Source organism: Haloferax gibbonsii ATCC 33959 (genome assembly GCF_000336775.1).
GTDB lineage: Archaea > Halobacteriota > Halobacteria > Halobacteriales > Haloferacaceae > Haloferax > Haloferax gibbonsii.
This window is the reverse complement of record NZ_AOLJ01000011.1, coordinates 607914-662395: the sequence shown is the minus strand read 5'-3', so window position 1 is coordinate 662395 and position 54482 is coordinate 607914. Positions and strand designations below refer to the sequence as shown.

Here is a 54482-nt window from a genome sequence, read left to right as displayed (position 1 = left end):
GCCGGTGACGGAACGCTCGACGCGTGGACGGCCGTCGGCGACGACCGCGCGGAGGGTCTCGTCGTCCTCGCCGCCGACGAGGCCGACGCGCGGACGCGGGTCAGAGACCTCCTTGACGAGGCGGCCGGCGACGCCGACGACGTGACGTTCTCGGTCGAGCGCGTCTGAGGCGAGACGAGTCGCGCGGAGATTCGAACTCGGGTGAGACGCCGTAGTCTCCCTGTCTGTGACAGTCGACTGACGCGAGAGCGCCGCTGTCGAACGATTTTTCTCCCGACTCCGTGACCGAGCGTGCGTGCTGTTGGTCGTGACTTACTCGCAGGCGGCGCGGACGACGCTTCGGAACATCTGTCGGACCCACGACGAGGTCGTGGTCCGTCGACTGGGTCGCGCCGCGCTCTTCGACGAGACGGAGTTGGCCGCCTTCCTCGCGCTTCGGCTTCGGGAGAAACACGACGAGGCCGTGCAGATCGAGCGAACCGAACCGTTCAACGAGTTCGCGGCGGTCCCGGACGCGGTCCGCGAGGCCGCGGCCGCCTACGAGGACCGCGAGTCCCCGGCGACGCCGTACAGCAAGTTCGCCTCGGGCACCGACCACCCGTCGGCCGCGGAGATGCAGCGCCGCGAGCTATGAGGCTTCGACTCCTCGACGGGACCGTCCGCGAAGGACCGGCTATCGACCTCGCCGACGGACCGTTCGACGTCGGTGCCGACGAGGTCGTCGCTGCCATACGGGTGGACGATGGGGGCGACGGGGACGACGGGAATGACGGGGACGACGGGACCGGCGCGCTCCGAATCGACTGTCCGCCGCCGGGTTCCGGGTACGACCGCCTCGGTCGGATTCCCGTCTCGAAGCAGACACCGTCCCGCGGCTGGCTCCTCGCGGCGGTCGGTCGGTCCCGCGGGCTTCGCTCTCCCGTCGCCGACGACCTCGACCGACTCGAAGCGAAACTCGCCGAGCGCCGCGACGACGGGGTGGATGTGGAGGCGGACGAGCGCGAACCCGTCGACACGTCCGCGGCCGCGCTCCGCGAGGCCCGCCGCCGCGTCGCCGCCGCCGGCGAGGACGAGTCCCGACTCAGAGAGCGCGTCGCAACCCTTCGCGGTCGGGTGAACGCTCACCGAGACGCCGGCGACGACGAGGCGACCGAGACGGCGCAATCGGAACTCGTGGCGGTCGCGACCGAACTCTCCGAGGTCGAAACCGAACGCGTCGCGGCCGAACAGCGGCTTTCGGCGCTCGAACGGGCGGCCCGAACCGAGCGAGACAGCCGCGAGGCGCGACTCAAACTCGAAGACGCGGTCGAGAACCGCCGTCGAGAGGCGCGGGCGTACTTCGCGGCCGAACTCGGCGATGCGTTCGAGGCGGCGCTCCGGAGCCTCGCGGCGGCCCCATCGCTGATGGCGACTGCGGAGTCGCCCGCGTCGGTGGCCGACTTCGAATCGGACCCCGTCGCACGCGCGCTCGCCGCCGCCCGCCTCGCCGACCTGTCCGCCCCGGTCGTCATCTCGGGCGGCCGGGTTTCGGACGCCGACGCCGCGGCGAACTGGCTCGACGCGCCGGTCGTCAGATGCCGGCCGAACGACGGGTGAGCGAGCCACACCGGGCGTTGATTTATATACGAAGCGGCGGCCAGCCCCGCCATGCACTCCGATATCGACGTGACCGTGGACGACGGCGTCGCCCTCGTCTCGGTCCGAGTCCACAACGACGCGCCGGTCGACCGGCGCGTCAGGCTTCGCAACCGACTCGACGGGTCGGTGCTCCCGCCGCGTCGCGCCGGCGTTCCCGAAGCCGGTTGGGACGACGAGGGGTTCGAAGGCGTCGTCCCCGCGGGCTCGACGGTCGCGCTCGGCTACGCCGTCTCCCCGTCGTCGACGGCCACCCGCGACACCGCGACCGCCGACCTCGACGCCCGCCCCGAACACGCGGTCGGCATCGACGTGCTCGGTCGCGCCGACGAGGCGGAGCGAGCCAGCGATTCGACGCCCGACGATGCGGTTCGAACGCTCGGTTCGGCGCGGCCGCCGGCCGATGCAGTCCCCGTCTCTTCTGACCTGCCGCCGACGACGCGGGAGTCGGAGACGCCCGAACCGACGCCCAGCACGACGAGCGACGCGTCAGATGGCGAGCGCCGCGAGCCGCTTCCGAGCCCCGAACCACAGACCCGCTCCGAACGTCCCAAACCGTCCGAACAGCCCACGGACGCGGACGTGTCGGCGGCGGTCGGGACTTCCGAGGAACGCGGCCGCGGGACTGACCAGTCGCTCGGGTCGGAGCCGCCGGAGCCGCCGGAGTCGCTGGAGCCGCCGGAGTCGCTGGAGTCGCTCGCGGCGTTCGAGCGTCGCATCGACCTCGCCGAGCGACTGGACGGCGCGTCGGTCGCCGACGCCGCGGCGACGCTCTCGGAGGCCGATGTCTGCATCGACGCGCTCGACTCGCTCGACGCGGACCGGGAGCGTCTTCGCCGACTCGCGGCGCGCGCGACGGCGCTCGCGGACCGCGCCGCCGACGCCGACCCCGACGTGGACGCGCTTCGGAGGCTCGCGTGATTCTCGCGGTCGTCTCCGGGAAGGGCGGCGTCGGGAAGTCGACGCTGTCGTTCGAACTCGCGGCGGAACTGGGCGCGGTCGTCGTCGACGCCGACCTCGGGATGGCGAACCTCCCGTACGCGCCCGGCCCAGACCTCCACGACGTGCTCGCGGGGCGCGCGGACCCGCTCGAAGCCGTCCGCTCGGGCGGCCCGGTCTCGATTCTGCCGTGCGGTCGGACGCTCGCCGGCGCGCGGGCGGCCGACGTGCGTCTCCTCGCCGACGCGCTTCACGCGGTCGAAGCGGCCTACGGCGACGTGGTCGTGGACTGCCCCGCGGGGATGCGCGCCGACGCCGGCGTTCCGCTCACCGTCGCCGACGCCTGCCTCGTGGTCGCGTCCCCGAAGGGGTACGCGCTGGCCGACGCGGTGCGGACCCGCGAACTCGCGCGCGAACTCGACTGCGGGCTCGCCGCCGTCGCGGTCAACCGCGTCGTCGACGAGGTGCCGCTCGACGCCTTCGCCGACGTGCTCGGCGCGCCGGCGACGGCGGTCCCCGCGGACTCTCGACTGGCCGAGGCGGTCGAGCGGTTCGAGCCGGTCGTCGCGTCGTCGCCGAAGAGCCTTCCCAGTAGTCGCGTTCGAGAACTCGCGGACGCGGTTCGCGTAAGCGGTCGGTAGAAACGTCGTCTCGTCTTCGGTCCGTTCGTGCGGACGCAGTTCGATTCTCGCGTCTTCCTCGCCGTCGTCTCAGTTAGCGAGTCCCGTCGCCTGTCGGCGTCGGCTCACTCGCGGAGCGCCACGTACGTCTTGCGGAGCGTCACGGGCGTCACGTCGGCCACGTCGGCGGCCTCGGCCTGCGTGCAGTCCTCGCCGCGGTCGCGAGCCGCGGTGTAGAGACACGCCGCGGCGACGCCGCAGGGGTTCTTGCCGCCAACGACGCCCTCCTCGCGGGCTTCGGCGACGTACTCGCGCGCCCGGCGCTCGGTGTCGCTGTCGAGGTCGAGCTTGGTCGCGAACCGCGGCAGGTACTCGGTCGGGTCGGCGGGCGCGACGGGGAGACCGAGGTCGCGGTTGAGCGCGCCGTAGGCCGCTTGGTGTTCCGCCTCGGTGGCCTTCGACACGTCGCAGACTTCCTCGACGCTCCGGGAGACGCCGGCGACGCGGCAGGCGGCGTAGACGCAGGCCGCGGCGAACCCTTCGAGCGAGCGCCCGCGCAGGAGGTCCTCGTTCTGGGCGGACTCGAACAGCGAACACGCCTGGTCGCGGATGTGGTTCGGCAGCGACAGCGCGCTCGTCACGCGGCGAATCTCGGTGAAGGCGTACACCTGATTGCGCTCGCGCTTGGTCGAGATGCGAGCGCGGTTGTGCTGGCGGCGCATGCGGGCGAACTGCCGACGCTTGCGGCCCTTGATACGCGTCGAGCGGCCGATTTCGGTCGACAGCCCGCGGTCGTGGCGCGAGCGGGTGAGCGGCGCGCCGGTGCGGGCGGGATTGCGGTCGTCGTCGGCGAACGAGCGCCACTCGGGCCCGTGGTCGATGCGGTACTCCGAGACGACGAGGCCGCAGTCGGTACAGACCGTCTCGCCGGCTTCGAAACCGAGGTGTCCGTCGCATTCGGGGCAACCCTGGGGGGAACGTGCTTCGCTCATCACAATTGAAAATCGGTCTCGAACGGGTATTTAAACACGGGTTGAAACGGGGGTAGAACCCCGATTACTGCCGCTAGAGCCTACCGGTAACCGGTGGGTTTCAGACTCAATTTTGATACTGATTAGGAACGCTTTTACTTGATAGGTGCGGACCACCGAGCGATGGGACTGTCGGATATCGCCGCCGCGTTAGAGACGACGACGACTGAACAGCGCTCGCGCTGCGTTCCGACTGTCGACGACACCGGTGTTTCCCTCCGCGAGCGCTTCGAGGCGCACGCAGACGCGCTCCCCTGTGCGCCTGCGGCCGCGGAGCGGGTTGTCGAAGCACACGGGTCGGGCACGTCAGTCGGCGAGAGCGCGAGCGACGCAGGCGTCGCTCCGGTCACGGCGGCGAAAGTCTTGCACCGTTGCGGCGAAGCGGGCGTGACTCCCCTCGCACCCGAGGCGCGACGCATCGTCCGCGATTGGATCGACGGACGAATCTCGCGCGCCGACGCGCTCGCGCTCACCGGCGCCGAGCCGTCGGAGTTCGCACTCGCGACGTACGTCGAGACGCACGACCCCATCGACCCCCTCGTCGAAGCCGTCGAGGGCGCGCTGACCGACCGCACCGACGCGGCCGTCGCGAAGCGCGACTCGCTGGCCGAGACCATGAGCTCGGTCACCGACATGCAGTTCTGACGCGGGACACGCCTCCCCACCTCCCGTTTTCACGCTCGCGAGCGGCGGCGCTCACCAGCCGTCCGTCTGCTCTCTCGAAACTCGCTCGGCGCGTCGCGCGATTCAGCGACGGACGTACTCGCCGACCGAGGTGAGCACGCCGCCGGCGGCCGTCACCGAATCGAGTTCCACGTCGAGGAGGACCTCCGCGACCGCGGCGACGCCCGCCGCGAGGTCGGCGTCGTCGCGGCACGCCGGCGCGTCGGCGATGTCGTTCGCCTCGGTCTCGGGAACAATCACGTCCGCGTCGCCGAGCGCGCCGAGCGTGGAGACGACCGCGTCGATATCAGCGCCGATGTCGGCGGCCCGGGCGCTGAGACGACCGACGGCGTCGGCACCGCGGTCCGTGGCGGGCGCGACGAGCGCGACGCTGTCGCAGGCCGCGGCGGCGGCGACAGTCTGATTCGACGCGAGGAGCGGCGCGTCGACGAGCACGTGGTCGAAGCTGTCTGCGGCTTCGGCGATGCGACCCTCGAACGCCCGTGCGGCATCGGGGGTCATCGCCCGCGCGAGTCGCTCGAACGGGGCCGCGGCGGGGCAGACGGCGACGCGTCCCTCGGCGTCGGTCTCGAAGTCTACCAGCCCCGACTCCAGCGGCACGTCCGCCGCGTCGGTGACGAGCGACGTCGCGTCGGGGTCGAGCGCTCCCGAGACGTAGTCCGAGAGCCCCTGCGTGGCGAACGCCGCGTCGAGGACCGCCACGTCGCGACCGTCGGTCGCGAGCGCCGCGGCGAGTTCGAGCGTCAGTCGGGTCGTCCCCGCGCCGCCGGCAACGCCGACGAGCGCGGTGGTTCTGGGGGGAATCGGCATACCGCGACTGGTCGGGTTCTCGAATTAATAGCTTCGGTCGGCCGGTATTGGTGTCGCCGGACGACACTATTCAGCTCGCAGAGGTGATTTCGACGGCCGGCGGTGGGGCTAGACCGACCACTCGTCGTCGGCCGCTTCGGGGTCTGAACCCGGCGTCTCGTCCGTGCAGGCCCGGTAGAAACAGACCTTGTAAGTTCGCCCGACGAGCGTGGTGACCGTCGAGCCGACGGCCACGACGGCGATATCGACCGCCGGCATCGGCGCTTGGAACGCCGTCACCGCGCCGGTGACGGTGGTCGCCCCGTCGAGGGTGACGAGCCAGAGGACCGGCAGGTCGACGACCGAGGTCACGGCGGTCGCGACGACCGCGTAGCCGACGACGTGCCGGAGGTTGCCGAAGACGAAGTCGACGCTGCGGCTGAGCGACCCGCCCGCGGTCTTCCCGTCGAGGACGACGGCGGTGTCGAAGAAGGTGAAGACGTAGACGATGGCCATCAGGGCGACGCCGGCCACGCCGAGCGCCCCGAGTTCGACGAGCGTGAGGCTCGCGGAGCCGTTCAGCACCGCGTTGAATCGGTCGAACCCGATGTAGCCGAGGACGCTGCCGCCGACGACCATTGCGACGACGACCACGACGAGGCCGGCGAGGAGCGTCGCGCCGAACAGGCTGACGTAGTAGCGCTGTGCCGCGGTAGTCGCGCGCAGGTCGGTGTCGGAACCGGGTCGCGCGCCGTCGGCGACAGTGTAGAACGCGCCGATGAGCGCCGGCACAGCGAGGAGTTGGAGGAGCGAGCCAACGGCACCGGTCGGACCGGAGGCGCTGTTCAACGCGCCGATGAGCCCGAACGCGAGGGCGAACGCGACGAGCACCGGCGTCTCGGTGACGATTCGGAGGGCCGTTCGAAACGATTGGACGACTGTCACGACAGCCGGTACTCGCGGCGGCCGTATGTGTTTTTACATCGACACGATTTGCTGGTGAGCGCGGCGCCGGCAGGAGAGGTCGGCTCCGTCAGCCCGAGATGGCCGCCTCGATGTCGGCGAGTTCCTCGTCGGAGAGGTCGGGTCGCTCGCCCGCGACGGCGTGGATGGGGCTGCCGCCGTCGCCCTCGAACCGCGGGACGATGTGGACGTGGACGTGGTCGACTTCCTGGCCGGCGGCGGGGCCGTTGTTGATGCCGACGTTCGTCGCGTCGGCGTCGACCGCCGCCTCGACGCGCGGGACGAGGTCGTTCACGGCGGCGAAGAGGTCGGCGGCCGCGTCGGCCGGCACCTCGTCGAGGCGGGCGTGATGCTCCTTCGGGACGACGAGCGTGTGGCCGGGCGCGAGCGGGTTGGCGTCGAGGAACGCCAGCGAGTGTTCCGTCTCGTGGACGATTCGGCCGGGGATGTCGCCGTCGACGATGGCGCAGAAGATGCAGTCGGACATACGTGGCACGTCGATTGGCGGGAAAAAGAAAGTTCGCACCGGTTCGGCGTCCGGGTCGCGTCAGTTCCGCTCGGTGGACCGTTCGCGGTCGGCGGCGTCGTATCCGCGGCCGACTCCGGCGTTCCCGCTGTCGGCGGCCGCGCCGACATCGTCACCTCTGTCACCTCCGTCACCGCCGAACCGCGCCCGAATCCGCGCCAGTCGCTTCTTGACGCCGGCGACGAACGGGTCCATCGCTTTCACGAACGGGTGGAGAACGACGTCGATAATCAGGTCCGCGATGAGGTCGCCGAGCATCGGTGTGACCGAATAATGTCAACCCTCAGCCATGAATATGCGGGGTATCGAGCGGCACGGTCGGTGCAGTCGGCGGTCGTCGCGGTCCGCGTCGGCGACGTGGTGGCCTCAGGGGAGACGCGATTCCAAGTCGGCCAGGTACTCGTCTAACTCGTAGCCGAGTCGGGAGAGCCACACGTCGCGGTACGAGGGGTGCAAAAGCGGGAGTACGGTGTAGCCGAACCGCTCGCTCTCGACGGGTTCGAGGACAGTATCGAGAAAGCCGTCCAGCGAGGTGTCGTCGAGCGCGAGGACGGTTTCGGTCGCGTGGCGGCCGGTCGGAACCACCACGTCGGGGTCGACGACTTCGAGCTCGGAAACGAGGTGGTCGCGGCAGTGTTCCTTTTCGGCGGCCGTGGGCGCGCGGTTCGACCCCTCGCCGTCCGAGGGGAAGCACTTGACCGCGTTCGTGTAGAAGACGCCCGACTCGTAGCCGACGGCGGCCATCGTCTCGCGGATGCGGCGGCCCGAGTGCCGGGCCGTGTAGGACATCCCGGTCCAGTTGCCGCCCCGCCAGCGGTCGGCGTCGGGGTTGCCCGCACCCGGCGCTTCGCCGACGACCATCACGGTCGCGTCGTCGGGGCCGACGCCCCACGAGATGCGGTTGCGGCACTCGACGAGCGCCGGACAGCGGTCGCAGTCGGGTTCGAGGACGAGCGTCTCGTCGTCGTCGGGGAACCGCGGGTCGGCGTCGGCCATCTACTCCGTCAGGGGGAGCACGATGCCGAAGATAATCGGCGAGAACAGGACCAGCGCGATGCCGAGCCACTCGGCGTCGAAAAACAGCGTGCGCTCCCAGCCCGGAAGTGCGCCGCCGTTCATCGCGAGCGCGACTTTCGCGCCGACAGCGCCGAACAGGAACAGCGCGAGCCCCAGTCCGAGGCCGGTCTTGGTCATCCGCGGGTAGTCGATGTCTCCGTAGCGTCCCATGTTACTCCGAGATACGGGGACTGGGAAAACCGTTTCGAGAGACTGTGTGGTATGTTACCGTTCGAGCTCGTCGGCGAGAACGGGGGCCACGGACACCTCGCTCACGTCGCGCTCGATGGTGTCGGTGCCGACGACGCGCTCGATACCGGCGCGCGCGAGTTTCGTGCGGGCGTTGCGGGCGAGAAGCGGGTGGACGGTCGCACAGAAGACGCGCTTCGCGCCGCCGTCTGCGAGGACGGCGACGGCCTCGCTCATGGTCGACCCGGTGGCGATGATGTCGTCGGTGATGACCACGTCGCGGCCCTCGAAGTCGGCGTCGCTCGGCGTGATTTCGACGTCGGTCCCGGAGTGGCGCACCTTCTCGAAGTAGTCGGTCTCGCCCTCACCGTAGGCGTCGCGGACGGTCTCGGCGATGCCGATGGCCCCCGAGTCGGGCGACAGAAACAGCGGGTCGTCGAGCGCGGGGAGCGGTTCGGCGAGTCGCCCGGCGGCGTCGACGATGTCGACGGGCACGTCGAAGAACTCCGAGACGGCGTCCTCGTGGGGGTTGACGAGCACGACGCGGTCGGTCGTCGTGCTGACGGCGCGGGCGACCGCGCGGGCCGAAATCGGGTGGCCGGCCTCGAACGCCTTGTCCTGTCGGGCGTAGCCCATGTACGGGATGACCGTCGTGACCTCGGACGCGCCGGCCTCGCGGACCGCGTCCTGCAGTTGGAGGAGTTCGACGTAGGCGTCGTTGCTGGCGGTGCTGGCGACGATGGTGGCGGCGTCGGCGTCGAAGCCGGGAACGGCGGCCAGCGTCTCGCCGTCGGGGAAGCGGTCGTACTCGACGGCCGCGAGCGACTCGCCGAGTTCGGCGGCGAGCGCGGCCGCGAGTGCCTGGGAGGATGCGCCGGGTACGAGCATACCCGTTCGTCTCTCGTGGGGGGTAAAACCGCTTTTCGTTGCGTACAGCCGCGTCGCGTGTCAGCGAACCGCGACGCCGACGGTGTCCAATCCGAGCACCTGCGTCCGCCAGTCGCCCCCGGTCAGCCGAACGCAGAAGCTCCCCGCGTCGGTGACGGCGTAGGCGGCGCGGGCGTCGTGGGCGAGCGCGACGACCGTCTCGTCCAGCGGAATCGGGGCGGCGTTCCACGCGTCCGACTCGTCGTCGCGCGCGACGACGCCGTCCGGTCCGACCGCGTGGGCGCGGCCGTCCGGCATCGACGCGACCGCCGAAAACGCCCCGTCGAGCGCGTCCATCCAGCCGTTGCCGAGCGCGTACAGCCCCGAGTCGGTCGCGGCGAGCGGGGTTCCCGAATCGCCGCCGAGACGGCCCGCGGGGTCGGACACGTCGTTTACGTCGTCGAGGCCGACGTGCGAGAGACCGTCGTCGCCGATGCGGTAGACGCCGTCTTCGGCCGCGACGAGGCTCCCGTCGAGGGCGCGGACCGAATCGACCTCGCCGAGGTCGGTCCACCCGGACTCGTCGAGGCGGGCGACGCGCCCCGAGTCGGCGGCGGCGACGACGCGATTCCGGTGGAAGCCGACGGCCCTCGCGGGCCCGAAGTCGAGTTCGTGGTAGTCGTCGCCCTGGACGAGCAGTACGTCCTCGTCGGTGGCGACGGCGACTTCCCCGGGCGACCCGGCGGCGTCCCGCGCGGCGCACCGGCGGTCGACGCGGAAGCCGCCGACGAGGTCGTCGGACACGTCGACGGTCACGACCCCGACGCCCGCGGCGACGTACACCGTCTGCTTGCCGGACTTGTCCGCGTACACCCGCTTTTCGTCGATAGAGAGGTCGAAATCAGCCATCCGTTGGCCCGAGGTTCGCGGCGGGGTTCGGAAAGGATTGTGGTCGTTCCCGCGGCGCGGCGACGGACCGAACGGGCGCGGGGCCGAGACGTGTGATTACAGAAATTCCCGCACGTCGGAGTACCACATGTCGTGGTGGTCGAGTTCGCCGAGCGCCTCGGCCACGTCGACCGCGAGGACGTGCCAACAGCGCTCGCCCTCGTCGGGGTCGAGGTTGTACTGCGAGTCCTTGCAGGTACAGCCGCGGTCTTCGACCACGTACTCGTCGTCGTAGCCGACGACCACGTCGAAGTCGCGGTAGCGCTTCACCCGTCGCTCGGAGACGGCCTCGATGGCCGTGACGCCCCGGTCGCCGTGGGCGTCGACGATGGCCTGCACGATCTGCGGCGAGAGCCGCCCGGCCGCTTCGAGGGCCGCTCGCCAGTCGTCGGCCGAATCCACGCCCTCGATTTCGTCGGTGGCGGTGAAAACGCATTCGATGCCGCGGGGGAGGACGCCCGCCGCAACCGCGTCGCACAATCGCATCGCAACCGGTTTCCGCCCGCGCGGGCGACTGCGGGTATGCACGTGAGCGAGGGAGGCGTCGAAATCGAGGTTCCCGACGCCCGCGACGGGGCGTCAGCGGGGACCGGCGACGATGTCTTCTACAACCCCACACAGGAGTTGAACCGGGACATCACCGCGGCCGTCCTCCGGGCCTTCCGCGAGCGCGAACCCCGCGCCGAGAGCTACCTCGACGCGATGGCCGCCTCGGGAATCCGGGGCGTCCGCGCCGCCGCCGAGGGCTACGACGTGACCTGCGCCGACCTCGACACCGACGCCGTCGAACTCGCCCAGTCGAACCTCGACCGCGCCGGCAACGGCGGCGAGGCGGTCCACCGCAACGCCAACGCCCTCATGTACGACTCCGTCTTCGACGTGGTCGACCTCGACCCCTTCGGCACGCCGATGCCCTTCGCCGACCCCGCCTTCGCCAACACCCGCGACCTCGTCTGCGTCACCGCCACGGACACCGCCCCGCTGTGCGGCGCACACCAGAAAAGCGGCATCCGGAAGTACGGCTGTCTCCCGCAGAACACCGACTACCACCCCGAGATGGGCCTTCGGACGCTCCTCGGCGCGATGGTCCGCACCGCCGCCCGCTACGACAAGGCCGCCGTCCCGATTCTCTCGCACGCGACGCGCCACTACGCGCGGGCGTACCTCGAACTCGACGAGCGGGCGACGAAGGCCGACGAACTCCTCGAATCGACCGGCTTCGTCTACCACTGCGAGGACTGCCTCCACCGCGAGGCCGAGCACTCGCTCATCGCCCACCCGCCCGAAGCGTGCGGCAACTGCGGTTCCACCCGCATTCTCGAAGCCGGCCCCATCTGGCTCGGCCCCGTCTCCGAACCGGCGTTCGCCGAGGCCGTCCGCGACGAGGTGACGGAGGACTTCGGCACCGCGAAACGCGCCCGCAAACTCCTCGACACGCTCGCGGTCGAACTCGACACGCCGACCCACTTCGACCAGCACCGCCTCTGTAAGCTCTGGGGGCGCTCGGCCTCGAAGATGGAGACGTTCCTCGAAACGCTCCGGGACGCCGGCTACGACGCCACTCCCGCGCACTACCACGGCACCGCGTTCAAGACCGACGCGACGGTCGCGGAGATACGCGAGGCGACCGCCGCGCTCGACCCCGAAGCCTGACTCCGCGGCCCGAGCGGCCGTGCCCGTAACCGGCTCACGCCGCCGCGTCGGCGGGTAGCTTCTTTGTCTCCCGTGTCGTTTTGGTGATACGTGAGCGCCAAGATTCGAACCGTCGTTCCCGTCGCGCGGACCGTCGTCGACACGATTCGGGAGAAGGAAATCTCGTTTCTCGCGGCCAGCATCTCGTACTACGCGCTCGTCTCGCTGATTCCGCTTCTCGTGCTCGGCGTCGTCGTCGCCACCGCGGTCGGCGGCGCGGAGTTGAAGGCGCAGCTCCAGACGCTCGTCGAACAGTACCTCGTCCCGACCGGACAGGACCTCGTCGAGGAGGCCCTCACGGACCGGACCGGACAGGGCAGCGTCGGAGCGGTGAGCCTCGCGTTGACGGTCTGGGGCGCGCTGAAGCTCTTTCGCGGCCTCGACATCGCCTTCTCGCGCATCTACGGTTCCGAGGCCGGCGGCCTCCTCGACCAGCTTCGAGACGGCACCATCGCTCTCGCCAGCATCGGCGTCGGCACCATCGGCGTCGCGGTGGTGACTGCGCTCCTCGGTCTCCTCGACGTGCCGTTCCTCCAACTGCTCTCGCCGCTCCTGTTGCTGCTCACGCTCTGTGCGGCGTTCTTCCCGCTGTACTACGTCTTCCCCGACGCCGACCTCTCGCCGCGGCAGGTCGTCCCCGGAACCGTCTTCGCGGCCGTCGGCTGGACCGTCCTCGGAATCGGATTCGGGGTGTACGCGTCGGTGGCCGGCGCGTCGGTCGCGGGCGCGCTCGGGACGCTCCTGCTGCTCGTGACGTGGTTCTACTTCTCGGGGCTCATCCTGCTTTCGGGCGCGGTCATCAACGCGGTCCTCGCGGGGGTCGGCGGCGACGCCCTGCCCGCGGAACCGCGTGACCCGCCGGGGGGACCGCCCGGTGTGGACCGGCAGGTACAACATACGGGAGGCCGACATGACGCTCGTACGGATATGAGCGACGACCGAGGTGACACCGATGGGCCGCGGACGGCGGACGCCGGCGACGCGGAGACCGGCGCGTCCGTCTCCCCGCGCGGCGCTCCCGACATCGAGGAGCTGGAATCGCAGGTCGAGGAACTCCGCGCCGACCTCGACGCGTTCGAGGACGACGTGACGGACCGGACGGTCGAAAAGCCCAAGCTCGAAGCCGAGTTGAAGCGCTACGTCCGCCGTCGGATGCGCCGCGGCAAGGCTCGCGGTTGGGGGCCCTATCTCGTGCTCGGCTACGGCGTCGTCCTCACGCTCGGCGCGTTCTACTACCTCCAGTCGGACCTCATCGCGGTCGTCGCCATGCTCATCATCTTCCTGTCGACGCTCGGGCTCTACGTCCTGTTCGTCATGTTCGGCATCGGCCTGAACGCGCTCGGCCTCCCCGGCCGCGCCGTCGACGCGGTCCGCGAACGCCGCGGCTGAGATGTCCCGGTTCGCACTCCCGCTTCAGACCCGCGGGTTGGGTGAGTTAGCCCTCGCCGACGCGCCGGACGCGCTCGTCTTCCTGTTCGGTCTCGTCACCCAGCTCGGCGACCAGTGGTTCTTCTTCGTCGCGTTCACGTCGCTGTACTGGCTCTGTCGCCCCCGAATCACGGCCCGCCCCCGGCGGACCGCGGCCGCCTTCGTCGGCCTCGCGCTCGGGTCGCTGGCGCTCGTCACCGCGCTGAAAGTCGGTTTCGCCCTGCCGCGACCGCCGACCGCGACCGTCGCCGACGCCCCCGCGTGGCCGTCGCCGCTCTCGGACCTGTTCGTGTCGTTTACCACCGACGACGGCTTCGGCTTCCCGAGCGGCCACGCCCTCGGGACGACCGTCGTCTACGGGGCCGCGGTCTCGCTTCTCGACGTGTGGGACCGCCGCCGCCGACTCGTCGCCGCGGCGGCCGTCGTCGGCACCGTCTCGCTCTCGCGGATTTTCCTCGGCGTCCACTACGGCGTCGACATCGTCGTCGGCGTCCTCCTCGGCCTGGTCTTTCTGAAGGCGGTCTTTTCGGTCGCCGCCGCGGACGACCCCGACGCGGCCGGCCACCTCGACCCGGCGCGGCTGTTCGCCATCGCGGCCGGCCTGAGTGTCCTCGCGCTCGCGGTGGTGTTCACCACGGGCGTCCCCGGACACACGGAAAACGCCGCGGCGGCCCTCGGCGGGTCGCTCGGCGGCCTCGTCGGCTGGACGCGACTCGCCGACCACGAGTCGCTGCCGACGCTGTCGCCGCCGGTGGCGCTCGTCGCGTTCCTCGGCGCGGGCGGCCTCTGGGTCGGCGTCGACGTGGTCGACGCCCCGGTCCCGGTGACGGTGACGGTGCTCGCCACCGGGGCGGTGGTCGCGTTCATCCTCGTCGCGCCGAAGTTACAGGGCCGAATCGGACTCGGCGACGGGGCGACCCAGCGCGCCGACTGACTCGGGCGACGCCGACGCCTGACGCGAGGCTGGCGCTTCTCTTTTCGGACTGCACCACTGCACCGGTTCCGCGACCGCTCAAACCCAGCGAGCTTCGCGAGTCGGTCGCGGCTCGGCTACCGCGGCGACGACGGCTCGCGCTCGGTCTCCGCGCGGCGCTCTGGCCGTCGCTCTCCGGCGAGCGGTCGCGAAAGAAAAATCGGTGTTAGGCGTGCGCGACGGTTAGAACGTCTCGAGGTACCGGTCGAGTTCCCACTGGGAGACGTCGACGAGGTAGTCCTTGAACTCGGAGCGCTTGGCTTCGACGAACTTCTCGTAGACGTGGTCGCCCAGGGCGTCCTGGATGACTTCGTCCTCTTCGAGGGCGTCGACGGCGCCGCCGAGGTCCTTCGGGAGCGTCTCGATACCGTACTCTTCGCGCTTCTCCTCGTCGAACTCGTAGATGTTCTCGCGGACCGGGTCGGGGCAGTCGAGGTCCTTCTCGACGCCGTCGAGACCGGCGTGGATGAGCGCGGCGAACGCGAGGTACGGGTTACAGGACGGGTCGGGGAAGCGGGCCTCGATGCGCGAGGCGGCCGGCGTGCGGGCGGCCGGCTTGCGGATGAGCGCCGAGCGGTTACGGTCGGACCACGCGATGTAGACCGGCGCTTCGTAGCCGGGGACGAGGCGCTTGTAGGAGTTGACCGTCGGGTCGGCGACAGCCGTGATGGCGGGCGCGTGGTCGAGGATGCCCGCGACGAAGCTCTTGGCCGTGTCGCTCAGGTCGAACTCGTCGTCGCCGTCGTGGAACGCGTTCTCGCCGTCCTGGAACAGCGAGATGTGGGTGTGCATGCCGGAGCCGTTGATGCGCGGGATGGGCTTGGGCATGAACGTCGCGTGGAGGTCGTGTTCGGACGCGATGGCGCGAACGACGGACCGGAACGTGGCGACGTTGTCGGCCGTCGAGAGGGCGTCGTCGTACGTGAAGTTAATCTCGTGCTGGCCCTCGGCGACCTCGTGGTGCGAGGCTTCGATGTCGAAGCCCATGCTCTCGAGGCCGTAGATGATGTCGCGGCGCACGTCGGACGCGAGGTCCTTCGGCGCGAGGTCGAAGTAGCCGCCGGCGTCGTTCGTGACGGTCGTCGCGCGGCCGTTCTCGTCTTCTTCGAACAGGAAGAACTCCGGTTCGGGTGCGACGTTCACGTCATAGCCGAGCTCCTCGGCGCGGGCGATGGCGCGCTTGAGGACGCCACGCGGGTCGCCGCTGAAGGGCTCGCCGGTGGACGTGTTGAACACGTCGCAGATGAGGCGACCTGCGGCGCTGTTTTCCTTCTTCCGCCACGGGAGGACGGCGAACGTCGACGGGTCGGGCTCGAGGCGCATGTCGGACTCCTGGATGCGCACGAAGCCGTCGATGGAGGAACCGTCGAAGTAGATGCCCTCAGTGAACGCCTTTTCGGCCTGCGAGGCCGGGATGGAGACGTTTTTGACCGTTCCGAGAATGTCGGTGAACTGGAGTCGGAGGAAGTCGACATTCTTCTCTTCGATCTCGTCGATGACTGCCTGTGCCTCGTCGCTCAGGCCGCCGTCGGTGAGTGCGTTGTCTTCCGTCATTTTCCTGAACACGCGATTCGAACACCCGCACTATAAAGACCTTTCCGCTTAATGCAATTCCCCGCACCTCGCCACAGAATTGGATATTCGTAAAATTCTAATGCCCCGGGACGGTGTGTAGATGTAATGACGTACGAAAACCTCGACGCGAAGCTCATCAACGCACTCCTCGGCGACGGCCGAGCGAGCCTGCGAAGCCTCGCCGAAGAACTCGACGTGTCGGTCACGACCGTCTCGAATCACCTGCGAGATCTCGAAGACGAAGGCGTCATCGAGGGGTACACGCCCCGCGTCAACTACGACGCGCTCGGCTACGACGTAACCGCCGTCATTCAGCTCAAAGTCGAGGGCTCCGCGCTCCCCGACATCACCGAGCGCCTCCGCGCCGAGAAACAGATGATTTCGGTGTACGAGGTCACCGGCGACTACGACATCATCGCCATCGGCAAGTTCCGCGACACCGACGGCATGAACACGCAGATCAAGAAACTGCTCACCGACGCGGACATCCGCGAGTCCAACACCTCGGTCGTGCTCAACTCGGTCACCGAAAACGAGCAGTTCGAACTCGACCTCGACCAGTAACGCCGTCAGACGATTCGCGTTTTCACGTCTCGCATCTCCGACTTACAGTAGGGACACCGATACCTCGTGTCGAAGCCGTCGGGCGTCGTCTTCGTCGTGGTCTCTATCTCGTGGACCGCCACGTCTCGTCCACACTCCCGGCACTGAACCGCTGGCATCGGTTCGTGTTCGTCGACTATTCGAAATAAACCTACTGGGGTCTGTGTATTGTTGTCACACGTCTGTCTATAGACCGAAGGGCACCGCTTCGACTGGAGACTCCGCTGACTCCGGCCGAGACAGACCGGACCCGTCCCCGCGTCTCGGTGCTGATTTCGGCGACTGTTCGAAGGCTACTGTTTCGACTGGAAAACCCGACGACGACGAGCGATTTTCCGGTCGATAAACCGGAGACGAAATGTTGCGAGTTGTCCGCGAGCAGGAAGGCGCGCGGCCGCCCCGGTCAGAACTCGTCTTCGAAGACGAACGTGCCGTTCCGCTGGACGACCTCGCCGTCGACCTCGATGACCGACTCCTCGGACATGTCGACGATCATGTCGACGTGCTCGGCGCTCTCGTTGAGTTCGTTGTCCGCGCCGACCGTCTCGGGGTACGCCGAGCCGACGGCCATGTGGACGGTGTCGCCCATCTTCTCGTCGAACAGCATGTTGTAGGTGAACTGGTCGATGCTGCGGTTCATGCCGATGCCGAGTTCGCCGAGGTAGCGCGCGCCCTCGTCGGTGTCGAACACGCCGTCTAAGACCTCCTCGTTCCCCTCGGCGGAGTAGTCGACGACCTCGCCGTCCTCGAAGCGGACGCGGACGCCGGAGACCTCGCGGCCCTGTCGGTACAGCGGCAGGTCGAAGTAGACCTCACCGTTCACGGAGTCCTTCACGGGCGCGGTGAACACCTCGCCGCCGGGGAGGTTGTGTTCGGCCGTGTCGTTGATGGCCGTGTTGCCGGCGATGCTCATCGTCACGTCGGTCTCGTCGCCCGACTTGATGCGGACCTCGTCGCCGTCGTTGAGGATGTCGACCAACTGCTGTTGGAGTTCGCCCTGCGCGTCCCAGTCGAGGGTGACGGCGTCGTAGACGAAGTTCTCGTAGGCCTCTGTGCTCATGCCCGCGAGCTGGGCGCTCCCCTTCGCGGGGTACTGAGTGAGACACCAGCGCTTCGAGAGCATCTCGCCCTGCACGGGCTTGTACGCCCGCTTGTACGCGGCGTTCGTCTCCGGCGGCACGTCGCTCTGCTCGGTGGCGTTCGTCTCGCCGCGGACGCGGATGATGACGTCCGTCTCCTCGTAGAGCGCCAGCACGTGCTCGGGCGTCTCGTAGTCGTCGTCGCCGGCGCGGAGGAACGCGCGGGTAAAGCGGGGGTTCGCGTCCATCGCGACGACGTTCGCGCCGCGGTCGCCGAGCAGTTCGTGGACGGCCGTGACGAGGTCCTCGGCCACCGAGGGCGCGGAGACGACGACGTTGTCGCCGGCCTCGACGCTCGTGGAGTGGTCGACGATGGTCTGTGCGTGCTCGCGGATGCGCGGGTCCATACCGCGTCGTGTGTGTCCCCGGGGCAAACACCTTTCGAAGCGCAAATATTGCGACCGCGGACGGGGAACGCCACGCGGACCACCGTTTATTTCTCCGTCGGCGCGGTCTCTCCGCGCATGATAGACCTCCGAAGCGACACCGTCACGCTCCCGTCCGACGAGATGCGCGACGCCGCCCGCGACGCCGACGTCGGCGACGACGTGTACGGCGACGACCCGACCGTGAACGAACTCGAAGCGCGCGCCGCCGAGTTGGTCGGCAAGGAGGCCGCGCTGTTCGTGCCCTCGGGGACGATGGGCAACCAAATCGCCGCCCGCGTCCACGCCGACCCCGGTCAGGAGGCGCTCGTGGACGCGAAGGCGCACGTCTACAAGTGGGAGGTTGGCGGCTTCGCCCAACTGTCGGGGCTGCAGGTCCGCGCCTACGACGCCGGCGAGCGCGCCGCGCCGACCCCCGAGCAGGTCCGCGAGCACGCCCGCGAGGAGTCGCTGCACGTCGCCGGCACGGGCGTTCTGTGCCTCGAAAACACCCACAACGCCCGCGGCGGCGTCGCGGTTCCGAAAGCCGACGTCGACGCCGCGGCCGAGGCGGCACACGACCTCGGAATCCCCGTTCACCTCGACGGTGCCCGCGTGTTCAACGCCTGCGTCGCCCTCGACGAGGACCCGACGGCGATGGTCGAGCGCCTGGACACGGTGATGTTCTGTCTCTCGAAGGGGCTCGGCGCGCCCGTCGGCTCGGTGCTCGCCGGTCCGGAGTCGTTCATCGAAGAGGCCCTCCGCGTCAGAAAGCAGTTCGGCGGCGGCATGCGACAGGCCGGGCTCATCGCCGCGCCGGGACTCGTCGCGCTCGACAATATCGACCGCCTCGCCGACGACCACGAGAACGCCCGCGTCCTCGCCGAGGGTCTCGACGCCGTCGCCGGGCTGTCGGTGCCGACGCCCGATACGAACATCGTCGTCGTCGACTCCGAAGACGCGGGGCTGACGGCCGAGGAGTTCGTCGAACTGTGCGAGGGCGTGGATGTCCTCGGCGGGACGTTCGGCGAGTATCACACCCGCTTTACGACGAACCTGAACGTCTCGCGGGAGGACGCGGAGACGGCGGTCGAACTCGTCGCCGACGCGGTCGAGTCGCGGGAGGTCGCCGAGAGCTAGTCCGGGCTACAACTCGGGTTCGATGTAGACGAAGTGGACCCGTTCGTCGGCCGCCTTGAGTTCGGCCTCGATTTCGCTGATGTGGTCGTCTATCTCCTCGGTGTCGAGTTCGGGGTCGAAGCTCACGTCGAGGGCGACGAGGAGTTTCTCGGGGCCGACGTAGCTCGCGCGGAAGCGGTCGATGTGGACGACCCGCGGGTCGTTTTTGACGATGTTGCGAAGGGTCTGTTCTTCGTCCATGGGGACGCTCTCGCCGATGAGGAGGCGCTTGTTCTCCCACGCGAGCGCGATTGCGAAGCCCATGAGCAGTATCCCGATGAGGAGCGCCGCACCGGCGTCGAACAGCTCGTTACCCGTGAGTTCGGTGAGGCCGATGCCGACGAGCGCGAGCATCGCGCCGACGAGGGCGACGGTGTCCTCCGTGAACGCCGTGAGCGTCGTCACGTCGCTCGTCTCCCGGAACGCCTCCACGAGACCGCTCCACTGGTACTCCTCCATCTGCCGGCGGAGTTCGGCGTTCGCCTTCAGGAACGCGTAGCTCTCGAAGGCGATTGCGCCGAGGAGGATGGCGACGTTGACCAACACGGGCTCGATTTCGAAACCGGCTAGGACGAGCGCCTCTCCGCCCCCGCCGTGGCCGGGGTGCATCAGGGCATCGTAGCCGTGCTTGGCCGACTCCCAACCGGCGATACCGAACAGCATCACGGAGACGAGAAACGAGTAGAAGAACTGCGATTTCCCGTGGCCGAAGGGGTGTGACTGGGTCTCGCCGCGTTTGCTGTCGCGGATGCCGATGAGGAGGAACACCTGATTGCCGGTGTCGGAGATGGAGTGATACGTTTCGGAGAGCATGGAGGGACTCCCGGTCGCGAGATAGCCGAGGAACTTGAGAATCGCAATCGCCCCGTTCGCGAAGAGCGCGGCGACGACGACGGACGTACTGCCTGCCATATCGTGGGCCACTCCCCGCGCTCGGATAGACCTACCGACGAGGAACCGGGACACCGCTCGCCGACCGCGGCGGCTCCGACCGGACCGACGCCGCAGCCGGTAGGTTTCAATCCCTCCGGCGCTTACCCCGGCGCATGCTCGTTGTCGTCTCCGACACCCACAGCACGGACGGCCATCGACTGACGAACCGAACCCTCGACGCGGTCCGCGAGGCAGACCTCGTCGTCCACGCGGGCGACTTCATGCGCGAGTCCGTCCTCGACGCGTTCATCGACGAGGCCGACACCTTCCTCGCGGTCTACGGCAACAACGACGGCCCCGAGATTCGCGACCGGATTCCGGTCGCGCGAAACGTCACCTACGGCGGCGTCGAGTTCGCGGTGACGCACACCCGACGCGGCGGGAACACCGCGCTTTCGATGTTCGGCCGCGAGCGCGGGGCCGACGTGGTCATCTTCGGCCACAGCCACCGGCCGGGCTTCGACGGCACCGGGCCGATTCCGCTCCTCAACCCGGGGAGTCACGCGCAACCGCGGGGCAACCGCAAGGCGCACGCGGAACTGGAGGAACTGCCGGACGGCGGGCTCCGCGGGCGACTCGTCACCGTCGACGGCGACACCTTCGAGACGTTCCGTATCGTCCCTGACGAGTAATGCAGTGGGGTCCGGCGGAGGGCCGGAAGAATCAGCGGGAACAGGCCGGGAAGCCTGTTGGGGACAGTCCGAGGCCACGCGAGACGACGGGGTGAGGGGCAGGGGCACGGATGGCAGTCCCGTCGCCGTTGGGGGGCCACGCGCGACCTCGTACTCACTCCTACGGGTGACGGTATCAAATACGCACCGTAAGCTCAAACAACCGTTTTAGTCACGCAGCACGCCCACCGCGACCCACGCGAGAAGCACGGTCAGCCCCCCGAGGAAGAACAGCGTCCCCGGCGAGAGCGACCCGATAGTCTCGGCGAGTCCGCCCGACCCGCTCGTGAGTTGCACCGCGGTCTCCGTGGCCGTCTGTGCGGCCGTCGTGTCCGGAACCACCGTCGGCGTCGGCGTCGCGGTCGCGGTCTCAGCGGCGGTCTGCGTGGCTTCCGTCACCGTCCGCGTCGTCTCGGCTGCGGTCCGGGTCGCCTCCGCGGTCTGCGTCGTCGAATCCGCCGTCGTGGTCGCCTCGGCGATGCTGAACCCGCCGCCGCCGTCAGTCGTCGTCGCGGTCTCTGTCGTCGTCTGCGTCGTCGAGTCCGCCGCGGTCGTCGCGTCGGCCGACTCGGACTGATAGGTCGCGTTGAGGTCGCCGCCCGACCCGCCGCTTTGGCCGGCTTCGGAACCGCCAGCGTCGCTCGAACCGCCAGCGCCGTCCGCACCGCCGGCCGAGGTACCGAAGCCGAACGGGAGCACCGATTCGGTTCGAGCGAGCCGATTTACCACGGCCGCGCCGATGCCGAGGACGCCGACGCCGCCGATGAGGCGCGTGAGCGCGCCTTTCAGCCCCTTCGTCTCGTCCTCGCGCCCGGCGACGACGACGAGCGCCCGGTCCGCGGGGGTGTACACGTTCATCTCGCGTCCCTTCTCGGAGTACCTCGTGTCCGCGACCTCGATGAGCCCCGCTTCCGAGAGGTTCCCGAGGTGGTACTGGACGTTCTGGAGGGACGTGTCGACCTCGGTGGCGAGGTCGGAGGGCGTCGCCGGCGACTCGTGGAGCGACGCGAGGACCGACCGGGCGGTCGACGAGGAGATGGCTCCGAGGAGGTCGTCCGCCTCGTCGCTGTCGAGGCCGATAACCTTGGGGTCTCGGTCGTCCCGGTTGTCGTCCGGGTCGCCCGGGCTGGAGGGGATGAGGTCGGCCATCAAATCGGCGTTACTCGCGTTTTCCCATGAGTGTTCGTATTCTTTCACGACCCGTCGCCGAAATTGCTATACCTCGTGCCCGCCGAACCCATCCACATGACCGACCCTTTGGTCGTAGACGGCCTCGTCGACTTTCTCGCGGGGAATCCCGTGTTCGTCGGGCTGCTCGTCGCGTTGTTGCTCTTCGTCTTCTTCGGGTATCTCCTCGTCCGTCGGACGCTCCTCGGCCTGAGCGAGGGGTACGACGAGGCGCGCCGCCGCTGATGGACGGGACAACAGCCGACGCCGACGACCGCCGAGGTGTCGCCCCGTGGTAGCCGCCGCGACGCTCGCCACGTTCGTCGTCGCCGCCCTTGCCAGCCTGTTCATGGCGTGGGCCATCGGCGCGGGGTCGTCGGGTTCGACGCCCTTTGCGCCCGCGGTCGGAGCCAACGCCATCTCGGTGATGCGCGCGGGCTTCATCGTCGGCCTGCTCGGGTTCGCCGGGGCGTTCCTCCAGGGCGCGAACGTCACCAACGCCGTCGGCACCGAACTCATCGGCGGCGTCACGCTGACCGCGGGGGCCGCGGTCGTCGCGCTCATCACCGCGGCGGTGCTCGTCGCGCTCGGCGTCTTCGCCGGCTACCCAATCGCCACCGCTTTCACCGTCACCGGCGCGGTCGTCGGCGTCGGCCTCGCCATGGGCGGCGACCCCGCGTGGGCGAAGTACCAGCAAATCGTCTCGCTGTGGGTGCTCACCCCCTTCGTCGGCGGCGGGGCGTCGTACGCGACCGCCCGGCTCCTCCGCGCCGACGGCGTCTCCGAGCAGTGGACCGTCCCCGCGCTCGCCGGAATCGTCGGCCTGCTCGTCGCCAACATGGAGTTCGCGGGGCTGGGCGGCGCGGCGGGCTCGGCCTCGGTCGCCCGGGCCGCTGCAGTCGAGGCGACCGGCCTCGTCGGCCTCGGCGAGACGGTCTGGTTCGTCGCCGCCTCCCTCTTCGTCGCGCTCGTCGCGGCCGCGGTCGTCGGTCGCTGGGTGACGACCGACAAGACCCGCGGTCAGCGGCGATTCCTGCTCGTCCTCGGCGGCCTCGTCGCCTTCTCGGCGGGCGGCAGTCAGGTCGGTCTCGCTATCGGGCCGCTCGTTCCCCTGCTGGACGTGGTCGCGGTCCCGCTCCCGGCGCTCCTCGTCGGCGGCGGAGTGGGCCTCCTCGCCGGGTCGTGGACCGGCGCGCCGCGCATGATTAAGGCGCTCGCGCAGGACTACTCCTCGCTCGGGCCGCGGCGCTCCATCGCGGCGATGATTCCCTCGTTCGCCATCGCCCAGACCGCCGTCGCCCTCGGCGTTCCCGTGTCGTTCAACGAGATCATCGTCAGCGCCATCATTGGCTCCGGCTACGCCGCCGGCGGGTCGGGCGTCTCCCGGCGGAAGATGCTGTACACGGTGCTCGCGTGGGTCGGCTCGCTCGCGCTCGCGTTCGGGCTGGGCTACGGCGTCTTTACGCTCGTGTCGAGCGTACTCGGTCTGTGAACGTTCGTGGACTCCGCGTCGCGCTCGCCACCCTCGTTTCTGCCCTCTGGGCCGTCTTCGGCGTCTACCACGTCGCGATGGCGGTCGTGACCGGCATCTCGCTTCGCGGGTTCGCCTTCGGAGCCGTCGGACTCGGCGCGTTCGCGCTGGCGATTCGCTTCCGCGGGCGAGCGCGACGCCTCGGCGACGGCACCGCCGACGCGACCGGATTGGCGTTCCTCGCGCTGGCGTCGCTGGCGCTCGTGGTTCTCTCGTTTACGCTCCTCGGGTGAGTCACGGCGGACGACGGTTCGAAAACGAGTTCAGTCGGAGCGGGGACGAATCGGGTTCAGATGTCGAGACGAACGGGTTCTGTCGGGTCGGACCGGTCAGGTGTCGGGCTCGACTTCCGCTTCCTCGTCGCCGCCGTTCTCGTCGTCGCCGTTGCCGTCGGCGGCTTCGATGCCTGAGTTGGTCCGGATGCGCGCTTTCATGATGCGCGTGTTGTCGACCTGCTCGATGCGGATGACGATGTCGTTGTAGCTGATTTCCTCGCCTTCCTCGACGAGACGACCGGCGCGGTTGAAGATGAAGCCGGCGAGCGTCTCGAACTCCTCGCCCTCGGGGAGTTCGATGTCGAGCATCTCGTTGACCTCGTCGATGTTGACCTCGCCGCGGACGAGGTAGGTGTTCTCGTCGACCGCCTCGAAGGGCTCTTCCTCGTCGCCTTCGAGGATGTCGCCGACGATTTCCTCGACCATGTCTTCGAGGGTGATGAGCCCCTCCGTGGTCCCGAACTCGTCGATGACGACGACCATCTGCATCCGGGTGTCCTGCATCTCGGCCATGAGTTCGTCGACGTTCTTCGACTCGGGGACGTGGAGCGTCGGCGAGACGATGTCGGCGATGCCGACGCCGCGTTCGCCGTAGTACTTCTCGCGGACGAGGTTCCGGATGTTGACGATGCCGATGATGTTGTCGAGGTTACCGTCGTACACGGGGACTCGCTCGTGGTCGGCCTGCACGCACGTCTCGATGGCCTCGTCGATGGTCGCGTCCTTGGGGACGGCGGTCATGTCGAGGCGCGGGGTCATGACCTCCTTCGCGATAGTCGAATTGAACCGGAAGATGCGGTCGAGCATCTCGCGTTCTTCCTCCTCGATGACGCCCTCGCGCTCGCCCGTCTCGATGAGGTTCTGAATCTCGTCGCGGGTGACGTAGGTCGTCTCGATGGCGGTCTGACCGCCGGTGACCTTGTTGATGACGCGGGTCAGGTAGTCGAAGAAGACGACGAGCGGGAGCAACAGCAGCTCGGCGTATTTCAGGGGCCGCGCGATGCGGAGGGACCACGACTCGGTGTTTTCGACCGCGTAGGACTTCGGCGCGCTCTCGCCGAACAGCAGGACGATCGCCGTAATCCCGAACGTCGCGATTGCGACCGCCTCTCCCTGTTGGAAGCCGACGAAGACGAGCAGCCCGGTCGATATCGAGGACATCGCGATGTTCGCGATGTTGTTTCCGACCAGAATGGTCACGAGAAGCCGGTGCGGGTCTTCCTTGAGCGCTTTCACCCGCTCTGCGCCCGGCACACCGTCTTCGACCATCGAGTCGACGCGGTGTTTTGCGAGCGAGAACATCGCGATCTCGGACGAGGAGAAGAACGCCGAGAGGCCGATCAGGACGATGATTCCGATCACACCGAGGACCGTTATCGTCGTGTCGTCCAGCGGAATGTTCGAGACCTGTGCGGCCGCGAGTGTCGTGGCTGGTGGTAACTGTAGCGGCGGCAAACCCATGTAACTACACTGTCTTGCGCGGGACCGGAATTAAGAGTTGCCCTCGAACCCCTCTCGGTCGGCGTCTCGTCCGCCCTCGCTGGTCCGGTCGGCGAACCGACGCCGAACCGATATTGCGGCGCGGATGCCCGCGAGCGAAGGGCTTAGGCGACGCTCTTCCCAACAGCCGCCCATGGCAGACGAGCAACCGGCGATTACGCTGTACCGACTGCAGGCGTGCCCGTACTGCGAGCGGGTCGTCCGCACGCTCGACGACCAGGGCCTCGCCTACCAGTCGCGGTTCGTCGAGCCGATGCACTCCGACCGGAACGTCGTCAAGCGCGTCTCGGGCAAGCGCTCGGTTCCGGCCATCGTGGACGACAACACCGGCGTCACGATGTCCGAGTCGGCGAACATCGTCGAGTACCTCGAAAACACCTACGGGGAGGGAGCCTGATGGTCGACTTCGACGTCGTCGACCTCCCCGACCACGACGCGCCGGCGACGGGCGACACCGCTCCGGACTTCACCCGTCCGCTCGTCAACGACGAGTTCTGGGCGGACGCGTCCCTCTCGGACCTCACCGACGACGGCCCCGTCCTCCTCGTGTTCCACACGATGGCGGGCGCGTTCCCGGCGACGTACGTCTGGAACGAACTCCGCGACCGCGGCGTCCCGGCGGACGTGCAGGCGGTCGGCGTCTCAATCTCGTCGCCCTACGAGCACAAGGCGTTCCTCGAAGAACGCGACGTGGACGCCCGACTGTTCTCTGACCCCGCGGCCGACGTCGCGGCCGACTACGACCTCGAACACGACCTCGACGGGATGGCCGGCGTCACCGAACACCGCCCCGCCGTGTTCCTCCTCGACGAGGAGCGGACGGTCCAGTACCGCTGGGTCGCCGACGAGTGGCCGGACTTCCCGGACTACGAGGAACTCGCTGACGCGCTCGCCGGCCTGTAAGTCGCCCCCGCCGCTCGGAGCGACGCACGCGGGCCGAGCCCTCGGCTCCGTCCGTGCCGACCCGCGTCTCCGCCCCGCACGGAATCGCCGTTTCGTCACGCTTTTTCGCCCGTTGCGCGTCCGTTCGTCCATGAGCGACGACGACGTACAGCGTGCCGCCGACGCCATCCGCCGCGGCGAGGCGGTCGTCTATCCGACCGAGACAGTCTACGGCATGGGCGCGGACGCGACGAACGCCGACGCGGTCGAACGCGTCTTCGACATCAAGGGCCGCGACCGAGACAAACCGCTTTCCGCCGGCTTCCCCGACGTGGACGCCGCGCTGGAGCACGTCGTCGCCGACGAGCGCGAGGAGGCGTTCATGCGCCGGTTCCTCCCCGGGCCGGTGACGGTCGTCGTGGAGCGACGCGACAGTCTGCCGGACGCGCTCGTCGCCGGGAAAGAGCGCGTCGGCGTCCGCGTTCCCGACCACGAACTCGCCTTGGACCTCTTCCGCGCGGCCGGGACGCCCGTCACGGCGACCAGCGCCAACCGCTCCGGAACCGGGAGCATCACGCACCCCTCGCAGCTCTCCGACGAGATTCGGGAGGCGGTCGCCGTCGTCCTCGACGGCGGGACGACGCCCGGCACCGAGAGCACCGTCGTCGACCCCGGCCGCGGCGTCGTCCACCGCCGCGGCGCGATGGCCGACGACATCGAGGCGTGGCTCGACGAGCACGACAGCGACGCGTAGCGGGCGGCGTCGGTCGCCGTCCCGCCGCCGGCGACGTGGCCCCCCCTCACCGACCGAGCAGCGACGCCAACGACCACGTTTTCACGCCGCACCGCTCCCGGTAGGCGCACGACTCGCACTTCGCGGAGTCCCGCAACCGCGACGGGACGAAGTCGAGGTCGCGGGCGACGCGGAGCGCCCGGCGGTAGGCCGCCTTGTTCCCCGTGGTGAGTCTGACCGTTCGCACGACGCCGACCGCCGGATACTCGACCAGCGCCCGCGGTATCGACGCCTCGCGCTCCCACGCGAGCGCCTTCGCCAGCGCGACGGCCCGGACGCGCTGGGGTTCCCAGACGCCGCGCTCGGGCGGTTCGCCCGGCGAGACGAGCGATGGAACCGTCGGTTGGTCGTGGTCGCCGTCGCCGGGCGACCGAACGAGTTTGTGCGCGACGCCGCGGCAGTCCTTCCCCGCGAGGAGCGCGTCGCGGGCGACGGGGTCGGTGAGCGCGCCCCAGTCGTCGCGCTCGCGGAGTCGAGCGAGGTTCTCGCGGTACGCCGCCGGCGACACCGAAATCGGGCGCGCCGCGAGTTCGTCGTCGGGAGCGTCGAGCAGGTCGGGGTACGCGAAGGCGAGCGCGCGAACTTCGCGGACCGCGGGCGGCGGCGCTCGGTCGTCGTCGCGGCGGGCGTAGTAGAGCTGTCGCGGACAGTACGCGGCGCGGGCGAGGTCGGACGCGGCGACGAGGGAGGACACGGGTCGGGCTGGCTCCGTTATCAGATAAGAAGGTTCGCGCGAGCGCGTCGCAGCGGCGGCGGGGTCGAACACCCGCACGCGTCGTCCGGCTCGCCGCCGTGCGTGAATTAATACGGCCGCGCCCCTTGGCATACTGACATGGCATCGACCGCCGCCGGCTCGTGGCTCCGGATGACGCGTCCCGAACTCGCCGTGTTCGTCTCCGGGGTCACGAGCATGGGCTTGGAGATTCTCGCCGGTCGGATGGTCGCCCCCGAGTTCGGCAGCAGCATCTACACGTGGGGGAGCATCATCGGCGTCTTCCTCGCGGCGCTGAGTCTCGGCTATCACCGCGGCGGGCAGCGGGCCGCGGAGGCCTCGAACGGCGCGCTCGTCCGCGTCTTCATCGGTACCGCGGCCTACATCGCGGGCGTCATCCTCCTCGGCGACCTGTTCATCCAGTCGACGACGAGCCTCCCCCTCCCGAGCCGATTCGCGTCGCTCCCGGCGATTACGCTCCTGTTCGGGCCGCCGACCTACTTCCTCGGCTTCATCAGCCCTTACGCGGCCGAACTCTCGGGGCGGTCCGACGTGGGCGCGGCGTCGGGCCACGTCTACGCCGTCGGCACCGTCGGCAGCATCATCGGCGCGTTCGCCACCACGTACTTCCTCATCCCCTCTCTGAGCGTCACCAACATCGGGCTCGTTTTCGGACTCGTCTCGGTCGTGACGGCGCTCGCGCTCGCCCGGCCAAACATCGGCCGCGACGAGGCGGTCTGGAGCGTCGGTATCGCCGCCGTCCTCGTCCTCGCGTCGCTGACCGGCGGCATCGGCCTCGACTCCCGCGGCACGACCGTCTACCACACCCAGACCGCCTATCAGGAGCTCCGCGTCGCTGATTCGGGCGGGACGCGGACGCTCTACCTCGACGGCCAGCCCCACAGCGCGATGGACCTCGACGACCCGACGCGGCACGTCTTCGACTACACCTCGTACTTCCACGTCCCCTTCCTCCTCTCGGACGACATCGACCGCGTGTTGTTCGTCGGCGGCGGCGGGTTCACCGGCCCGCGCGTGTTCTTGGAGCAGTACCCGAACGTGACGGTCGACGTGGTCGAACTCGACCCCGAGGTCGTCTCCGTCGCCGAGGAGTACTTCGGCGTCGAGGAGTCGCCGCGGCTCAACGTCCACACGATGGACGGCCGGCAGTACCTCCGGGAGACGAACCGGACGTACGACCTCATCGTCCTCGACGCCTACCGGAAGGACAAGGTCCCGTTCCAGCTGACGACCCGGGAGTTCATGCAGCTCACCGCGGACCGCCTCGACGAGGACGGCGTCCTGTTCGCCAACGTCATCTCCGCGCCGAGCGGCCCGGCTTCGCAGTTCTACCGCGCGGAGTACAAGACGATGCGGTCGGTCTACCCGCGGGTGTACAGCTTCCCCACCGCGGGGAGCGTCGTCGTCCAGAACATCGAGGTCGTGGCGACGAAAGACGGGACGCTCGTGACGGCCGAGGAGCTACAGGCGCGCAACCAGCGCCGCGACATCGGCATCGACCTCGCGGCCGAACTCACGTCCTACCGGAACGACGAACCAACCGGCGACGTGCCGCTTCTCACCGACGACCGCGCGCCCGTCGACAGCCTCTTGGACCCGATGGTCGGCCAACGCTACGTCGTCCAGCGGACGAACGAGACCGAACAACGCGAGGCCGACAGGAACGCAACCACTCGGAGCGCGGTCACCGGTGCGGCCGTGAGGGCGGCGTAGCCGATGGTTCACGACAGAATCCACGCGAGGGAACCGACCCACGACCGCGACCGCTGGACCGAGGGCGTCGTCGAGTCGGTCGCCGAACGCGACGGTCACTGGGTGGTCCGCGCGCGCCCGGCCGAGAACGGACGCGAGGGAGACGATTCAGTCGAACTGGTCGTCACTCTCGCGGTCCGCGACCTGTTTCTCAGCCGGCTCGACATCGACGCCGGCGAGTCGCCCGTCGGCTGTCGGTTCTGGTACCGAAAGAAGCGGCGGTGACTCCGCGAGCGCGACCGCAAACTCGACCCGACGACCCGAAAACGGGTCGGCCGGGGGTCGATGCCGGTTAGTTCGTCGTTTCGAGGGCTTTTTGATACATACGCGGGCCGGCGACGGCGGCCGTTCCGAGCACCATGAGCGAGGCACCGACGCCGAGGCGCTGCCCCGGGGCGACCGCGGACGCGACCACGCCGGTCACGACCGCGAGACCGGCGAGGAACATGACCCCGCCGAGGACATCGAGCGGCTGGATTGACATCTCTGTCGAGAGATTCCTCGCTCGTCTCAAAAGTCTTCTCGCCGTCGTCCCGCGGTTCTCCGCCCGGATTTGAACCGTGCCGAGACCTCACTCCGTTCGGTCTCGTCGGGTTCAAATCCGAGGGTTGTCACTCTTTGGCTCATCACGTTGTTCTTCGCACAAAGAGTGGGACCGCCCGGATTTGAACCGGGGTCACGGGCACCCAAGGCCCGAAGTATACCAGGCTAACCCACGGTCCCGCACATACGACTCTCCCCGTCGCGGAGTAAAGGGTTTCGTTCCGCCCCGTCAGGTCAGGGGGAAGAAGTACGCGACGCCGAGCGTCGTCACGACCCCGAGAAGCAACTGTAGCGGGCCGCCGACGCGGATGTAGTCCGTGAACTTGTAGCCGCCGGGGCCGTAGACGAACAGGTTCGTCTGGTAGCCGACGGGAGTCATGAAGGCCGTCGACGCCGCGAACATGACCGCGAGGACGAACGAGAACGGGTCGGCTCCGAGGGTCGTCGCGGCCTCGATGGCGACCGGAATCATGAGCACGACGCTCGCGTTGTTCGAGATGACGTTCGTCAGGAGCGCCGTCACGAAGTAGAACACGCCGAGGACCGCGATAAGGGGGAGGTAGTCGCCGGTCATCACGACCAGTTCGGCGAGGAGTTCGGCGGCCCCGGAGTTCTCCATCGCGATGCCGAGCGGGATGACGCCCGCGAGGAGGAAGATGACGTCCCACTGAACGGCGTCGTACAACTCGGTCGGCCGGAGACACTTCGTGGCGACCATGGCGAGCGCGCCGAGGAGCGCGGCGACGACGATGGGGAGAAAGTCGAGCGCCGCGAGCGCGACGACGCCGGCGACGATGCCGACGGCGACCGGAATCTTCGATTCGCGGTAGTCGTGGCGCTCGATCTCCTGGGCGACGATGAAGTTGCGGTTGTTGTCGAGGCGCTCGATGCTCTCGACGGTCGCCTGCACGAGTAGCGTGTCGCCGACGCGGAGCGGGAGGTTGTCCATCCGCCGGCGGATGAGTTCGCCGCCGCGGCGGAGCGCGAGTACGGTCGCGTCGTACCGCTGTCTGAAACTCGCCGAGGCGAGCGACTCGCCGACCAGGGCCGACCCCGGTGCGACGACGACCTCGACGAGGTTCTGGCCGCGGTCGGCGAGTTCGAGCTCGTCTTCGGTGACGGTCGCCGGCACGAGGTCGAGTCCCTCCACGTCGAGCAGTTCGACGAGCGTGTTGCGGTCGGTCCGGAGGGTGAACACGTCGCCCGGTTGAATCTCCTTCGGGCCGAGCGGTTCGAGGAAGACGCTCTCGCCGCGGATGAGCTGGAGGAGGTCCACGTCGAACTCGGTCTCGACGAGCGCCCGCTGGACCTGCTGGCCGACGAGCGGGGAGTCCTCGCGGACGACGACCTCGGTCAGGTACTCCGCCATCTCGAACTCCTCTGTCAGGTCGCGTCGGGGCTCGATTCGCGCCGGCGTGAGCCGCCGGCCGATTGTCATGAGGTAGATGACGCCGACGACCATGACCACCGCGCCGAGCGCGGTGAACTCGAACATCGTGAAGGGCGCTTCGCCCGTGATGCGCGAGTAGACGTCGCTGGCGAGGATGTTGGTCGAGGTCCCGATGAGCGTCAGCATGCCGCCGAACATCGACGCGTACGACAGCGGTAAGAGGAGCTTCGAGGGCGAGGTCCGCCCGCGCTCTGCGAGGTCGGTCACCATCGGCAACAGGATGGCGACCGCGGCGGTGTTGTTGATGAACCCGGAGATGGGGCCGACGACGCCGACGGTAGCACCGAGTTGTCGGAGTTCGCTGTCGCCGGTGAACGTCGATATCTTCGCGCCCAGGAGCTGGATGATGCCGGTCCGCTGGACGCCCTCGCTGAGGATGAACATCGCGAGGACGGTCAGCGTCGCCGTGTTGGCGAACCCCGAGAGGGCGTCGCCGGGGTAGGACTCGAAGAGAACGATGGGCGCGCCGAGCATCCCCGCCGAGGCGAGCGCCTCCGAGGCGGGTTGAATCAGCATCAACGACACCATCACGCCGATTGCCGTCACGTCGACCGGCACGGGTTCGGTCGCGAAAAACGCCAGCGCGACGAGGATGACCGCGAAGACGACGAGGATGTCCGGCGTTATCGCTACCACGCGGTCACCGACGCGTCGGCGGCCAAAAAGCGTGCGGGATTCGGAATATCCGCCCCCCGCTGAGGGCGTCCAGACGCTACCGGCCTTCCTCGTCGAGTTCGAGGTCGGCGACGATTTCGTACGGCGACGACCCCTTCCGGATACCGTCGAGGATGGCGAACGCCTCCCTCGGCGAGAGGAACTGCCGCGTCACGGCGAGTCCGAGCGGCGTCGGGTCGAGGCCGTCGATGAAGCCCCACTCAAGGAGCTTTCCCACCGCGTGGGTCGTCGGCACCTCGCCGAGCATCCGGCTGTTGAGCGCCTTCGCCTTCTTGCCGGCGACGACGATGTTCGCCAGCGTCTCTTCGACCGCCGAGGACTGGTCGTACACCGTCCGGACCTCCTCCATCTCGCCTTTGAGGAGCTTGAACGCGACCTCGTCTTCGGTCATCTCCATCGTGTTGTGATAGCTCGCGTCGGGTTCGACGAGCAGGTAGACGACGCCCTTGTCGTGGTAGTCGGGGCGGCCGGCGCGGCCGAGCATCTGGCTGAACTCCTGGACGGAGAGCCACTCGATGCCCATCGCCAGCGTGTCGAAGATGACCTGCGACGCCGGGAAGTCGACCCCGGCGGCGAGCGCGGCGGTCGTCACGACGGCCGCGAGGTCCTGATTGGCGAACTGTCGCTCCACCCGCTTTCGCTGGCCGTAGTCGAGGCCGGCGTGGTACGCCGCGGCGTTGTAGTCCATCTTCCGGGCGATTTCGTGACACCGTCGCCGCGAGTTGGTGAAGATGATGGTCTGACCGCGGTAGCCCTTCGAGGACTTCGAGTCGAACGCCTGCCGAACGAGGCGGTTTTCGATTCGCGGCTTCTCCTGCCCGTCGGCGAAGGTGACGTGGCGCTCGATGGGGACGGGGCGGTCCTCGTACTCGACGAGGTTCGCCCGGAGGTTCTGTGCGAGCCACTTCGGGTTGCCGACGGTCGCAGAGAGGTAAATCCACTGCGCGCCGCCGTAGCTCTCGCGGCGCTTCGCGCGGGCCTCGCAGTAGTGTTTCAGGCGGGCTATCATCCCGTCGAGGCGGTGGCCGCGCTCTTCTTCTTTCAGGGTGTGGACCTCGTCGATGACGACCGTGCCGATGTCGCCGAGGTCCTTGCCCGTCCGGAGCGCGTGGTCGATGCCCTCGTAGGTGCCGACGATGACGTCGGCGTTCGGGTCGAATCGGTTGCCGTCGTCGTTGATTCGGCTCGCGCCGACGCGGATGGTCACCTTGCCGAGGTGGCCGTAGCGCTCCTTGAAGTCCTCGTGCTTCTGGTTCGCGAGCGCGACCAGCGGGACGAGAAACAGCATCTTCCCGTCGTCGTTCAGCATCCGGTTGATGCCGGCGAGCTCGCCGACGAGCGTCTTCCCGGTCGCCGTCGCGCTCACGACGAGCTGGTCGTCGCCGTCGAGCAGCCCGTTGTCGATGGCGAGGCTCTGGACGGGAAGCAGGGTGTCGAAGCGCTCGGTCAGCATCGACTTCAGGTTCGGGTGGAGGTCGAGCGTGCTCGTCTCGACCAGCTCCACGTCCTCCGTCGTCGCGCTGATGGTGTCGAACTTCGTCAGGTCGGGGTCCAACTCGCCCTGCAGTAAGTTCGTGATGCGGGTCAGGTCGCCCGTCTCGTAGAGCAGTTCCTCCAGGCGCTCTTGGGCGGCCTGCGTGAGCCCGCCCGCGAAGGAGAGTTCGCCCTCCAGTTCTTGGACGGCGCAGTCGCGACAGATGTGCTCGTGTTCGGCCTTGATGGCCGTGTCGTCGGTGATGGGCGAGTACCGGCCGTTGACGGCGCAGCGGCGGCAGGTCCGCACCGTCAGCGCCTCCAACTGGTAGCCGTCGAGCATCTCTTTCAGCTCGTCGCGGCCGTCCTTCGGCGTCTGTTGTGAGATGCGGATGCGGGCGGCCGACCGGGCGAGTTCGACGAACTGACTCGGGTCGCGCGGCGAGTCGTCTCCCTTCCGAGTCACCAGAAAGCGCAGGGGTCGAGGCCCCGCGTTCGTCTCTTTGAGTTCGAGCTTGCCGCGGAGCACCCGCTTTCCGTCCCGGCGGGCGACGACGAGGTAGTCGTCTCCCGTCTGGTGGAGAAAGAGCGTGTCGACGCGGGTGACCTGTTTAGACACGGTGCCTGCTACGGCGACGTGGTATTTCAGCGATTCGCCTGCGAACGCTCAGGCTCGATAGCGACCCACACGCGGCTTCGTACGCTGGCCGCCGCGGCCGCCGCGTCCCCGGCCACGCTCAGGCGTCGGCGTCGTCGACGAGCTCGATGGCGTCGTCGCCGTTGGGGACCGCACAGAGGAACGACCCCTCCCCGTCGGACTCGTTTCGGTACCAGTGGACGACGCCGGCGGGAATCAAAAGCGAGTCGCCGGCTTCGACCTCGTACTCCTCGTCGCCGATGCCGACGACGTACCGCCCCGAGAGGACGTACTGCTCGTGTTCGACCTCGTTGGTGTGTTTCGGCACCGTCGCGCCGGGGTCGAGGACGAACCGCCGGATGGCGAAGTTCGGCGCGCCGTCGGCCTCGGAGACGAGGACGCCCTTCGACATCCCGTCGGCCGCGCCGACCCGCTCGTACTCGATGTCCGCGCTCCGCTTGACCACCGGCTCCGGTCGGGAATCGCTCATATCTCCCCGTCGATTGCCCGCCCGCGTAAGCATTTCCCCGTCTCTTCGCCCTGACTGCTTAAGGCCCCTCCGGGGTTACTACGGGTATGCGAGGAATCCGCATCGGTAGCGCCTTCGGCATCCCGATAAAGTTGGACCTCACGTTCCTCATCGTTCTCCCGCTTTTCGCGTGGCTCATCGGCTCGGACGTGACGAATCTCGCGCTCGTGGTCAACGACCTCTTCGGCGCGAACATCGACGGCGCGGCCATCTCCGCGGGGTCGATGCAGTGGATACTCGGAAGCGCGGCCGCCATCGGGCTGTTCGCCGGCGTCCTGCTGCACGAGTTCGGCCACTCGCTCGTCGCCATGCGCTACGGCTACGAAATCGAGTCCATCACGCTCTGGCTCTTCGGCGGCGTCGCCCGGTTCAAGGAGATTCCCGAGGACTGGAAACAGGAGTTCACCATCGCCGTCGCCGGCCCGCTCGTCTCGGTCGCCATCGGCGTCGTCTCCTACGCCGGCTTCGTCTTGCTCCCCGAGTCGCAGGCTCCCGCGCAGTTCGTCCTCGGCTACCTCGCGCTGGTGAACGTCTCGCTCGCCGTGTTCAACATGCTCCCCGGCTTCCCGATGGACGGCGGCCGCGTCCTCCGGGCGCTTCTCGCGCGCAACCGCCCGCACGCGAAAGCGACGCAGATGGCCGCCGAGGTCGGCAAGGTGTTCGCGTTCCTGCTCGGCCTGTTCGGCCTCTTTTTCAACCTGTTTCTCGTCGCGCTCGCCTTCTTCATCTACATGGGGGCGTCCGGCGAGGCCCAACAGACCGTCCTCAAGGCGACGTTCCAGGACGTGGTCGTCCGCGACATCATGACCGGCCGCGAGAACCTCGACGTGGTCGACGAGCGGACCTCAGTCGCGGAACTCCTCGAACGCATGTTCGTCGAGCGCCACACGGGCTACCCGGTCCTCAGAAACGGCAACCTCGTCGGCATGGTCACCCTCGACGACGCCCGCGGCGTCAAGGAGGTCGAACGCGACGCCTTCCGCGTCGACGACATCATGAGCGACGAACTGGCGACCATCTCCCCCGACGCCGACGCGATGGACGCCATCGCGCTCATGCAGGAACGCGGCGTGGGTCGTCTCCCGGTCGTCGACGAGACGGGTGACCTCGTCGGCCTCGTCTCCCGGTCGGACCTCGTCACCGCCTTCAACATCATCCGCAGCCGCGGGTCGCTCGACGCCATGCCCCGGTCCGACGCTGGACTCGCCCAACTCCGCTGATTCGCCGACCGGCTCTCAGTTCTCGGGAGCGTCGCTCCCCGTTCTCTCCTCGCGCGCCGCCGCCACAGCCGCCTCGCTGTCGTAGAGGTCGACCGTCGCGTTCGCCCGGAACCACGCCACCGCCTCGTCGAGCACCGCCGAGTCGCCGCCGGTGAGTTTGATTCGGGTCGGCCCGCCGCTGTTCGGGTAGCTCCCGACCCCCACACCGAATCGCTCGGCGACCATCCCGAGTTCGCGGGCGACGGCACCCTCCGGTGCGTCGGCGTAGCACTCCCGCGACTCCACGTCACCCGCGAACCGCTCGGCGATGCCCTCGAACATCGGCTTCATCTCCGAGGGGATGCCCGGCAGGACGTAGACGTTTCCCGCCCGACAGCCGGGTGCGAGGCCCTCCTCGTTCGGGAGCACCTCGGCGTCGGCGGGCATCGACGCGTACCACTCCGGTTCGAGGTCGAAGTCGATGTCCGGCCGGCGTTCGAGAATCGCCGCGATGGTCGCTTCGACCTGCGTTTCGGCCTCGTCGTTGACGACGAACGCCCGGTCGAGGCCGGCCGCGACGGCTTCCATCGTGATGTCGTCCGGCGTCCCGCCGAGGCCGCCGGTTACGAGGACCGCGTCGAAGGCGGCCGCCCAGTCGGCGACCGTCTCGGCGATGACCCCGTGGTCGTCGGGGACCGTCTGAATCCGCGCCACCGTCGCCCCGCCCTCGGTGAGTCGCCGGGCCAACCACGTCGCGTTCGTGTTCTCGATGTCCCCCGCGAGCAGTTCGTTGCCGACGGTGAGGATGGCGACCTGCATGGCCGGGTCGTAGGACGCCCGATAGAAAGACGTGCTCGTTTCCGGCGTTCCCTTCGGGTTGTCGGCGACGGCCGCGCTATCGACGGTTCGGGGCGGCTCGCGCTCGGTAGTTCGAGCGCGGAAAAGCGAGGTGGACCGGCGGCGACCTGCGGAACCGACCGGTCAGCCCGTCGGTACCGTTGGGCCGACGGGCGCTTCGTTGTCCTCCGGGTCGCCGCGGTTGAGTATCGCGTCGCGGATGCGGTCGAACACCGAGTTGTCCGCGCGGAGTTGGGTTCTCATCCCGCGTGGTATGTTTGTTCATGACACACTTGGGTCTGGTGGGTGGTTCTGCGGACTCGTACACGCGACGCGGCGCTCACCGGTCGAAATGTAGAGAAGCGGTCCCGGTGCGAGAATTGAACGTCGTGAGGTTCCACCTCACGTACTCACGCTCGTTTCCACTCGCGTGAACCCCGGTCGCTCCCTTCAGTCGCTCCCCGGTTCAATCTCGCAGCCATACCTCACCGTAAATTTCGAGACGGGCTCGTACACGCGACGCGGTGCTCACCCGTCGAAATTTAGAGAAGAGGTCCAGGTGCGAGAATTGAACCCGCGTCTCAGCCTCCACAAGGCTGAAGGATAGTCCACTACCCCAACCCGGACACGCTGCAATCCCTCCTAATCCGCTACGACTAAAATACGTTACGCTACGGNCCCGCGTCTCAGCCTCCACAAGGCTGAAGGATAGTCCACTACCCCAACCCGGACACGCTGCAATCCCTCCTAATCCGCTACGACTAAAATACGTTACGCTACGGTCCCGGAATGACAGTACGTGACAGAGGTCGGGCCACCGCCCCCGCGACCCCGCCGACTACTGCACGACGCCGAACGCGTGCGACCACGTGTCTCTGTTTTCGCCCACGCGAACCCACAGGGGGACGAGCGCCTCCAGATATCGGGCGGACTCGATGCCGCCGGCGTCCTCGGCGCCGGGCCAGCCGAGTTCGGTGAGTATCTCCTCGGCCCGAGCCTTGGCGTCGGCGTCGTCGCCGCAGACGAACATCGGCGGCGTCTCCGCCTCGAACTCCGGGTCGACCATCTGGTGGTGTGAGACCGTGTTGAAGCATTTCACGACCGATGCGTCGGGGAGCATCGCCTGCACTCGCTCGCCGAGGGAGTCCGTACCGCCGAACAGGAGCCGGGGTTCGCCGCCGGTGAAGTCGAGCGGGTTCGTGGCGTCGAGGACGAGTTTCCCCGCGAAGTTCGTCACTCCGGCGAGGTCGAGCGCCTCTTTCGCGACGTCGCCGCGGACCGCGAGCACCACCACGTCGCCGTGGGTCGCGGCCTCGGCGAAGCTGCCGACGTCGACGGCGTCGTCGGTTCCGGCGGTTTCGTCGGTCCACGCGCGCAGTTTGTCCGGGCTCCGAGTCCCGACCTTCACGTCCCAGCCGTGGCGGGCGAATCCCCGCCCGAGGGCTTTCGCCACGTCGCCGCTCCCGATGATTCCGATGCGTCTCGTCTCCATTCGTCCCTAGTGGCGCGCCGCGAGCAAGTACGTTCGCGGCCCGAGACGGCCGAACGCGGCTGGGGCTTCGCACGGGAGCGGGACGCTTTTGCCGCGGAGGCCCGAAGCTTCGGGTAGCAGTGGCTATCACGGACAAGATCTACCTCAAAAATCACCGCCAAATCGTCTCGCAACTGGATACGAACATCCCCAAGCGCGTCTTCAGCGGTGCGACCCTCGAAATCCTCTACTCCGGCGAGGGGCTCACCAAGGTGGACGACGCCACCCGCGACCGCCTGCTCGACTTCGCGCAGGACTTCCTCGACTGCGAAAATTCGGACGACATCTACACCGGCTACCCCGAACGCCAGTTCATCGAGTACCTGCTCGAACTCCGCGCGCAGGGGCTCGGCCCCGACGCCATCGTGGACGTGATGAGCGACGACTACATGGTGTACGCCTACCCCGGCGACGTGCTTTCGTTCCTCGACGACGCGGTCCGGACGCTCGAATCGGTCGAGGCGCTCGCGGACGTGGAAGGAGACAGAGAGATGCAGGACGACGCGCGACGGGCGAAGCAGGACCTCGTCGGTCCTCGCTGAATCGGACCCGCTACCGCGAATCGATAACGGCGTAGAGAGCGCCGGCGGTCGGTCGGCTTAGCCGAGGCGGAACGACGGCTCGTCGCCCGTGTCGAGGTCCTCCAGTTGGATGACCTCTTCGACGTCGTCGTGGTCGTTTTCGACCTGCTCGCGCAGGTAGTTCACGTAGCCCTTGTGCTCTTCGAGCTGCTCGCGGAGGTGTTCGGCCTCCAGTTCGAGGCGCTCGTGCTCGCGGATGAAGCTCTTGGGGACCTCGACGGTCGGGGGGAACGACTCGTCTTCGCCCTCGCGCAGTTTCTCGAGTTCGTGTTTGGGGACGACCTGCACCTGACCGTCGTGGGCAACTAACGTGTCCACGTAGTCGCGGAAGACGGCGGACAGGGAGATGTCCCGCTCCTCGGCTATCTCCCGAAGGGTCTCGAACGCGTCTTCGTTGACGCGAAACGAGATGGTCTTGTTCTTGTTGCCCATGATATTCGTCGGTCCGTGGTGAGGCCACTTAATGGTTCGTCAGACGAGGGGTCTCGGGCGTCGTGATTCGTCGCAAAAAGGGGCGTGTGACGGTGGAAATCGGCCGTCAGTCGGCGTTTGATACGTTCGGTGGTCGGCGACCGGTGCGCGTCCCGTTGACGCGCCGGGCCGCGCGGGCGAAACGCCCGCTTACGCGCTCAGCTCGTCGGCTTGTTCGAGGCTTTCGAGTGCGGCGATGGCGGCGCGCTTGTACTCCTCGGGGTCGAGGTCGTAGTGCTCGCGGGCCATCCGCGCGTACTCGTTGCCCTCGTCGTCGAACGCCGCGATGCGGTCGAGCGTCTTGTCGGCGGTCTCCGTCACCCAGCGGTCGCGCGTGGCCGCGTCGACCTCGGTGATGGACTCGGGGCGGACGGAGACGTTGATGCTGCCGTCGTCGGTCTCGTACGTCCGCGGCTTGCCGACGACCGCGACGTAGGCGGGCGCGTCGAGGTCGCGCAGCGCGCTGGCGGCCTCGGGCTGGTACTGGCCGGCGTAGACGAAGAACGTCCCCGTCGGGTCGACGATGCGACCGCGCCAGTACTCGTTGTCCTCGCCGACGTCTTCCTTCTCGGTCAGCGTGCCGACGAGGAAGACGCGGTTCGCGCTCTCTCCCGTCGGGAGCAGCAGGTAGACGGGCGCGCGCTCGTCGTCGGACTCCTTGAACGTGTAACCGGCGTCGTTGAACTCCTGTGCGAAGACGCGCCGGGCGACCTCTCGGGTGGGGATTTCGTTGGAACTCATTTACATCGACCTCGCTTTGATGAGCAGTTCTTCTGCGTCCGCCGGCTCGCTCAGCCGCTCGACTTCGTTGGCGAGCACGTACCGGCCCAGCGTCGGGCCGGTGACGCGGTAGTAGAACCCCACGAGGTCACCGCGCATCTCCTCTTCGACGATGGTGGTGTCGAGGGCGTCCATGGCCATCTGCTTCGCCTCGTCCAGTTCGATACCGGTCAGCTCCTCCGTCATCTCGCGGTTGAAGATGACTTCGTGGACCTCGTCGCCGTCGTCGACGACGGCCTTGATGCGGAGGTCGAACTCGCCTTCGACGCTGCCGTGTTCCGAACAGCGCCCGTTCTGGAGGACGCGCGTGCAGCCCTCCTCGGGACAGCGCTTGATGAGGCCGCTCCCGGACTGGATGTCCACGAGCGCGCCCTCGACGCTGGTCGAGTCGTCGCCGACTTCGATCTCCTCGTCGAGTTCGGTGATGCTCGTCGTCCGGTTGAGCTTCACGGAGAAGTTGCCCTGGTACTCGTCGGTGACGACGTTGCCGAGCGCGTACGACTTCCCCTCTTCGAGTTCGGGGAGTTCGGACGTGGTGAACGAGACGAACTTCATCCGCCCGGAGTCGTCGCCGAGCAGGCCGACCTGCGCGATGGACTCGCTCCGGGGTTCCCAGAGTTCGACGACCTTCGCGCGCACGTCGACCCACTGCTCGTCTTCGTCGATGTCGTTGAGCAGGGTCTGTTCGTTTCCGCCGGAGCCGCCGGCGAGCTCGTCGCGCTCGATACCGGCCTCGTCGAGGTAACTGTTGACGACGCTCCGCCGCGCTTCGTCGACGGGGACGCGGTACTCGGTGACGAGACTCTCTAATCGTTCTTCGACTTCGTCCGCGGACACGTCTAGGTGGTCCGAGAACTGGTCGGCTATCTCAGCCGCATGGGTTCGCAAATCAGTCATGGTCTACCTCGCCTCCACCTTGGTTTCCATTGGGAGGCATACTGACCTTGGATGCGTACTCATATAAAAAGTTGCAAACGGCGCAGTGAAAGTGAACGTCGCGGCCGAGAGCGCGCCAGAACCGCCGCACCGAGCGAGGAATTGATAGCCTCGGGGCACGCACTCGACACCATGGACGACCGCCTCGAAAGCATCATCCGCAGCGCCGCCCGCACCGCCGGCAAGCGCTACGAGGAGGCCAAACGCGCCTATCGAGACGGTCGGGACTCGTCTCCGACGCACTCCCTCCCGCGGGACGCCGAGGGTCGCGCGAAAATCGTCTGCCGCCGCCACGCCGAGCGCCGCGCCGTCGCCGTCGACGCGAAGGGCCGTCCCGCCTGCTTCGACCCCGACCACCCCGACTGTCAGGGCTGTGTCGAGGACATCCGCGAGGGGATGGTCGAGACGTGGTAGGCGAGATGAGTAGTGACATGGTCGGCGACATCGGTAGCGACGCGGTTGGAGACGTGGTACGGTTTTGAGGCTGTAGCGCCACCCTCCGACATGGACCGACCACTCGTCGCGCTCGTCCTCGCCGGCGGCACCGGCACCCGCCTGTACCCCGCGAGCCGGAGCGACCGGCCCAAACAGTTCCTCCCGCTCGGCGGCGACCGCTCCCTCCTCGCCGAGACCGTCGCCCGCGCCGACTTCGCCGACCACGTCGTCGTCTCGACGCGGCCCGCGTTCGCGGACGACATCACCGACCACGCGCCCGACGCCGAGGTCGTGGTCGAGCCCGCGGCCAAGGACACCGGCCCGGCGCTCGTCTACGCGACCCACCGAATCGCCGAGTTGTACGACGACCCGGTCGTCGTCGTCCTCCCGAGCGACCACCACGTCGGCGACGGCTTCGCCGAGGCGATGACCCGCGGCGCGCGCGTCGCCGCCGACACCGGCGCGCTCGTCGCCTTCGGCGTCGACCCGACCCGTCCGGACACCGGCTACGGCTACATCGAACCCGGCGCGGACCGCGGCGGCTACCGCGACCTCGCCGCGTTCCACGAGAAACCGGACGCCGAGACGGCCGCCCGCTACGTCGACGAGGGCTACCTCTGGAACGCCGGGATGTTCGCGTGGACGCCCGAGGCGCTGTTTTCGGCCGTCCGCGACTCGCCGCTCGCGCCCCTCCTCGACGCCCTCGACGACGGGGAGACAGACGCCGGCTTCGAAGCGGTCGAGGGCGTCAGCATCGACTACGCGGTGATGGAGCGCGCCGCGGACGCGGCGGTCGTGCCGGTCCACTTCGAGTGGGACGACCTCGGCTCGTGGGACGCCCTCGAACGCATCGTCGACGCCGACGAGGACGGCAACGTCGCGCTCGGCGACGACCCGGTGTTCGTCGACGCCGCGGACAACGTCGTCGCCACCGACGGCGCGAACGTCTCGCTCGTCGGCGTCTCCGACCTCGCGGTCGTCGCGTGGGGCGACCGCGTGCTCGTCGTGCCGAAAGAAGACGCGCAGAAAGTGCGCGACGCGGTCTCTATCCTCCGCGACCGCGACGCGTTCTGAGACGGGTCGAGCGCCGCGTCAGGCGCTCCGCAGTCGTCCGCCGTCGACCGGGACACAGGCCCCAGTGACGAAGCTCGCGCGGTCGCTGGCGAGGAACGCGACCACGTCGCCGAGTTCGCGCGGGTCGCCGACGCGGCCCAGCGGAATCCCGTCGGACCACGAGTCGAGGCCCTCCTCGTAGGTCTCGTGGTCGCCGCGCTCGACGGCCGCCTCGACCAGTTCCTCGATGCGACTCGTCTCGTGTGCGCCCGGCAGCACCGCGTTCACCCGCACGCCCGGCGCGAGTTCGCGCGACAGCGACTTCACGAGGCCGATGACGCCGCGGCGGACCGCGTTCGAGAGGATGAGGTCGTCGATTACCTCCCTGACCGACGTGGAGGTGATGCAGGTAATCGTGCCCGCGTCGCTCGCTTCGAGGTGCGGCCGCGCCGCCCGGACGGTCCAGACCGCGCTCATGACGAGCATGTCGAACGCGCCGTACCACTCCTGTTCGGTCAGGTCGGCGAACCCGCCCGGCGGCACGCCGCCGGCCGAGGTGACGACGTGGTCGACGCCGCCGAACTCCTCGACGGCTGCTTCGACCAGCGCCTCCACGTCCCGTTTGCTCGTGATGTCCGTCTCGACCCCGAGCACGTCGCCGTCGAGGTCGCTCAGCTCCGATTCGGTCGCCGCGAGGCGCTCGGGGTCGCGCCCGCAGACGACGACGTTCGCTCCTTCGTCGGCCAGCGCCGCGGCGCTCGCGCGCCCGAGGCCGGCCGAACTCGCCGTGACGACGACCGTGTCGCCGTCGAGTCCGAGTTCCATGCGCGGGCCGACGAGCGCCGCGAGCAAAAGCGTGGGCCTCGCGGCACGACGTGGGGTGAACCGAGGACGCCGGCGGTGAGAGCGATTCCAGCGCGGGCGCGCGGTCAGACCCCGTCGGCGTGCCGGCGGACACGGACGCGCCCGTCGCTCGTGACGCCGACGAAGAGCTGTTCTTTGATTTCTCGCCCCTCCACGGCGTCGCCGGCCGCGTCGGAGACGATTTTCATCAGGTCCGGCGCGGTCTGGTTCACTTTCACGCCCGCCTCGTCGCAGGCGTCGTACACCTGCTTGGGCACGTCGTAGAGGTCGCTTCCGGCGGGGACCTCGACGCGGACCGGCGCGGTGAGCGCGTCGACGAACGTCACCGTCTCGCGGGCCTTCTCGACGTTGGCGCGGGCGCTGGCTTCGATGCTGGAGACGTTCGCCCGCGAGGTGCCGAGGAAGTCGGCGATGGTCGACTGGCGGACGTCCCGCTCGCGCAGCGCGAGCACCTCTGCCTGCCTCCGGGTGAGGACGCTCGTCTCCGGGTCGAACCCGGCTCTATCGAGGAGTTCGTCTACGTCGGGGACCGTCTCGTCGTCGCGTCCGGCGTCGCTCATACCACGGGGTAGGTCTCGGGGGTGAAAAAAGATACAGCAGGCTGACTGTCCACGGGACGCCGCCGACGAGTCGGCGTTATTCGCCCCAGAAGTTGTCTCGGCTCCCGAGCGCCTCGGGGCGCTTCGGGCCGTCGCGACCGCTCGATTTGGATTTGGATTCGGTGTCGGCTCCGGTCGCCTCGCCCGTCTCGCCCGTCTCGCTGTCTTCGGCTTCGGGGTCCAGCGGCAGGCGCTCGACGATTTTCTTCGCGCGGGCGTGGCTCCCCTTCACCCGGTCGATGCGGACGATGGCGCGCGCATCCGGCAGCAGTCCGTCGACGAAGACGATGAAACCGTCTTCGGTCCGACCGACTCCCGCACCGCTCTCGTGGATGTCCTCGACGGTGACGATGACCTCCTCGCCCGGCTTGACGGGCTGCTGTTTGAGCTCGTAGATGGGGCGCTCGTAGTGGTCGCACCACTCCGCGCCGCCCCGGTCGCCGTAGTACTGGCACCCCATGCCCGCGATTCGTTCTGAGAAGCTCGGGCAGTCGTCCGCGAGTGGACAGTCGGACATGCGGGGAGGTACACTAGGGGCACTCTAAACGCTTGCGGGTAGCCCGCCGCCCGCCGAAACGCTTTCTGTCGCTCGCCCGAACCCCGCGGTATGGCAGAACGCGTCCCCGAGTTCGCACTCCTCATCGGCGTCTTCCTCGGCCTGTCGGCGACCGTCTCCGCGGCGGTCCTCTCGGGGACGCTGTTTCGCCCACTCCTCTTCGGTGCCGTCGTCTGTTACCCCTTCGCCGCCTTCGGCGTCCTCCGGTCTGACGACCCCTCCGAGGCGCTCCCTCCGCGGGTCGTCCTCGGCCTCGGCGCGGCCATCGGGCTGTTGACCGCGACGACCGCCGTCCTCGAACGCGCCACGGTCGAACCGCTCGATGGCGTGTTCGCCGCGGTGGTGGTCACGCTTCCGCCCGTCGCCTACGCGGTCCGGTTCGGCGCGGACGTGAACCCCCTGTCTCCGGTCCAGTCGCTCGTCTGTTGTGCGGTCGTCGGCGCGGCGTTCCTCGCGCTCGCGCCCCGCCTCGGAACGGTGAGCGCGCTCCTCGGGTTCGTCCTCGGGCTTTCGGGGGCGCTCTACGCCGACGCCCGCGGGTTCCGCCCGACGCACCGTCAACAGCGCGTCGGTATCGCCGCGGGCGCGCTCGTCGGCGTCTCGGTCGCGGGTGCCGGCGTCGCGATGCGTCTCCCGCTCGGTCCGACGACGGCCGCGGCCGCGGCGCTCGCGCTCACGCCGAGTCTGTTCGTCGCGCTCACGAGAACTCGGACGCGGCGGCACCACCGCTTCCGGTCGTGACGCTCGCACTCACTCCGCAAAAATCTGGACCAAAAACGCCCGAAGTCAGGCCAGTGGCGTCCGCTCGACGACCGTGCCGGTCCCACCTTTTTCCGGAGTTCGCTGGCGCTCACTCCGCAAAAATCTGGACCAAAAACGCCCGAATTCAGGCCAGTGGCGTCCGCTCGACGACCGTGCCGTCGTAGGTCGGGTACTGCTCGACGATTTCGCCGTCGTCCACGTCGCCGTCTTCTATCATCTCTTCGAGGAGCCACCACGCGACCTCGACGTGGTTCGACTTGATGCTGTAGAACTCGTCGGGGACGCCGAGTTCGATGAAGCGCTCGGCGGGCGTGTAGGTCTTGCCGTAGACGAGCGTGCCGTCGTCCGTCACTTCGTCGAACGGCCGGCGGAGGTTGCGGGCCATGCGCTTCAGGCGGTTTCGGTGCTGGGCGGCGTCCTTGAACACGGAGGTACAGAAGTAGACGCGCTCGTGGTCGCCCATCTCGTCGAGGATGGCCTCCTTCGAGCCGTCGACCGCCGACATGTGACCGTCCTGCAGTTCGTAGCCCTTCTCCTGCATCCGGCGGTAGTTACCGTCGGACATCTCGAACTCGTTGATGTTGCAGAACTCGGCGGCCCCCTCGTCGAGGAAGTCGAGGAACTCCCGTTCCGCGCGGATGCCCGGAATCTCGAACGCCGGGGTGAGGCCCTCCTCGCGGGCGATGTAGAGGATGTCCTCCCACTCGGTGCCGTGCATGTCGCCCCAGAGTTCGAGCGGCGGGTGGAAGCGAATCTCGTCGAGGCCGGCCTCGGCGAGGCGGCGCATGTTCTCGCGACCGCCCGTGATACCCGTATAGAGGTGGATGTGGTGGTCCTCGCCGAACTCGTCTTTGAGAAGCGAGATGTAGCGGCAGGTCTTGTCGAGCGCCTCCTGTGGCTCGCCGCCGGTGATGGACGAGCCGAGCGCGTCCATGCGTTTCGCCTCTTCGATGACGTCCGCGTCGGACTCGACTTTCCGTTCGTTGGCGTACACGTCGGTGACGTTCTTGCGATTCTCGCCGAGCGGGCAGTAGAAACAATCGCGCTGGTCGCAGTACCCGTAGACGAACAGCACCATCTTGCCGCCCATGGCGCACTGTTCGCATCCCTTCGAGATCATTCGATTACGGAACCGTACTTGGCGCATCGTCAAAAGGCGTCCGACTTTGCCCGGGAACCGTTCCGCCCGCCGGTACGGTTATTGTTGTATATGACTGACAGTATGTCATGTCTCTCGGTCCCGTCGTCCACGCTGAAGGTCCGGTCCGGGTCCTTCTCGTCGACGACGACCCCGAAACCGTCGCAGACACGGTTCCGGCGCTCGAGGCGTGCGACCGTCTCGAGGTCTCGGCGGTCGACGACCCGGTCGCGGCGCTCGAGGCGCACGCCGAGTCGCCGTTCGACTGTATCGTCACCGAGTTCGAGTTCGACGGTTCCACGGGCTTCGACGCGCTGCTCCGTCTCCGAGAGTTACCCAACCCGCCGCCGGTGATTCTGTTCACGAGGCTCGACTCTGTGGACGTCGTACGGGAGGCGTTCGACGCCGGTGTCGCCGACGTGGTCGAGAAACCGCCGACAGAGGCTCAACTCGCGGTGCTCGCCTACCGCATCTCGAAGGCGGTCGCCGCGGCCCGTCAGTCGACCGAACTCGACGAACTGCACGCGTGGGTCCGGGTCATCGCCGACCAGTCGCTCGTCGGCCTGTACGTGATACGCGACGGCCGAATCGAGTTCGTCAACGAGTACCTCTCGAACCTGCTCGGCTACGACACCGACGAGGTGGTCGGCCGCCCAATCACCGACTTCATCGTCGAGCAGGACCGCGCCATCGTCGACGAGAGCCTGAAGAGCCGGGAACACGGAAGCGTCGAATCGATGTCGTACACCGTCCGCGTCAGCGACCGAACCGGCGGGCAGACGACGCTGGAAATCACCGGTCAGCGGACGGTGGTCGACGGCGAGTCCGTCGTCGTCGGGACCGCGATGGACGTCACGGCCCGACTGGAGTCCGAACGGCTCCTCAGGCGCTCCGAGCGCCTCACCAGGCAGATAATCTCGTCGCTCCCGGACATGGTGTTCATCTCGGAGCCGACCGAACTGGACATCGTCTACATCAACGACCAGTTCGAGAGCGTCTGGGGGCGAGACGTGTCGCTCCTCTACGAGGACCCGCGTTCGTTCCTCGAACTCGTCCACGTCGACGACCGCGACCAACTGAGGCGAGCCATCGACGAGATGTTCGCCGACATCCGAGACGGCGGCGTCGACAAGCAGTACGAGTACGAGTACGAGTTCCGGTTCATCCCCGAGGGGAGCGAGACCATCCGCTGGGCGAACGCCCGCGCGGTCCCACTCCTCGACGAGAACGGCGACGTGACGAACATCCTCGGCGTGATGTCCGACCTGACGGAGCGCATCAGCCACGAGCGCGAACTCGCCCAGCAGAACGCCCGGCTCGACGCCTTCGCCCGCGTCCTCTCACACGACATCCGCGGACCGTTGTCGGTCGCGCAGGGCCGGCTCGAACTCGCTCGCGAACTCGACGACGGCAGCCACCTCGACTACGTCGAGCGCGCCCACCAGCGCATCACCGACGTGGTCGAGGACGTGCTCTCTCTCGCCCGCGACGGGCGTTCTATCCTCGACGCGGAGGAAGTCTCGCTGGCGGACGCCGCGGCAACCGCGTGGGAGATGTGCTCGCCCAACGCCGGCCACGTGCGCTGTGAGGTCGGCGAACTCCCGGTGGTCGAAGCCGACGAGAGCCGGGCGACGCGGCTCTTCGAGAACCTGTTTCGGAACGCGCTCCAGCACGGCCGAAGCGACCCTGACGACGCGTCCACCGCGAGCGACGACTCGGAGCTCGTGATTCGCGTCGGTGCCCTCCCATCGCACCGCGGCTTCTTCGTCGAGGACAACGGCCCCGGCATCCCGGCGTCGATTCGCGACCACGTCTTCGACTCGGGATTTTCCACCAAAGACGGCGACGGAAACGGCCTCGGACTCGGCATCGTCCGGCAGATTGTCGACTCCCACGGCTGGGTAATTCGGGTCGTCGACGGCGGGTCCGGGGCGCGCTTCGAGGTGCTTTTCGACCCCGTCGGCGAGGCCGGCGCGACCGACTGACCGGGGCGAACCGAAGGGGACGACGACCGCGCCCCGGCGACCGCCCGCTCGCTCCGCGAGACCGACGGACCGCGCCACCGCGACCGCGCCCCCGAAAGCAGATATATCCCCGTGGCATAGGAGTCAACGATGCTCTTGGTCCTCTGTGTCGACCTCGACGACGACCTCGGCCGCAAGACGGGTCTCTCGACGCCCGTCGTCGGCCGACAGCGCGTCGAGGACGCCGCGGTGGCGCTGGCCACCGCGGACCCGGAGGACTCCGACGTGAACGTCCTCTTTCAGGGCATTCAGGTCCACGACGAACTCCTCGAATCGGAAGACGAGGAGGTCGAGGTCGCGGCGGTCACCGGGTTGGAAGGAAGCGACGTGAAAGCGAACCGCGCCATCGGCGACGAGATTGACACCGTCCTCGCGAGCCTCTCGACCGGCGAGCCAGTCCACGCCATCGTCATCACCGACGGCGCACAGGACGAGTCGGTCCTGCCGGTCATCCGCTCTCGCGTTCCCATCGACGGGGTCCGTCGGGTCGTCGTCAGACAGGCCCAGAACCTCGAATCGATGTACTACACGATGAAGCAGGTGCTCGCCGACCCCGAGACCCGCGGGACCATCCTCGTCCCGCTCGGCATCCTGCTTCTCATCTACCCCTTCGTCACCATCGCCAGCTTCTTCGACGTGCCCGGCGCGGTCGTCCTCGGTCTCATCTCGGCGCTCCTCGGCCTGTACACGCTGTTCCGCGGGCTCGGCCTCGAATCCGCCGTCGACGAGGCGGCCAACCGTGCGCGCAACGTCCTCTACGCCGGTCGCGTCACTATCATCACCTACGTCGCCGCCGCGGCGCTCCTCGTCGTCGGCGGCGTCCGCGGGGTCGAACTCCTCGAAACCGTCTCCGACAGCGTCGGCGGCGACCCCGCCCCGGGACTCATCCTCGCGACGCTCGTCCACGGCGCGGTCGAGTGGTTCGCCGCCGCCGGTATCACGAGCAGCCTCGGGCAGGTGACAGACGAGTACCTCCACGACCGGTTCAAGTGGCGCTACCTCAACGCGCCGTTCTACGTGTTCGCCATCGCCATCGTGCTCTACGCGCTCTCCGGCTTCTTCCTCCCCGAGGGCGTCGTCGGCGTCCAGAAGTTCTACCTCCCCGGCCTCGCCGTCGCGCTCACGGTCGGCACGCTCCTCGGTGTGCTGAGCACGCTCACGTTCGCGGTGGCGGAGTCGCGCTATCCGACCGGCTCGGACGGCGACGGCGAGCAACCCGCGTAATCAGTCGCGGGCGGTCGCTCCGCTCGGCGTTTTCTGTCGGTTTTCAGCGTCGTCGGTGCCGAACTCGAAGCCGCCCCGTCAGCTCTCGCGGACGATGACGAACTCCGCGAGGTCGCGGAGGTACTCCAGCGGCTCCGAGTCTTCGACGCCCGAGGAGTCGAGGGCCGAAAGCGCTTCGTCGGCCTGCTGTCGGGCCCGGCGGTTCGCTTCCTCGGGGGTCAGGTCCGTCACCTGTACGAGCGACGGCCGGCCCATCTCGGCGTCCTGTCCCGTCGGCTTCCCGAGTTCCTCGGCGTCGGCCGTGGCGTCCAGCACGTCGTCGCGAATCTGGAAGGCGACGCCGACGCGGGCCGCGTAGTCGCCGAACGCCTCGACGACGTGGGCGTCGCCGCCGGCGGCGACAGCGCCGAGTTCGGCGGCGGCGCGGAACAGCGCGCCCGTCTTGCGGTGGGCGAGTTGCATGTACTCGGCTTCGTTGGACGGGACCGCGACGAGTTCGGTCGCCTCGCCCTCGCCGAGTTCGACCATCGATTCGGCGACGATGCGGGTGGCGCGGTCGGACGACGAGAGGAGGGCGAACGCCTCGCCGAGCAGGCCGTCGGAGGCGATGATTGCCGGGCCGTAGCCGTACTCGGCCCACGCGCTGGGCGTGCCGCGGCGGATGTCGGACCGGTCGATGATGTCGTCGACGACGAGCGAGGCGTTGTGGACGAGTTCGACGCCGACCGCGAAGTCGACGGCGTCCTCGGGGGTGCCACCGACGGCCTCGCAGGCGAGGATGGTCACGGCGGGGCGGACGCGCTTGCCCCCCGCGAGAGCGACGTGGTCGAGTTGGTCGGCGAGTTCCGACGGCTCGACCGCCGAGACGACCTCCTCGAGGCGGTCGTTTACCATCGTGACCCGGCGCTCCAGGTATTCCATTGTCGGTTCGTAGGGTTGGGTAGGGAAGTACGTACCGGATTTGGAGAAACCGCGCGACTGGGGTGCGGCGCTCAGAGAACACGTGCCCCGGAGACGTCGCTCAGGAGTTCGCGTCCGCAAAAATCTGGACCAAAAAGATTGAACGTTTACTCGAACTGCTCGATAAGCTCCGGAACCACTTCGAAGAGGTCGCCGACGATGCCGTAGTCGGCGATGTCGAAGATTGGCGCGTCGGGGTCGGTGTTGATGGCGACGATGTTCTCGGCACCCTTCATCCCGGCGACGTGCTGGACGGCGCCGGAGATGCCGATTGCGATGTAGAACTTCGGCGTGACGACCTTCCCGGACTGGCCGACCTGCCGGTCCTTCGGGAGCCAGCCGTTGTCGACGATGGGCCGCGACGACGAGAGCGTCGCGCCGAGCGCGTCGGCGAGTTCCTGCACGAGCTCAATGTTCTCTTGTTCTTCGATGCCGCGGCCGACGGAGACGAGCACGTCGGCGTCGGTGATGTCCACGTCGCCGCTGCCGACTTCCTCGAAGCCAGTCACTCGCGAGCGCACGCGAGACTCGTCAAGGTCGAACGAGAAGGCCTCGACCGCGGGCTCGCCCGGCTCCTCGGCGGCGTCCCACTCGCCGGGGCGGACGGTGACCGCGGCGCGGTCGGCGTCGACCTCGACGGTCGATTCGACCTTCGAGGCGTACATCTCGCGGGTGACGACGAGGCCGCCGTCGTTCTGGAGGCCGATGGCGTCGGTCACGAGCGGGAGGTCGAGGCGCTCCGCGACCGCGGGGGCGTAGTCGAGGCCGTTGACCGTGTTGCCCATGAGGACGTACGTGGGGTCGAGCTCCTCGGAGAGGGCCTCGACGGCCTGCACGTACACGTCGTGGTTGAACTCGTCGCCCTCGGCGACGGTGTGAATCGCGTCCACGCCGGCGAGCGAGAGCGCCTCGGCGAAGGCGTCCACGTCGCCGCCGATGACCGCGAGGTGGAGGTCGCCGCCGGTGTCGCCGACGAGGTCGGCGCCGGCCGTCACGAGTTCGAACGACACGTCGCGGGGGCTTCCGCGGCGGTGCTCGACGACGGCGAGCACGTCGCTCATTGCGCGCCCACCCCCTTCTCGCGGAGGACGGTCGCAAGGTCGGCGGCCTGCTCCCCGGCGTCACCCTCGAAGTAGGTCGCGTCGGACTCGGTCTCCGGCTCGTACACGTCGGTCAGGACGAGGTCGGACTCGACCGCCGCGGCGTCGAGGCCGAGGTCGGAGAGCGCGAGCGGCTTGATCTCCTTCGACTGGGCCTGCCGAATCCCGCGCAGGCTCGCGTAGCGGGGCTCGTTGATACCCGTCTGGATAGTGAGGACCGCGGGCAGGTCCACCTCGGTGAGCTCCTCCACGCCGCCTTCGAGTTCGCGGCGGACGTTCGCCACGCCGCCGTCGGCGTCGAGGTCGAGCGCGTTCACGACCGCGGCCCACTCGAAGTCGATGGCCGAGGCGAGCGAGACGCCGGTCGCGCCGAAGCTGTCGTCGTTCGCCTGCACGCCCGTCAGGACGAGGTCGGGGTCTTCCTCCTCGACGACCGCCGAGAGCAGGCGCGTCTTCGCGCCCACGTCGAGCAGGTCCACGCCGTCGAGCGCGTCGTCCCACACGCGGACCGCGCGGTCGACACCCTTGGCGAGCGCCATGCGGATGGTCTCTTCGGACCGCTCGGGGCCGATGGTAACGGCGACGACCTCCACGTCGTCGTCGCTCTCCTCGGCGATTTGGACGGCTTCCTCGACCGCGTACTCGTCCCACTCGTTGAGGTCGTAGTCGAGGTACTGGTCCGCCACGCGGAGCCCGTCGAGCTCGAAGTCCTCTTCGACCTCGGCGACCTCCTTGACGGTTACGAGAACTTTCATCAACGTTCACTACCGACCGGGGAGAATAAACGTTTTCGCACCGCGGTCGTCGGCGACGCCGTCGCCCGATTACTCCTCGTCTTCGTCCTCGTCGGGGAGCGAGATGAGGTTCTCGCGGCCGAGGCGCAGTTTCTCGACGCGCCCCTCGTCGGCCATCGCCGACAGGAGCTGCGAGACTTTGGCGTCGGACCAGCCGGTCTCCTTGACGATGTTCGCCTGCTTCATCCGCCCGCCGCTCCGTTCCAAGAGGAGTTCGACCCGCTCTTCGTCCGAGAGTAAGTCGAGGTCGACATCGTCGGGCGCTTCGCCTGCTTCGCCGTCGTCGTCAACCTCTCCGTCGGTGCCGAGTTCGTCGGATGGTTCCGGCGTCGGCTCCTGACGCCGCGTGGGCGTCGATGCCGACGGTTCGACCGCGTCCGCGTCGCCCGGTCGCCGCCGGGTGAACAGGACGACACCCGCCACGAGCACCAAGAAGACGATGGCACCGCCACCGACGAGCGTCCACGGGATGGCTCCGTCCGACCCTGTGGAAACGTAACTCACGCTTAGTTGCTCGGTCGACTCGAACGTCCGCGGTCCCTCGGCGACGACGGCGTTGTTCTCCAGCGGGATGTCCGTGTCGCTGACGGCGTAGCCCGGGGGCGTCTGAATCGTGAGGTTCTGGTTCGACTGCAGGGAGGTGACCCACGTCTCGCCGCCGCCGGCCGAGAAGGCGTCACCGACGCGCAGCCCTTCGTCGGTCTGTTCCGCGAAGTTCGTCCACGTGAACCTCAACACGAGGACGCCGGTCCCGTTTTCGACGTACCCCGTCGTCGTCGCGTTCCGGACGGTCATCGACCGACCGGTCTGCTCGGCGGCCGTCTGGCTGACGCGCTGAAAGAAGGCGGCGTCGGGGCCGACGTCGGTGGTTCCCTGCTCGTACTCCTGTGCGAACTCTTCGAACGCCGCGGTCTCGTTTCGCGTCTCGAGCTCGTAGCGCATCTCGATGCGCCAGTCCGCCGAGCGGTCGTCGCGAACTCGAATCGATATCTCCGTCCGCGGCGACCGTTCGAGACTCGTCTGCTGGGTGACGAGCGGTGCGCGGCCGAGGGCGGCGGGCGCTTGCGAGCGAGAGTCGGTACCGAAATCGCCGACTCCGGAATCGTCGACTGCCGCGTCAACGCCGTGAGCGCCAACCGCAGTCATATCTGTGGCCGCCGCCGGGACTGCGACGCCGGAGACGATGGTGAGGAGGGCAACGATGAGGGCGGCGCTCCGCATACGTAAATCCGTTTCATCCGGCGATGAAAACGCTTTCCATCGACTCAACAGCGTCATACGCCGCCGAGGCCGACTCCCGTGGCTCGTGGGGACGACGGCGTCAAGAGGGTCATTTTAGTACCGGCACCGTGTACCCTCACGGCGATGAAGGCCCTCCCGCTCGTCGTCGTCATGCTCTTGGTGGCGTCGCCGGTTCTCGGCGCGGTCGGTCCCGCGGACGGCTCGGCCCAAGCGACGGCTCTCGACGAGCCGGCCCCCGCGCAGGTCCAGTCCCCGTCCAACGAGACGATTCACGTCCTCGATATCCCGTCGTCGCAACTGGTTCGAGCGACCGTCGAGCCCGCCCATGTCGACCTCGGCCCGTCCCTCGGCTTCGCCGGCCTCGATGCCAGCGTCGAGGTTCAGTCGCGCGCGTCGATCGAGCGTATCGAGTCCGCGGGCGACGACAGCACCCGCCAACAGCTCATTCTCGACGAGATAAACAGCATCGAGCAGCGCGCGATTGCGCTGCAAAGCGCACAGCGCTCCGCAGTCGAACAGTTCAACGCGGGGGAGCTCACCGCGCGCGAACTCCTCGTCGAACTCGCGCGAATCGACGCCGAGGCCCGCGGCCTCAACGAGCGACGCGTCGCCCTCCGGGAACTCGCCACCGAGACGCCGGACTTCTCTATC

The 54482-nt window shown here is 68.3% G+C and carries 62 protein-coding genes and 2 tRNA genes (2 of these 64 cut by a window edge); 28 read left to right on the top strand and 36 right to left on the bottom strand.

The window, feature by feature from the left end; translation table 11 throughout:
* The 5 genes from C454_RS06240 to C454_RS06220 form a co-directional block, all read left to right on the top strand.
* Window positions 1-168, top strand: partial view of a DUF7854 family protein gene (locus tag C454_RS06240; protein ID WP_004973786.1) — the 3' portion only. Its footprint begins 135 nt before the window's first position; only the last 168 of its 303 coding nucleotides appear in the window; its start codon lies off the left edge, out of view; its stop codon occupies window positions 166-168.
* A 127-nt stretch (window positions 169-295) separates the two neighbouring features.
* Window positions 296-634, top strand: a complete 339-nt coding sequence (locus C454_RS06235) for a DUF7855 family protein (protein ID WP_004973784.1) — start codon at window positions 296-298, stop codon at window positions 632-634.
* Window positions 631-1596, top strand: a complete 966-nt coding sequence (locus tag C454_RS06230; RefSeq protein ID WP_004973781.1) for a DUF7856 family protein — start codon at window positions 631-633, stop codon at window positions 1594-1596. The genes C454_RS06235 and C454_RS06230 overlap by 4 nt, the downstream gene beginning before the upstream one ends.
* Window positions 1597-1647: 51 nt before the next feature.
* Window positions 1648-2556 (top strand): DUF7857 domain-containing protein, encoded by a 909-nt coding sequence (locus tag C454_RS06225; RefSeq protein WP_004973779.1) that lies wholly within the window; start codon window positions 1648-1650, stop codon window positions 2554-2556.
* On the top strand, window positions 2553-3215 hold the full coding sequence (locus C454_RS06220; RefSeq protein ID WP_004973776.1) for a P-loop NTPase: 663 nt from the start codon (window positions 2553-2555) through the stop codon (window positions 3213-3215). Before C454_RS06225 ends, C454_RS06220 begins: the two co-directional genes overlap by 4 nt.
* A 104-nt stretch (window positions 3216-3319) precedes the next feature.
* On the opposite strand, the gene C454_RS06215 is transcribed toward C454_RS06220, so the two are convergent.
* Entirely contained in the window at window positions 3320-4186 is an 867-nt protein-coding gene (locus C454_RS06215) for a transcription initiation factor IIB (RefSeq protein WP_004973774.1), read from the bottom strand.
* A 162-nt stretch (window positions 4187-4348) separates the two neighbouring features.
* On the opposite strand from C454_RS06215, the gene C454_RS06210 reads away from it, so the two are divergent.
* On the top strand, window positions 4349-4870 hold the full coding sequence (locus C454_RS06210; RefSeq protein ID WP_004973771.1) for a DUF7858 family protein: 522 nt from the start codon (window positions 4349-4351) through the stop codon (window positions 4868-4870).
* A gap of 102 nt (window positions 4871-4972) precedes the next feature.
* On the opposite strand, the gene C454_RS06205 is transcribed toward C454_RS06210, so the two are convergent.
* The 9 genes from C454_RS06205 to C454_RS06165 form a co-directional block, all read right to left on the bottom strand.
* Complete coding sequence (locus C454_RS06205; protein WP_004973770.1) at window positions 4973-5719, bottom strand: P-loop NTPase family protein; 747 nt, start codon at window positions 5717-5719, stop codon at window positions 4973-4975.
* A 108-nt stretch (window positions 5720-5827) separates the two neighbouring features.
* Window positions 5828-6643, bottom strand: coding sequence for a DUF7847 domain-containing protein (locus C454_RS06200; RefSeq protein ID WP_004973768.1), 816 nt, complete (start codon window positions 6641-6643; stop codon window positions 5828-5830).
* Window positions 6644-6731: 88 nt separating this feature from the next.
* Entirely contained in the window at window positions 6732-7148 is a 417-nt protein-coding gene (locus tag C454_RS06195; protein WP_004973767.1) for an HIT family protein, read from the bottom strand.
* A 60-nt stretch (window positions 7149-7208) separates the two neighbouring features.
* Window positions 7209-7445 carry a hypothetical protein gene (locus C454_RS06190; RefSeq protein ID WP_004973766.1) on the bottom strand — a complete coding sequence of 79 codons (237 nt, stop codon included), beginning with the start codon at window positions 7443-7445 and terminating at the stop codon, window positions 7209-7211.
* A gap of 108 nt (window positions 7446-7553) precedes the next feature.
* Complete coding sequence (locus C454_RS06185; protein ID WP_004973764.1) at window positions 7554-8183, bottom strand: uracil-DNA glycosylase; 630 nt, start codon at window positions 8181-8183, stop codon at window positions 7554-7556.
* The gene (locus C454_RS06180) at window positions 8184-8414 is read right to left on the bottom strand and encodes a DUF7860 family protein (protein WP_004973761.1); all 231 of its coding nucleotides are present in this window, start codon (window positions 8412-8414) and stop codon (window positions 8184-8186) included. It lies immediately after the preceding gene.
* A gap of 54 nt (window positions 8415-8468) precedes the next feature.
* Window positions 8469-9320 carry a ribose-phosphate diphosphokinase gene (locus C454_RS06175; protein ID WP_004973759.1) on the bottom strand — a complete coding sequence of 284 codons (852 nt, stop codon included), beginning with the start codon at window positions 9318-9320 and terminating at the stop codon, window positions 8469-8471.
* Window positions 9321-9380: 60 nt separating this feature from the next.
* Window positions 9381-10208 carry an HVO_0234 family beta-propeller protein gene (locus tag C454_RS06170; RefSeq protein WP_004973757.1) on the bottom strand — a complete coding sequence of 276 codons (828 nt, stop codon included), beginning with the start codon at window positions 10206-10208 and terminating at the stop codon, window positions 9381-9383.
* A 96-nt stretch (window positions 10209-10304) separates the two neighbouring features.
* Window positions 10305-10649 carry an SWIM zinc finger family protein gene (locus C454_RS06165; protein ID WP_049905024.1) on the bottom strand — a complete coding sequence of 115 codons (345 nt, stop codon included), beginning with the start codon at window positions 10647-10649 and terminating at the stop codon, window positions 10305-10307.
* Between the two features lie 120 nt (window positions 10650-10769).
* Here C454_RS06165 and C454_RS06160 point away from each other — a divergent pair, with 120 nt between their 5' ends.
* The 3 genes from C454_RS06160 to C454_RS06150 all read left to right on the top strand — a co-directional run bounded on the left by C454_RS06160 (window position 10770) and on the right by C454_RS06150 (window position 14301).
* The gene (locus C454_RS06160; protein WP_004973754.1) at window positions 10770-11900 is read left to right on the top strand and encodes a tRNA (guanine(26)-N(2))-dimethyltransferase; all 1131 of its coding nucleotides are present in this window, start codon (window positions 10770-10772) and stop codon (window positions 11898-11900) included.
* A 90-nt stretch (window positions 11901-11990) separates the two neighbouring features.
* Entirely contained in the window at window positions 11991-13328 is a 1338-nt protein-coding gene (locus C454_RS06155; RefSeq protein ID WP_004973752.1) for a YihY/virulence factor BrkB family protein, read from the top strand.
* A 1-nt stretch (window position 13329) separates the two neighbouring features.
* A complete protein-coding gene (locus C454_RS06150; RefSeq protein WP_004973750.1) occupies window positions 13330-14301 on the top strand; it encodes a phosphatase PAP2 family protein in 972 nt (323 codons plus the stop codon).
* Between the two features lie 222 nt (window positions 14302-14523).
* Here C454_RS06150 and glnA read toward each other — a convergent pair whose 3' ends face one another.
* On the bottom strand, window positions 14524-15894 hold the full coding sequence (gene glnA, locus C454_RS06145) for a type I glutamate--ammonia ligase (protein WP_004973748.1): 1371 nt from the start codon (window positions 15892-15894) through the stop codon (window positions 14524-14526).
* 126 nt (window positions 15895-16020) lie between these two features.
* Here glnA and lrp point away from each other — a divergent pair, with 126 nt between their 5' ends.
* Window positions 16021-16479, top strand: coding sequence for an HTH-type transcriptional regulator Lrp (lrp, locus tag C454_RS06140; RefSeq protein WP_004973746.1), 459 nt, complete (start codon window positions 16021-16023; stop codon window positions 16477-16479).
* A 5-nt stretch (window positions 16480-16484) separates the two neighbouring features.
* Here lrp and C454_RS20690 read toward each other — a convergent pair whose 3' ends face one another.
* Window positions 16485-16637 (bottom strand): hypothetical protein, encoded by a 153-nt coding sequence (locus C454_RS20690; RefSeq protein ID WP_004045356.1) that lies wholly within the window; start codon window positions 16635-16637, stop codon window positions 16485-16487.
* 284 nt (window positions 16638-16921) lie between these two features.
* Window positions 16922-18004, bottom strand: coding sequence for an aminopeptidase (locus C454_RS06135; protein WP_004973742.1), 1083 nt, complete (start codon window positions 18002-18004; stop codon window positions 16922-16924).
* Window positions 18005-18121: 117 nt separating this feature from the next.
* On the opposite strand from C454_RS06135, the gene C454_RS06130 reads away from it, so the two are divergent.
* Window positions 18122-19162, top strand: a complete 1041-nt coding sequence (locus C454_RS06130) for a threonine aldolase family protein (protein ID WP_049904992.1) — start codon at window positions 18122-18124, stop codon at window positions 19160-19162.
* A gap of 6 nt (window positions 19163-19168) precedes the next feature.
* Here C454_RS06130 and C454_RS06125 read toward each other — a convergent pair whose 3' ends face one another.
* Window positions 19169-20113: a cation diffusion facilitator family transporter gene (locus C454_RS06125; RefSeq protein ID WP_004973738.1), complete on the bottom strand. Its 945-nt coding sequence runs from the start codon at window positions 20111-20113 to the stop codon at window positions 19169-19171.
* A 134-nt stretch (window positions 20114-20247) separates the two neighbouring features.
* Here C454_RS06125 and C454_RS06120 point away from each other — a divergent pair, with 134 nt between their 5' ends.
* Complete coding sequence (locus C454_RS06120) at window positions 20248-20766, top strand: metallophosphoesterase (protein ID WP_004973736.1); 519 nt, start codon at window positions 20248-20250, stop codon at window positions 20764-20766.
* A gap of 207 nt (window positions 20767-20973) precedes the next feature.
* Here the strand turns inward: C454_RS06120 and C454_RS06115 are convergent, their stop codons facing one another.
* Window positions 20974-21954 carry an ArsR/SmtB family transcription factor gene (locus tag C454_RS06115; RefSeq protein WP_004973734.1) on the bottom strand — a complete coding sequence of 327 codons (981 nt, stop codon included), beginning with the start codon at window positions 21952-21954 and terminating at the stop codon, window positions 20974-20976.
* A 96-nt stretch (window positions 21955-22050) separates the two neighbouring features.
* On the opposite strand from C454_RS06115, the gene C454_RS20685 reads away from it, so the two are divergent.
* From C454_RS20685 to C454_RS06100, 3 genes are read left to right on the top strand one after another with little or no spacing between them, the layout of a single operon-like run.
* Window positions 22051-22218, top strand: coding sequence for a DUF7859 family protein (locus C454_RS20685; RefSeq protein WP_167321013.1), 168 nt, complete (start codon window positions 22051-22053; stop codon window positions 22216-22218).
* Window positions 22219-22264: 46 nt separating this feature from the next.
* Window positions 22265-23464, top strand: a complete 1200-nt coding sequence (locus C454_RS06105; protein ID WP_004973730.1) for an inorganic phosphate transporter — start codon at window positions 22265-22267, stop codon at window positions 23462-23464.
* On the top strand, window positions 23461-23736 hold the full coding sequence (locus C454_RS06100; protein WP_004973728.1) for a hypothetical protein: 276 nt from the start codon (window positions 23461-23463) through the stop codon (window positions 23734-23736). The genes C454_RS06105 and C454_RS06100 overlap by 4 nt, the downstream gene beginning before the upstream one ends.
* A 96-nt stretch (window positions 23737-23832) precedes the next feature.
* Here C454_RS06100 and C454_RS06095 read toward each other — a convergent pair whose 3' ends face one another.
* A complete protein-coding gene (locus tag C454_RS06095; RefSeq protein WP_049904991.1) occupies window positions 23833-25239 on the bottom strand; it encodes a hemolysin family protein in 1407 nt (468 codons plus the stop codon).
* Between the two features lie 172 nt (window positions 25240-25411).
* Here C454_RS06095 and C454_RS06090 point away from each other — a divergent pair, with 172 nt between their 5' ends.
* The 3 genes from C454_RS06090 to C454_RS06080 all read left to right on the top strand — a co-directional run bounded on the left by C454_RS06090 (window position 25412) and on the right by C454_RS06080 (window position 26914).
* Window positions 25412-25675, top strand: coding sequence for a glutaredoxin family protein (locus C454_RS06090; protein WP_004973724.1), 264 nt, complete (start codon window positions 25412-25414; stop codon window positions 25673-25675).
* A complete protein-coding gene (locus tag C454_RS06085; protein WP_004973723.1) occupies window positions 25675-26181 on the top strand; it encodes a redoxin domain-containing protein in 507 nt (168 codons plus the stop codon). The genes C454_RS06090 and C454_RS06085 overlap by 1 nt, the downstream gene beginning before the upstream one ends.
* Window positions 26182-26311: 130 nt before the next feature.
* Window positions 26312-26914, top strand: a complete 603-nt coding sequence (locus tag C454_RS06080) for an L-threonylcarbamoyladenylate synthase (protein ID WP_004973721.1) — start codon at window positions 26312-26314, stop codon at window positions 26912-26914.
* 46 nt (window positions 26915-26960) lie between these two features.
* Here the strand turns inward: C454_RS06080 and C454_RS06075 are convergent, their stop codons facing one another.
* Window positions 26961-27647, bottom strand: a complete 687-nt coding sequence (locus C454_RS06075; RefSeq protein WP_004973718.1) for a CRISPR-associated protein Cas4 — start codon at window positions 27645-27647, stop codon at window positions 26961-26963.
* 138 nt (window positions 27648-27785) lie between these two features.
* On the opposite strand from C454_RS06075, the gene C454_RS06070 reads away from it, so the two are divergent.
* A complete protein-coding gene (locus tag C454_RS06070; RefSeq protein WP_004973716.1) occupies window positions 27786-29399 on the top strand; it encodes a spermidine synthase in 1614 nt (537 codons plus the stop codon).
* Window positions 29400-29402: 3 nt separating this feature from the next.
* Entirely contained in the window at window positions 29403-29663 is a 261-nt protein-coding gene (locus C454_RS06065; RefSeq protein WP_004973705.1) for a DUF7861 family protein, read from the top strand.
* Between the two features lie 67 nt (window positions 29664-29730).
* Here C454_RS06065 and C454_RS06060 read toward each other — a convergent pair whose 3' ends face one another.
* The 5 genes from C454_RS06060 to C454_RS06040 all read right to left on the bottom strand — a co-directional run bounded on the left by C454_RS06060 (window position 29731) and on the right by C454_RS06040 (window position 34706).
* Window positions 29731-29922 carry a hypothetical protein gene (locus C454_RS06060; protein WP_004973703.1) on the bottom strand — a complete coding sequence of 64 codons (192 nt, stop codon included), beginning with the start codon at window positions 29920-29922 and terminating at the stop codon, window positions 29731-29733.
* 166 nt (window positions 29923-30088) lie between these two features.
* Window positions 30089-30161 (bottom strand) — tRNA-Pro (locus C454_RS06055).
* Window positions 30162-30210: 49 nt separating this feature from the next.
* A complete protein-coding gene (locus C454_RS06050) occupies window positions 30211-32067 on the bottom strand; it encodes an SLC13 family permease (RefSeq protein ID WP_004973701.1) in 1857 nt (618 codons plus the stop codon).
* 76 nt (window positions 32068-32143) lie between these two features.
* The gene (locus C454_RS06045; RefSeq protein WP_004973700.1) at window positions 32144-34198 is read right to left on the bottom strand and encodes a DEAD/DEAH box helicase; all 2055 of its coding nucleotides are present in this window, start codon (window positions 34196-34198) and stop codon (window positions 32144-32146) included.
* Window positions 34199-34316: 118 nt separating this feature from the next.
* Window positions 34317-34706, bottom strand: coding sequence for a cupin domain-containing protein (locus C454_RS06040; RefSeq protein WP_004973699.1), 390 nt, complete (start codon window positions 34704-34706; stop codon window positions 34317-34319).
* 86 nt (window positions 34707-34792) lie between these two features.
* Here C454_RS06040 and C454_RS06035 point away from each other — a divergent pair, with 86 nt between their 5' ends.
* Window positions 34793-35965 carry a M50 family metallopeptidase gene (locus C454_RS06035; RefSeq protein WP_004973698.1) on the top strand — a complete coding sequence of 391 codons (1173 nt, stop codon included), beginning with the start codon at window positions 34793-34795 and terminating at the stop codon, window positions 35963-35965.
* A 15-nt stretch (window positions 35966-35980) separates the two neighbouring features.
* Here C454_RS06035 and C454_RS06030 read toward each other — a convergent pair whose 3' ends face one another.
* The 3 genes from C454_RS06030 to C454_RS06020 all read right to left on the bottom strand — a co-directional run bounded on the left by C454_RS06030 (window position 35981) and on the right by C454_RS06020 (window position 38273).
* Complete coding sequence (locus tag C454_RS06030) at window positions 35981-36763, bottom strand: competence/damage-inducible protein A (protein ID WP_004973690.1); 783 nt, start codon at window positions 36761-36763, stop codon at window positions 35981-35983.
* A 571-nt stretch (window positions 36764-37334) separates the two neighbouring features.
* Window positions 37335-37407 (bottom strand) — tRNA-His (locus C454_RS06025).
* 212 nt (window positions 37408-37619) lie between these two features.
* On the bottom strand, window positions 37620-38273 hold the full coding sequence (locus C454_RS06020; RefSeq protein WP_004973685.1) for an NADPH-dependent F420 reductase: 654 nt from the start codon (window positions 38271-38273) through the stop codon (window positions 37620-37622).
* Between the two features lie 119 nt (window positions 38274-38392).
* Here C454_RS06020 and C454_RS06015 point away from each other — a divergent pair, with 119 nt between their 5' ends.
* A complete protein-coding gene (locus C454_RS06015; RefSeq protein ID WP_004973684.1) occupies window positions 38393-38854 on the top strand; it encodes a DUF5814 domain-containing protein in 462 nt (153 codons plus the stop codon).
* 57 nt (window positions 38855-38911) lie between these two features.
* On the opposite strand, the gene C454_RS06010 is transcribed toward C454_RS06015, so the two are convergent.
* From C454_RS06010 to C454_RS06000, 3 genes are all read right to left on the bottom strand, one after another.
* Window positions 38912-39325, bottom strand: coding sequence for a ribbon-helix-helix protein, CopG family (locus C454_RS06010; protein WP_004044633.1), 414 nt, complete (start codon window positions 39323-39325; stop codon window positions 38912-38914).
* Between the two features lie 189 nt (window positions 39326-39514).
* Window positions 39515-40105: an RPA family protein gene (locus C454_RS06005; protein WP_004973682.1), complete on the bottom strand. Its 591-nt coding sequence runs from the start codon at window positions 40103-40105 to the stop codon at window positions 39515-39517.
* Window positions 40106-41041 (bottom strand): replication factor A, encoded by a 936-nt coding sequence (locus tag C454_RS06000; RefSeq protein WP_004973680.1) that lies wholly within the window; start codon window positions 41039-41041, stop codon window positions 40106-40108.
* 171 nt (window positions 41042-41212) lie between these two features.
* On the opposite strand from C454_RS06000, the gene C454_RS05995 reads away from it, so the two are divergent.
* Together C454_RS05995 and C454_RS05990 are read left to right on the top strand one after the other, a co-directional pair.
* Window positions 41213-41494 (top strand): DUF7091 family protein, encoded by a 282-nt coding sequence (locus C454_RS05995; protein ID WP_004973677.1) that lies wholly within the window; start codon window positions 41213-41215, stop codon window positions 41492-41494.
* A gap of 90 nt (window positions 41495-41584) precedes the next feature.
* Window positions 41585-42589: a mannose-1-phosphate guanylyltransferase gene (locus C454_RS05990; RefSeq protein WP_004973676.1), complete on the top strand. Its 1005-nt coding sequence runs from the start codon at window positions 41585-41587 to the stop codon at window positions 42587-42589.
* An 18-nt stretch (window positions 42590-42607) separates the two neighbouring features.
* On the opposite strand, the gene C454_RS05985 is transcribed toward C454_RS05990, so the two are convergent.
* The 3 genes from C454_RS05985 to C454_RS05975 form a co-directional block, all read right to left on the bottom strand.
* Window positions 42608-43393: an SDR family oxidoreductase gene (locus C454_RS05985; RefSeq protein WP_004973674.1), complete on the bottom strand. Its 786-nt coding sequence runs from the start codon at window positions 43391-43393 to the stop codon at window positions 42608-42610.
* 104 nt (window positions 43394-43497) lie between these two features.
* Window positions 43498-43992, bottom strand: a complete 495-nt coding sequence (locus tag C454_RS05980; protein ID WP_004973672.1) for a Tfx family DNA-binding protein — start codon at window positions 43990-43992, stop codon at window positions 43498-43500.
* A gap of 76 nt (window positions 43993-44068) precedes the next feature.
* Complete coding sequence (locus tag C454_RS05975) at window positions 44069-44548, bottom strand: TRAM domain-containing protein (protein WP_049904990.1); 480 nt, start codon at window positions 44546-44548, stop codon at window positions 44069-44071.
* Between the two features lie 90 nt (window positions 44549-44638).
* Here C454_RS05975 and C454_RS05970 point away from each other — a divergent pair, with 90 nt between their 5' ends.
* Window positions 44639-45328 (top strand): hypothetical protein, encoded by a 690-nt coding sequence (locus C454_RS05970; RefSeq protein WP_004973668.1) that lies wholly within the window; start codon window positions 44639-44641, stop codon window positions 45326-45328.
* A 145-nt stretch (window positions 45329-45473) separates the two neighbouring features.
* Here the strand turns inward: C454_RS05970 and C454_RS05965 are convergent, their stop codons facing one another.
* Complete coding sequence (locus tag C454_RS05965; RefSeq protein ID WP_049904989.1) at window positions 45474-46469, bottom strand: radical SAM protein; 996 nt, start codon at window positions 46467-46469, stop codon at window positions 45474-45476.
* A gap of 107 nt (window positions 46470-46576) precedes the next feature.
* Here C454_RS05965 and C454_RS05960 point away from each other — a divergent pair, with 107 nt between their 5' ends.
* Window positions 46577-48472: a PAS domain S-box protein gene (locus C454_RS05960; RefSeq protein ID WP_004973665.1), complete on the top strand. Its 1896-nt coding sequence runs from the start codon at window positions 46577-46579 to the stop codon at window positions 48470-48472.
* Between the two features lie 129 nt (window positions 48473-48601).
* Window positions 48602-49735, top strand: a complete 1134-nt coding sequence (locus tag C454_RS05955) for a DUF373 family protein (protein WP_004973664.1) — start codon at window positions 48602-48604, stop codon at window positions 49733-49735.
* 78 nt (window positions 49736-49813) lie between these two features.
* Here C454_RS05955 and C454_RS05950 read toward each other — a convergent pair whose 3' ends face one another.
* From C454_RS05950 to C454_RS05935, 4 genes are all read right to left on the bottom strand, one after another.
* Window positions 49814-50656: a polyprenyl synthetase family protein gene (locus C454_RS05950; RefSeq protein WP_004973663.1), complete on the bottom strand. Its 843-nt coding sequence runs from the start codon at window positions 50654-50656 to the stop codon at window positions 49814-49816.
* 146 nt (window positions 50657-50802) lie between these two features.
* Complete coding sequence (locus C454_RS05945) at window positions 50803-51756, bottom strand: electron transfer flavoprotein subunit alpha/FixB family protein (RefSeq protein WP_004973661.1); 954 nt, start codon at window positions 51754-51756, stop codon at window positions 50803-50805.
* Window positions 51753-52550 (bottom strand): electron transfer flavoprotein subunit beta/FixA family protein, encoded by a 798-nt coding sequence (locus C454_RS05940; protein WP_004973659.1) that lies wholly within the window; start codon window positions 52548-52550, stop codon window positions 51753-51755. The genes C454_RS05945 and C454_RS05940 overlap by 4 nt, the downstream gene beginning before the upstream one ends.
* Before the next feature lie 69 nt (window positions 52551-52619).
* On the bottom strand, window positions 52620-53810 hold the full coding sequence (locus tag C454_RS05935) for a helix-turn-helix transcriptional regulator (protein ID WP_004973657.1): 1191 nt from the start codon (window positions 53808-53810) through the stop codon (window positions 52620-52622).
* Between the two features lie 144 nt (window positions 53811-53954).
* Between C454_RS05935 and C454_RS05930 the strand changes: the two genes are divergently transcribed.
* Window positions 53955-54482 carry the start of a DUF7094 domain-containing protein gene (locus C454_RS05930; RefSeq protein WP_049904987.1) on the top strand. Its footprint extends 840 nt past the window's final position, so the window shows 528 of its 1368 coding nt (coding positions 1-528); its start codon is at window positions 53955-53957; the stop codon falls past the right edge of the window.

Coding starts and splice junctions, on each gene's coding strand:
- C454_RS06090 (WP_004973724.1), top strand. CDS start 25,412: ATGGCAGACGAGCAACCGGCGATTACGCTGTACCGACTGCAGGCGTGC.
- C454_RS06150 (WP_004973750.1), top strand. CDS start 13,330: ATGTCCCGGTTCGCACTCCCGCTTCAGACCCGCGGGTTGGGTGAGTTA.
- lrp (WP_004973746.1), top strand. CDS start 16,021: ATGACGTACGAAAACCTCGACGCGAAGCTCATCAACGCACTCCTCGGC.
- C454_RS06060 (WP_004973703.1), bottom strand. CDS start 29,922: ATGTCAATCCAGCCGCTCGATGTCCTCGGCGGGGTCATGTTCCTCGCC.
- C454_RS05975 (WP_049904990.1), bottom strand. CDS start 44,548: ATGTCCGACTGTCCACTCGCGGACGACTGCCCGAGCTTCTCAGAACGA.
- C454_RS06195 (WP_004973767.1), bottom strand. CDS start 7,148: ATGTCCGACTGCATCTTCTGCGCCATCGTCGACGGCGACATCCCCGGC.
- C454_RS05935 (WP_004973657.1), bottom strand. CDS start 53,810: ATGCGGAGCGCCGCCCTCATCGTTGCCCTCCTCACCATCGTCTCCGGC.
- C454_RS05995 (WP_004973677.1), top strand. CDS start 41,213: ATGGACGACCGCCTCGAAAGCATCATCCGCAGCGCCGCCCGCACCGCC.
- C454_RS05940 (WP_004973659.1), bottom strand. CDS start 52,550: ATGAAAGTTCTCGTAACCGTCAAGGAGGTCGCCGAGGTCGAAGAGGAC.
- C454_RS06170 (WP_004973757.1), bottom strand. CDS start 10,208: ATGGCTGATTTCGACCTCTCTATCGACGAAAAGCGGGTGTACGCGGAC.
- C454_RS06085 (WP_004973723.1), top strand. CDS start 25,675: ATGGTCGACTTCGACGTCGTCGACCTCCCCGACCACGACGCGCCGGCG.
- C454_RS06160 (WP_004973754.1), top strand. CDS start 10,770: ATGCACGTGAGCGAGGGAGGCGTCGAAATCGAGGTTCCCGACGCCCGC.
- C454_RS06035 (WP_004973698.1), top strand. CDS start 34,793: ATGCGAGGAATCCGCATCGGTAGCGCCTTCGGCATCCCGATAAAGTTG.
- C454_RS05955 (WP_004973664.1), top strand. CDS start 48,602: ATGCTCTTGGTCCTCTGTGTCGACCTCGACGACGACCTCGGCCGCAAG.
- C454_RS05965 (WP_049904989.1), bottom strand. CDS start 46,469: ATGATCTCGAAGGGATGCGAACAGTGCGCCATGGGCGGCAAGATGGTG.
- C454_RS06040 (WP_004973699.1), bottom strand. CDS start 34,706: ATGAGCGATTCCCGACCGGAGCCGGTGGTCAAGCGGAGCGCGGACATC.
- C454_RS06180 (WP_004973761.1), bottom strand. CDS start 8,414: ATGGGACGCTACGGAGACATCGACTACCCGCGGATGACCAAGACCGGC.
- C454_RS06120 (WP_004973736.1), top strand. CDS start 20,248: ATGCTCGTTGTCGTCTCCGACACCCACAGCACGGACGGCCATCGACTG.
- C454_RS05990 (WP_004973676.1), top strand. CDS start 41,585: ATGGACCGACCACTCGTCGCGCTCGTCCTCGCCGGCGGCACCGGCACC.
- C454_RS06005 (WP_004973682.1), bottom strand. CDS start 40,105: ATGAGTTCCAACGAAATCCCCACCCGAGAGGTCGCCCGGCGCGTCTTC.
- C454_RS06065 (WP_004973705.1), top strand. CDS start 29,403: ATGGTTCACGACAGAATCCACGCGAGGGAACCGACCCACGACCGCGAC.
- C454_RS05980 (WP_004973672.1), bottom strand. CDS start 43,992: ATGAGCGACGCCGGACGCGACGACGAGACGGTCCCCGACGTAGACGAA.
- C454_RS06210 (WP_004973771.1), top strand. CDS start 4,349: ATGGGACTGTCGGATATCGCCGCCGCGTTAGAGACGACGACGACTGAA.
- C454_RS20690 (WP_004045356.1), bottom strand. CDS start 16,637: ATGCCAGCGGTTCAGTGCCGGGAGTGTGGACGAGACGTGGCGGTCCAC.
- C454_RS05985 (WP_004973674.1), bottom strand. CDS start 43,393: ATGGAACTCGGACTCGACGGCGACACGGTCGTCGTCACGGCGAGTTCG.
- C454_RS06030 (WP_004973690.1), bottom strand. CDS start 36,763: ATGCAGGTCGCCATCCTCACCGTCGGCAACGAACTGCTCGCGGGGGAC.
- C454_RS06020 (WP_004973685.1), bottom strand. CDS start 38,273: ATGGAGACGAGACGCATCGGAATCATCGGGAGCGGCGACGTGGCGAAA.
- C454_RS06080 (WP_004973721.1), top strand. CDS start 26,312: ATGAGCGACGACGACGTACAGCGTGCCGCCGACGCCATCCGCCGCGGC.
- C454_RS06205 (WP_004973770.1), bottom strand. CDS start 5,719: ATGCCGATTCCCCCCAGAACCACCGCGCTCGTCGGCGTTGCCGGCGGC.
- glnA (WP_004973748.1), bottom strand. CDS start 15,894: ATGACGGAAGACAACGCACTCACCGACGGCGGCCTGAGCGACGAGGCA.
- C454_RS05945 (WP_004973661.1), bottom strand. CDS start 51,756: ATGAGCGACGTGCTCGCCGTCGTCGAGCACCGCCGCGGAAGCCCCCGC.
- C454_RS06125 (WP_004973738.1), bottom strand. CDS start 20,113: ATGGCAGGCAGTACGTCCGTCGTCGTCGCCGCGCTCTTCGCGAACGGG.
- C454_RS06230 (WP_004973781.1), top strand. CDS start 631: ATGAGGCTTCGACTCCTCGACGGGACCGTCCGCGAAGGACCGGCTATC.
- C454_RS06175 (WP_004973759.1), bottom strand. CDS start 9,320: ATGCTCGTACCCGGCGCATCCTCCCAGGCACTCGCGGCCGCGCTCGCC.
- C454_RS06010 (WP_004044633.1), bottom strand. CDS start 39,325: ATGGGCAACAAGAACAAGACCATCTCGTTTCGCGTCAACGAAGACGCG.
- C454_RS06135 (WP_004973742.1), bottom strand. CDS start 18,004: ATGGACCCGCGCATCCGCGAGCACGCACAGACCATCGTCGACCACTCC.
- C454_RS06095 (WP_049904991.1), bottom strand. CDS start 25,239: ATGGGTTTGCCGCCGCTACAGTTACCACCAGCCACGACACTCGCGGCC.
- C454_RS06185 (WP_004973764.1), bottom strand. CDS start 8,183: ATGGCCGACGCCGACCCGCGGTTCCCCGACGACGACGAGACGCTCGTC.
- C454_RS06000 (WP_004973680.1), bottom strand. CDS start 41,041: ATGACTGATTTGCGAACCCATGCGGCTGAGATAGCCGACCAGTTCTCG.
- C454_RS06215 (WP_004973774.1), bottom strand. CDS start 4,186: ATGAGCGAAGCACGTTCCCCCCAGGGTTGCCCCGAATGCGACGGACAC.
- C454_RS06115 (WP_004973734.1), bottom strand. CDS start 21,954: ATGGCCGACCTCATCCCCTCCAGCCCGGGCGACCCGGACGACAACCGG.
- C454_RS05970 (WP_004973668.1), top strand. CDS start 44,639: ATGGCAGAACGCGTCCCCGAGTTCGCACTCCTCATCGGCGTCTTCCTC.
- C454_RS05960 (WP_004973665.1), top strand. CDS start 46,577: ATGTCTCTCGGTCCCGTCGTCCACGCTGAAGGTCCGGTCCGGGTCCTT.
- C454_RS06190 (WP_004973766.1), bottom strand. CDS start 7,445: ATGCTCGGCGACCTCATCGCGGACCTGATTATCGACGTCGTTCTCCAC.
- C454_RS06070 (WP_004973716.1), top strand. CDS start 27,786: ATGGCATCGACCGCCGCCGGCTCGTGGCTCCGGATGACGCGTCCCGAA.
- C454_RS06130 (WP_049904992.1), top strand. CDS start 18,122: ATGATAGACCTCCGAAGCGACACCGTCACGCTCCCGTCCGACGAGATG.
- C454_RS05950 (WP_004973663.1), bottom strand. CDS start 50,656: ATGGAATACCTGGAGCGCCGGGTCACGATGGTAAACGACCGCCTCGAG.
- C454_RS20685 (WP_167321013.1), top strand. CDS start 22,051: ATGACCGACCCTTTGGTCGTAGACGGCCTCGTCGACTTTCTCGCGGGG.
- C454_RS06225 (WP_004973779.1), top strand. CDS start 1,648: ATGCACTCCGATATCGACGTGACCGTGGACGACGGCGTCGCCCTCGTC.